The organism is Pontibacter sp. Tf4 (assembly GCF_014212495.1).
In the GTDB taxonomy this organism is placed as follows: Bacteria; Bacteroidota; Bacteroidia; order Cytophagales; family Hymenobacteraceae; genus Pontibacter.
Map to the genome: position 1 here is coordinate 288,358 of NZ_JACKZC010000005.1, position 57,074 is coordinate 345,431.

The 57,074-nt window shown below is 48.0% G+C and carries 57 protein-coding genes (2 of these 57 only partly in view); 24 read left to right on the forward strand and 33 right to left on the reverse strand.

Annotated elements, in window-relative coordinates:
- Positions 1 to 758: the beginning of a lamin tail domain-containing protein gene (locus H7F15_RS10445; protein ID WP_185196913.1), read on the reverse strand. It extends 1,828 nt beyond the left edge of the window; the window shows 758 of its 2,586 coding nt (coding positions 1-758); its start codon is at positions 756 to 758; its stop codon lies off the left edge, out of view.
- Positions 759 to 1,091: 333 nt separating this feature from the next.
- Here H7F15_RS10445 and H7F15_RS10450 point away from each other — a divergent pair, with 333 nt between their 5' ends.
- The 3 genes from H7F15_RS10450 (at position 1,092) to H7F15_RS10460 (ending at position 3,447) form a co-directional block, all read left to right on the forward strand.
- Positions 1,092 to 2,081: an aspartate-semialdehyde dehydrogenase gene (locus H7F15_RS10450; protein WP_185196914.1), complete on the forward strand. Its 990-nt coding sequence runs from the start codon at positions 1,092 to 1,094 to the stop codon at positions 2,079 to 2,081.
- 250 nt (positions 2,082 to 2,331) lie between these two features.
- Complete coding sequence (locus H7F15_RS10455; RefSeq protein ID WP_185196915.1) at positions 2,332 to 2,808, forward strand: hypothetical protein; 477 nt, start codon at positions 2,332 to 2,334, stop codon at positions 2,806 to 2,808.
- A gap of 84 nt (positions 2,809 to 2,892) precedes the next feature.
- The gene (locus tag H7F15_RS10460; protein WP_185196916.1) at positions 2,893 to 3,447 is read left to right on the forward strand and encodes a GNAT family N-acetyltransferase; all 555 of its coding nucleotides are present in this window, start codon (positions 2,893 to 2,895) and stop codon (positions 3,445 to 3,447) included.
- Between the two features lie 13 nt (positions 3,448 to 3,460).
- Here H7F15_RS10460 and H7F15_RS10465 read toward each other — a convergent pair whose 3' ends face one another.
- The 5 genes from H7F15_RS10465 to H7F15_RS10485 form a co-directional block, all read right to left on the reverse strand.
- Positions 3,461 to 3,967 (reverse strand): hypothetical protein, encoded by a 507-nt coding sequence (locus H7F15_RS10465; protein ID WP_185196917.1) that lies wholly within the window; start codon positions 3,965 to 3,967, stop codon positions 3,461 to 3,463.
- 47 nt (positions 3,968 to 4,014) lie between these two features.
- The gene (locus H7F15_RS10470; protein WP_185196918.1) at positions 4,015 to 5,157 is read right to left on the reverse strand and encodes an FAD-dependent monooxygenase; all 1,143 of its coding nucleotides are present in this window, start codon (positions 5,155 to 5,157) and stop codon (positions 4,015 to 4,017) included.
- Between the two features lie 859 nt (positions 5,158 to 6,016).
- Positions 6,017 to 7,093: a lysylphosphatidylglycerol synthase transmembrane domain-containing protein gene (locus H7F15_RS10475; RefSeq protein WP_185196919.1), complete on the reverse strand. Its 1,077-nt coding sequence runs from the start codon at positions 7,091 to 7,093 to the stop codon at positions 6,017 to 6,019.
- A gap of 40 nt (positions 7,094 to 7,133) precedes the next feature.
- Complete coding sequence (locus H7F15_RS10480; protein ID WP_370523618.1) at positions 7,134 to 7,904, reverse strand: ScpA family protein; 771 nt, start codon at positions 7,902 to 7,904, stop codon at positions 7,134 to 7,136.
- Between the two features lie 59 nt (positions 7,905 to 7,963).
- Positions 7,964 to 8,107 (reverse strand): hypothetical protein, encoded by a 144-nt coding sequence (locus H7F15_RS10485; RefSeq protein WP_185196920.1) that lies wholly within the window; start codon positions 8,105 to 8,107, stop codon positions 7,964 to 7,966.
- A gap of 150 nt (positions 8,108 to 8,257) precedes the next feature.
- On the opposite strand from H7F15_RS10485, the gene dxs reads away from it, so the two are divergent.
- From dxs to H7F15_RS10500, 3 genes are all read left to right on the forward strand, one after another.
- Positions 8,258 to 10,174, forward strand: coding sequence for a 1-deoxy-D-xylulose-5-phosphate synthase (gene dxs / locus H7F15_RS10490; protein ID WP_185196921.1), 1,917 nt, complete (start codon positions 8,258 to 8,260; stop codon positions 10,172 to 10,174).
- 794 nt (positions 10,175 to 10,968) lie between these two features.
- On the forward strand, positions 10,969 to 11,745 hold the full coding sequence (locus H7F15_RS10495) for an alpha/beta fold hydrolase (RefSeq protein ID WP_185196922.1): 777 nt from the start codon (positions 10,969 to 10,971) through the stop codon (positions 11,743 to 11,745).
- 138 nt (positions 11,746 to 11,883) lie between these two features.
- Complete coding sequence (locus tag H7F15_RS10500) at positions 11,884 to 13,041, forward strand: nitrate/nitrite transporter (RefSeq protein ID WP_185196923.1); 1,158 nt, start codon at positions 11,884 to 11,886, stop codon at positions 13,039 to 13,041.
- A gap of 46 nt (positions 13,042 to 13,087) precedes the next feature.
- Here the strand turns inward: H7F15_RS10500 and H7F15_RS10505 are convergent, their stop codons facing one another.
- Entirely contained in the window at positions 13,088 to 13,516 is a 429-nt protein-coding gene (locus H7F15_RS10505; RefSeq protein ID WP_185196924.1) for a lipocalin family protein, read from the reverse strand.
- A gap of 215 nt (positions 13,517 to 13,731) precedes the next feature.
- Here H7F15_RS10505 and H7F15_RS10510 point away from each other — a divergent pair, with 215 nt between their 5' ends.
- A complete protein-coding gene (locus H7F15_RS10510; protein WP_185196925.1) occupies positions 13,732 to 14,043 on the forward strand; it encodes a LysM peptidoglycan-binding domain-containing protein in 312 nt (103 codons plus the stop codon).
- Positions 14,044 to 14,102: 59 nt separating this feature from the next.
- Here H7F15_RS10510 and H7F15_RS10515 read toward each other — a convergent pair whose 3' ends face one another.
- Both H7F15_RS10515 and H7F15_RS10520 read right to left on the reverse strand, forming a co-directional pair.
- Positions 14,103 to 14,747, reverse strand: coding sequence for a transporter (locus H7F15_RS10515; protein WP_185196926.1), 645 nt, complete (start codon positions 14,745 to 14,747; stop codon positions 14,103 to 14,105).
- 94 nt (positions 14,748 to 14,841) lie between these two features.
- Positions 14,842 to 15,261 carry a nucleoside-diphosphate kinase gene (locus tag H7F15_RS10520; protein WP_185196927.1) on the reverse strand — a complete coding sequence of 140 codons (420 nt, stop codon included), beginning with the start codon at positions 15,259 to 15,261 and terminating at the stop codon, positions 14,842 to 14,844.
- A 209-nt stretch (positions 15,262 to 15,470) separates the two neighbouring features.
- On the opposite strand from H7F15_RS10520, the gene H7F15_RS10525 reads away from it, so the two are divergent.
- Genes H7F15_RS10525 through H7F15_RS10535 form a run of 3 tightly spaced genes read left to right on the forward strand, consistent with a single transcriptional unit; the run spans position 15,471 to position 18,091 of the window.
- On the forward strand, positions 15,471 to 16,493 hold the full coding sequence (locus H7F15_RS10525) for a bifunctional oligoribonuclease/PAP phosphatase NrnA (protein ID WP_185196928.1): 1,023 nt from the start codon (positions 15,471 to 15,473) through the stop codon (positions 16,491 to 16,493).
- A gap of 29 nt (positions 16,494 to 16,522) precedes the next feature.
- Positions 16,523 to 17,485, forward strand: a complete 963-nt coding sequence (locus H7F15_RS10530; RefSeq protein ID WP_185196929.1) for an FKBP-type peptidyl-prolyl cis-trans isomerase — start codon at positions 16,523 to 16,525, stop codon at positions 17,483 to 17,485.
- A gap of 30 nt (positions 17,486 to 17,515) precedes the next feature.
- Complete coding sequence (locus tag H7F15_RS10535) at positions 17,516 to 18,091, forward strand: FKBP-type peptidyl-prolyl cis-trans isomerase (RefSeq protein ID WP_185196930.1); 576 nt, start codon at positions 17,516 to 17,518, stop codon at positions 18,089 to 18,091.
- Between the two features lie 82 nt (positions 18,092 to 18,173).
- Here H7F15_RS10535 and recO read toward each other — a convergent pair whose 3' ends face one another.
- From recO to H7F15_RS10555, 4 genes are all read right to left on the reverse strand, one after another.
- Positions 18,174 to 18,884 (reverse strand): DNA repair protein RecO, encoded by a 711-nt coding sequence (gene recO, locus H7F15_RS10540; protein ID WP_185196931.1) that lies wholly within the window; start codon positions 18,882 to 18,884, stop codon positions 18,174 to 18,176.
- Positions 18,885 to 21,149, reverse strand: coding sequence for a T9SS type A sorting domain-containing protein (locus tag H7F15_RS10545; protein ID WP_185196932.1), 2,265 nt, complete (start codon positions 21,147 to 21,149; stop codon positions 18,885 to 18,887).
- Between the two features lie 11 nt (positions 21,150 to 21,160).
- A complete protein-coding gene (locus tag H7F15_RS10550; protein ID WP_185196933.1) occupies positions 21,161 to 21,754 on the reverse strand; it encodes a thymidine kinase in 594 nt (197 codons plus the stop codon).
- Positions 21,755 to 21,866: 112 nt separating this feature from the next.
- Positions 21,867 to 22,190 carry a 2Fe-2S iron-sulfur cluster-binding protein gene (locus tag H7F15_RS10555; RefSeq protein WP_185196934.1) on the reverse strand — a complete coding sequence of 108 codons (324 nt, stop codon included), beginning with the start codon at positions 22,188 to 22,190 and terminating at the stop codon, positions 21,867 to 21,869.
- Between the two features lie 36 nt (positions 22,191 to 22,226).
- On the opposite strand from H7F15_RS10555, the gene H7F15_RS10560 reads away from it, so the two are divergent.
- Both H7F15_RS10560 and H7F15_RS10565 read left to right on the forward strand, forming a co-directional pair.
- A complete protein-coding gene (locus H7F15_RS10560) occupies positions 22,227 to 23,342 on the forward strand; it encodes a hypothetical protein (protein WP_185196935.1) in 1,116 nt (371 codons plus the stop codon).
- A 293-nt stretch (positions 23,343 to 23,635) separates the two neighbouring features.
- Entirely contained in the window at positions 23,636 to 24,022 is a 387-nt protein-coding gene (locus tag H7F15_RS10565; RefSeq protein ID WP_185196936.1) for a hypothetical protein, read from the forward strand.
- A gap of 483 nt (positions 24,023 to 24,505) precedes the next feature.
- Here H7F15_RS10565 and pncA read toward each other — a convergent pair whose 3' ends face one another.
- Both pncA and H7F15_RS10575 read right to left on the reverse strand, forming a co-directional pair.
- Entirely contained in the window at positions 24,506 to 25,123 is a 618-nt protein-coding gene (pncA, locus tag H7F15_RS10570; protein ID WP_185196937.1) for a bifunctional nicotinamidase/pyrazinamidase, read from the reverse strand.
- Between the two features lie 2 nt (positions 25,124 to 25,125).
- On the reverse strand, positions 25,126 to 26,565 hold the full coding sequence (locus H7F15_RS10575; protein ID WP_255481174.1) for a nicotinate phosphoribosyltransferase: 1,440 nt from the start codon (positions 26,563 to 26,565) through the stop codon (positions 25,126 to 25,128).
- A 152-nt stretch (positions 26,566 to 26,717) separates the two neighbouring features.
- On the opposite strand from H7F15_RS10575, the gene H7F15_RS10580 reads away from it, so the two are divergent.
- Positions 26,718 to 27,710: a MoxR family ATPase gene (locus H7F15_RS10580; RefSeq protein WP_185196938.1), complete on the forward strand. Its 993-nt coding sequence runs from the start codon at positions 26,718 to 26,720 to the stop codon at positions 27,708 to 27,710.
- A 14-nt stretch (positions 27,711 to 27,724) separates the two neighbouring features.
- Here H7F15_RS10580 and H7F15_RS10585 read toward each other — a convergent pair whose 3' ends face one another.
- The 16 genes from H7F15_RS10585 to H7F15_RS19485 form a co-directional block, all read right to left on the reverse strand.
- Positions 27,725 to 28,528, reverse strand: coding sequence for a Rossmann-like and DUF2520 domain-containing protein (locus tag H7F15_RS10585; protein WP_185196939.1), 804 nt, complete (start codon positions 28,526 to 28,528; stop codon positions 27,725 to 27,727).
- Positions 28,501 to 29,640, reverse strand: a complete 1,140-nt coding sequence (locus tag H7F15_RS10590) for a DUF563 domain-containing protein (RefSeq protein WP_185196940.1) — start codon at positions 29,638 to 29,640, stop codon at positions 28,501 to 28,503. The genes H7F15_RS10585 and H7F15_RS10590 overlap by 28 nt, the downstream gene beginning before the upstream one ends.
- Positions 29,641 to 29,753: 113 nt before the next feature.
- Positions 29,754 to 32,357: a cytochrome c biogenesis protein CcsA gene (ccsA, locus tag H7F15_RS10595; RefSeq protein ID WP_185196941.1), complete on the reverse strand. Its 2,604-nt coding sequence runs from the start codon at positions 32,355 to 32,357 to the stop codon at positions 29,754 to 29,756.
- Between the two features lie 70 nt (positions 32,358 to 32,427).
- The gene (locus H7F15_RS10600; protein ID WP_185196942.1) at positions 32,428 to 32,859 is read right to left on the reverse strand and encodes a cytochrome c maturation protein CcmE; all 432 of its coding nucleotides are present in this window, start codon (positions 32,857 to 32,859) and stop codon (positions 32,428 to 32,430) included.
- 94 nt (positions 32,860 to 32,953) lie between these two features.
- Entirely contained in the window at positions 32,954 to 33,223 is a 270-nt protein-coding gene (locus H7F15_RS10605) for a CcmD family protein (protein WP_370523625.1), read from the reverse strand.
- Positions 33,210 to 33,875 (reverse strand): cytochrome c biogenesis protein CcsA, encoded by a 666-nt coding sequence (gene ccsA / locus H7F15_RS10610; protein WP_185196943.1) that lies wholly within the window; start codon positions 33,873 to 33,875, stop codon positions 33,210 to 33,212. The genes H7F15_RS10605 and ccsA (H7F15_RS10610) overlap by 14 nt, the downstream gene beginning before the upstream one ends.
- Positions 33,876 to 33,988: 113 nt before the next feature.
- Positions 33,989 to 34,633, reverse strand: a complete 645-nt coding sequence (locus H7F15_RS10615) for a heme exporter protein CcmB (protein ID WP_185196995.1) — start codon at positions 34,631 to 34,633, stop codon at positions 33,989 to 33,991.
- 808 nt (positions 34,634 to 35,441) lie between these two features.
- Complete coding sequence (gene phoU, locus H7F15_RS10620; protein ID WP_185196944.1) at positions 35,442 to 36,134, reverse strand: phosphate signaling complex protein PhoU; 693 nt, start codon at positions 36,132 to 36,134, stop codon at positions 35,442 to 35,444.
- A gap of 54 nt (positions 36,135 to 36,188) precedes the next feature.
- Positions 36,189 to 36,953: a phosphate ABC transporter ATP-binding protein PstB gene (pstB, locus tag H7F15_RS10625; protein ID WP_185196945.1), complete on the reverse strand. Its 765-nt coding sequence runs from the start codon at positions 36,951 to 36,953 to the stop codon at positions 36,189 to 36,191.
- A gap of 9 nt (positions 36,954 to 36,962) precedes the next feature.
- On the reverse strand, positions 36,963 to 37,820 hold the full coding sequence (pstA, locus tag H7F15_RS10630; RefSeq protein WP_185196946.1) for a phosphate ABC transporter permease PstA: 858 nt from the start codon (positions 37,818 to 37,820) through the stop codon (positions 36,963 to 36,965).
- Positions 37,813 to 38,688, reverse strand: a complete 876-nt coding sequence (gene pstC, locus H7F15_RS10635) for a phosphate ABC transporter permease subunit PstC (RefSeq protein WP_185196947.1) — start codon at positions 38,686 to 38,688, stop codon at positions 37,813 to 37,815. The genes pstA and pstC overlap by 8 nt, the downstream gene beginning before the upstream one ends.
- Positions 38,689 to 38,703: 15 nt before the next feature.
- Positions 38,704 to 39,723: a PstS family phosphate ABC transporter substrate-binding protein gene (locus H7F15_RS10640; RefSeq protein ID WP_221627040.1), complete on the reverse strand. Its 1,020-nt coding sequence runs from the start codon at positions 39,721 to 39,723 to the stop codon at positions 38,704 to 38,706.
- 192 nt (positions 39,724 to 39,915) lie between these two features.
- The gene (locus tag H7F15_RS10645; protein WP_370523628.1) at positions 39,916 to 41,106 is read right to left on the reverse strand and encodes a porin; all 1,191 of its coding nucleotides are present in this window, start codon (positions 41,104 to 41,106) and stop codon (positions 39,916 to 39,918) included.
- Between the two features lie 291 nt (positions 41,107 to 41,397).
- On the reverse strand, positions 41,398 to 42,531 hold the full coding sequence (locus H7F15_RS10650) for a hypothetical protein (RefSeq protein ID WP_185196948.1): 1,134 nt from the start codon (positions 42,529 to 42,531) through the stop codon (positions 41,398 to 41,400).
- 71 nt (positions 42,532 to 42,602) lie between these two features.
- Entirely contained in the window at positions 42,603 to 45,329 is a 2,727-nt protein-coding gene (locus H7F15_RS10655) for a TonB-dependent receptor (protein WP_185196949.1), read from the reverse strand.
- Positions 45,330 to 45,737: 408 nt separating this feature from the next.
- Entirely contained in the window at positions 45,738 to 45,866 is a 129-nt protein-coding gene (locus H7F15_RS19485) for a hypothetical protein (protein ID WP_255481177.1), read from the reverse strand.
- 69 nt (positions 45,867 to 45,935) lie between these two features.
- On the opposite strand from H7F15_RS19485, the gene H7F15_RS10660 reads away from it, so the two are divergent.
- From H7F15_RS10660 to H7F15_RS10680, 5 genes are all read left to right on the forward strand, one after another.
- Positions 45,936 to 46,265 carry a 2Fe-2S iron-sulfur cluster-binding protein gene (locus tag H7F15_RS10660; RefSeq protein ID WP_185196950.1) on the forward strand — a complete coding sequence of 110 codons (330 nt, stop codon included), beginning with the start codon at positions 45,936 to 45,938 and terminating at the stop codon, positions 46,263 to 46,265.
- 113 nt (positions 46,266 to 46,378) lie between these two features.
- Positions 46,379 to 46,615: a Fe-S cluster assembly protein IscX gene (gene iscX / locus H7F15_RS10665; protein ID WP_185196951.1), complete on the forward strand. Its 237-nt coding sequence runs from the start codon at positions 46,379 to 46,381 to the stop codon at positions 46,613 to 46,615.
- Between the two features lie 90 nt (positions 46,616 to 46,705).
- Entirely contained in the window at positions 46,706 to 47,209 is a 504-nt protein-coding gene (locus H7F15_RS10670; protein ID WP_185196952.1) for an HAD family hydrolase, read from the forward strand.
- A 118-nt stretch (positions 47,210 to 47,327) separates the two neighbouring features.
- Positions 47,328 to 47,522 carry a cold-shock protein gene (locus H7F15_RS10675; RefSeq protein ID WP_162427830.1) on the forward strand — a complete coding sequence of 65 codons (195 nt, stop codon included), beginning with the start codon at positions 47,328 to 47,330 and terminating at the stop codon, positions 47,520 to 47,522.
- A gap of 130 nt (positions 47,523 to 47,652) precedes the next feature.
- Positions 47,653 to 48,498, forward strand: coding sequence for a geranylgeranylglycerol-phosphate geranylgeranyltransferase (locus H7F15_RS10680; protein WP_185196953.1), 846 nt, complete (start codon positions 47,653 to 47,655; stop codon positions 48,496 to 48,498).
- A 53-nt stretch (positions 48,499 to 48,551) separates the two neighbouring features.
- Here H7F15_RS10680 and H7F15_RS10685 read toward each other — a convergent pair whose 3' ends face one another.
- The gene (locus H7F15_RS10685; RefSeq protein WP_185196954.1) at positions 48,552 to 49,292 is read right to left on the reverse strand and encodes a T9SS type A sorting domain-containing protein; all 741 of its coding nucleotides are present in this window, start codon (positions 49,290 to 49,292) and stop codon (positions 48,552 to 48,554) included.
- 207 nt (positions 49,293 to 49,499) lie between these two features.
- Here H7F15_RS10685 and H7F15_RS10690 point away from each other — a divergent pair, with 207 nt between their 5' ends.
- The 6 genes from H7F15_RS10690 (at position 49,500) to purH (ending at position 54,274) form a co-directional block, all read left to right on the forward strand.
- Complete coding sequence (locus tag H7F15_RS10690) at positions 49,500 to 50,006, forward strand: PaaI family thioesterase (RefSeq protein WP_255481178.1); 507 nt, start codon at positions 49,500 to 49,502, stop codon at positions 50,004 to 50,006.
- Between the two features lie 89 nt (positions 50,007 to 50,095).
- Positions 50,096 to 50,329, forward strand: coding sequence for a hypothetical protein (locus H7F15_RS10695; protein WP_185196955.1), 234 nt, complete (start codon positions 50,096 to 50,098; stop codon positions 50,327 to 50,329).
- A gap of 11 nt (positions 50,330 to 50,340) precedes the next feature.
- Positions 50,341 to 50,985 carry a hypothetical protein gene (locus H7F15_RS10700; RefSeq protein WP_185196956.1) on the forward strand — a complete coding sequence of 215 codons (645 nt, stop codon included), beginning with the start codon at positions 50,341 to 50,343 and terminating at the stop codon, positions 50,983 to 50,985.
- Positions 50,986 to 51,263: 278 nt separating this feature from the next.
- Positions 51,264 to 51,902, forward strand: coding sequence for a hypothetical protein (locus H7F15_RS10705; protein WP_185196957.1), 639 nt, complete (start codon positions 51,264 to 51,266; stop codon positions 51,900 to 51,902).
- A gap of 96 nt (positions 51,903 to 51,998) precedes the next feature.
- Positions 51,999 to 52,580, forward strand: coding sequence for a phosphoribosylglycinamide formyltransferase (gene purN / locus H7F15_RS10710; protein ID WP_185196958.1), 582 nt, complete (start codon positions 51,999 to 52,001; stop codon positions 52,578 to 52,580).
- 170 nt (positions 52,581 to 52,750) lie between these two features.
- Positions 52,751 to 54,274 carry a bifunctional phosphoribosylaminoimidazolecarboxamide formyltransferase/IMP cyclohydrolase gene (purH, locus tag H7F15_RS10715; RefSeq protein ID WP_185196959.1) on the forward strand — a complete coding sequence of 508 codons (1,524 nt, stop codon included), beginning with the start codon at positions 52,751 to 52,753 and terminating at the stop codon, positions 54,272 to 54,274.
- A gap of 1,094 nt (positions 54,275 to 55,368) precedes the next feature.
- Here the strand turns inward: purH and carB are convergent.
- On the reverse strand, positions 55,369 to 57,074 hold the 3' portion of the coding sequence (gene carB / locus H7F15_RS10720; RefSeq protein WP_185196960.1) for a carbamoyl-phosphate synthase large subunit. 1,108 nt of this gene lie beyond the right edge of the window; only the last 1,706 of its 2,814 coding nucleotides appear in the window; the start codon falls outside the window, past its right edge; the stop codon is at positions 55,369 to 55,371.

Genomic DNA, 57,074 nt, shown 5'->3' on the forward strand with positions numbered 1-57,074 from the left:
GTATAGTTGGCTATAGTTTGGGCTTGCTCCGGCTGCAGTGGTTCGTTAAACTTTAGTGTAATTTCCTGGGTGCTTATAGTTTGCAATTCTTCCAACACAGGCGGCGGCGTATCGGTAATTTTAAAGTCATCAAAGTAAAAGTTCTTATTGTTGGCCGATGTATAGCGCACCAGCACGCCAAAGTAAAACGAGCGTTTGTACGTGGCATCGGTGGCTGTACCCTGGCTCACATAATTCTGGCCTGTACTGGATACGTCTACACTTAGCTCCCACTCATAGTTTATAGTTCGGGTTACCCGCACGCGCACGATGTTATTGCTGGTTGCCACCGTTTTATCTTGACCGTTAATGATAAGCACAGCGGTTTTGCCGGCATCTTTGCGGTACAGGCTCACTTCGTCGGCGGTGTTACCGATGCGCACAAAGTAACCATTGGTGGCTGTACTGTTCAGATCGGCGTTGTCAGAAACGAGGTAGATGTCGGTGTAGTTGGTTGAGGAAGTTGCCAGTTTCAGGTTTGCCCAGAACTCCCAGGTGGTGCCAACTATAGCCTGCGACGGTGTAACAAGCTGCAGCACAGTTCCGGTTACGGCAGGGCCGTTGCTTTGCAGTTGGTTTTGCGCATTAACTATAAAACTCCCTGCATCGCCGGTCCAGGTGGGGTTTTGGGTAAAGTTTCCGTCCGAAAAATCGTCCTGCAATTGGGCCAGCGCCACGAACGGAAACAGCAGGAACAGAAAGAGTAAAGTTTGTTTCATGCACAGAAATTGTGGTAAAAACTTACGTAATTTGCACCCGCGTGAGGGATAGAGCCGGCACCCCGCAGCGATAGCGAGGAGTACAGGCGAAAGCCCGACGGCCCGGCCGGCACGCCCAACATACCAGACGCTTTTATAATTTTAGAACTATTACGGGACGCGGATTGGTTAGTTAGGACAGTTTGGGAGTTAGAGAGTTTAGGAGTTAAAGAATTTAAGAGTAAGAAAGACTGGAAGTTAGAAGGTTATAATCCTGCTAATCCTTTAATCTTGTAAATCCTGATTCAGACAATTTAACCATCAAGCCATTAAACAATTAATTATATACCCTAAATGAAAGTAGCAGTAGTAGGCGCCACCGGATTGGTAGGCGGCGAAATTTTGAAAGTACTGGCGGAGCGCGACTTCCCGGTAACAGAGTTGATGTTGGTTGCTTCTGAGAGATCTGTTGGTAAACAGATGGAGTTTAAGGGTAAACAGATAAAGGTTATCGGGATGCAGGACGCGATTGCGGCTGCCCCGCAAATAGCAATTTTTTCAGCCGGTGGCAGCACCTCTACGGAGTGGGCCCCGAAGTTTGCCGAAGTAGGTACCGTTGTAGTGGATAACTCGTCGGCATGGCGAATGGACCCAACCAAAAAACTGGTAGTGCCGGAGATTAACGCCAAAGAACTGACCAAAGAAGATAAGATCATCGCGAACCCGAACTGCTCTACCATACAGATGGTAGTAGCCCTGAACAAGCTGCACCAAGAACTGAAGGCGAAGCGTATAGTTGTAAGCACCTACCAGTCGGTAACCGGCACGGGTGTGAAGGCGGTGGAGCAACTGATGAACGAGCGCGAAGGTAAAGAAGGCGAGAAAGCGTATCCGTACCAGATCGACCTGAACGTGCTGCCGCACATTGATGTGTTTACCGACAACGGCTACACTAAAGAGGAAATGAAAATGATCCTCGAAACCAAGAAGATCATGGGCGATGACTCTATCCGGGTAACGGCTACAGCAGTGCGCATACCGGTAATGGGCGGCCACTCGGAGTCGGTGAACGTGGAGTTTGAAAAGGATTTTACGCTGGATGAAGTTTACCGCATTTTAGGCGAAACTGAAGGCGTGAAGGTAGTGGACGATGTGAAAAACCTGCAGTACCCAATGCCGAAAGACGCACATGGCAAAGACGACGTACTGGTTGGCCGCATACGTTTAGACGAAACGCAGCCTAAAACTATAAACATGTGGATAGTAGCCGATAACCTGCGCAAAGGTGCCGCTACCAATGCCGTTCAGATTGCCGAATATCTGGTGAAGAACGAGCTGGTATAGTTTCTTTTGACAATAGACTGATTATAGTATAATTACTGCTCTTCCGGAGTTCTGAGTCCGGAAGGTATCTGACGGGGACTTCTTAGTCCCCGTTTTTTGTTAATAAGTATATTCTGCTTTTTTAGTTCAGTGCACTTACTCTCTATTTGTTGTAGTTTTATATTAAACATCGTTCAAGTAAAGCAAAATTATGAACTCTACATTTATTAAAGGGCCACAGTTACAGCGAATTGTTAGCAGCTTAAAGCGGTTGTTAAAAATCACGCGCTCTTTAGCTTATGGGTTAGATGAAGAAATATCAAAAGAATACAAGCATGAATACTTTAAAGAATTGCTGAGGTATGAAAATAAAGCAGTAATATCGATAATTGAGGCATTAGAGGATTTAAGCGACAAAGCATCAATTTATGACACCATTAAATTAACATTATTTCAGAACAGTAATCCATATGAGAATTCTGAAGAAGAAACTCTATTTGAAAAAGCTACCAGACTTCATGAATCAGATCCAGATGTACAGTTAGTTGCCAGGGCAATTGGCAGAGAGTTATCATTTCAAGAACTAATAAATTTGGGGAAAATTACTGAAGAAGAGATGAAAAACGATGAAGAGTTTCAAAGAGTTACTCAGGAATATTACTTCAGATGGTGGGGAGAAGAGTATACCCGCATGAAAGAAGAAAATGACAGTCTGAAAAGAAAACATGAGAACGATTTACCTTTTTGAGAGATGAAAAATTATCCCATGTAATATTTAATGAAAGGTTATATGTTTGACTTAGCTTAATTTTAGTGAACTTAAAAATTTCAAATGCCCGCCCAACCCATCCACACCGACAGGCTTATACTGCTGCCTTTTACCTTAGAAATTACTGAAATGCTGATGGCCGGCGACACAAGCATTATTCCGAAGCTTGGCCTGCAGCTTACCCCTTACTGGCCGGACCAGGAAGCAATCGACACCTTCCCGAAGATCATCAGAAATCTGGAGTTAGTGCCGGAGCCAAGCGGCTTTGAGTCGTATATGGTAGTGCACCGGCAAAGCATGACGGTAATTGGCGATGCAGGTTTTAAAGGCTTGCCAAACGAAAATGGCGAAGTAGACCTTGGGTATGCGATTATAGTGCAGGCACAGAAAAACGGGTTTGGACTGGAAGCTGCCAAAGGACTGGCAAACTGGGCATTCAGGCAACCGGACGTGAAAGCCATTACTGCAAGGTGCCTGCTGAATAACACACCCTCGGCCCGTGTACTTGAAAAGCTGGGCATGCAGGAAGTGAGCCGCAATGAAGAGATAATCCGCTGGAAGTTACTGCGGCCCCAGCTACAGCCAACTATAGGTGATCTAACAGAAAAGCCGGCTTAGTACCGGCTTTCGTTTATTCTGCTTTCGGGGCTTCATCGCATTTGGTGTTTATCAGCTCCTGCATGTTCTGCAGGCAAGGCTTCGGTACGAAAGCGTATGTTTGCTTATCGTTAAGGCAGTAGCTAAAACTGGCGAAGGTACTGCGGTTGCGCGGATATATCCACCGGTCGTTCTCACAGCCAAATACCCGCAACGGAAACTCATCTACATTATAATCCACATAGCTCACTACCTGGTCTCCCTTCATAAACAACAGCCGGTTATGGTTTTTCGGCACATCGCTGGCACCTTCCCACTTCACGCCTGTTTCGGCCTGTATATCCAGCGCTGTCTGCTCACCCTGGAAATAAAACATCCTGTCCCATTCAAAATCAGTCAGTGCGCTTACGTCGATGGTGTTGTAGCCTTCGGGGTTTTCAGTTTCCACAGCGGTTCTGAGCTTTTCGAGCAGGGCGTCGTTGCTGTCGGAGCAGCTTGCAAGGGCAAAAAGGGCAAGCAGTAGCAGGAATATATTTTTCATACAGGTTGTGCTATAGTTAAAGCTAAGGTAAGGCAAATCGGCCCAATCTAAAAATCGACACGGTACAGGTCTTCCATCTGGCGCTGTGTTACAAATGCGGGCGTTGCCCTGAAAATGGCGTTCCGGGCTTTTATTAACAACGGGTTCTCCCACTGCGAAACCCACCCCAGCAGCCGCGACAACCGGACAACTTTGGCTGTACGGGCTACCCTGCGCTTTTCATAAGTTGCCAAAGCACTGGCTATTGTTGATTGCTGTTGCAGGCACTGCCCAAGCACTACGGCATCTTCTATGGCCTGGCAGGCGCCCTGCCCCATGTTGGGTGTGGTAGCGTGCGCAGCATCTCCCAGCAAAACAATGCGGTCGTATACAAACTTTTTCAGTGGTTTCAGGTCGGCAATATCACCCCAGATCAGCTCTTCAGATTTGGTAGCGGCCAGCACCTGCTGCACCGGCTCGTGTACACCTTTAAAATGATCTGCCAGCTGTGCGGGTGACATCCGGCGCATACGCGGGTCGTTTTCGGAGGCGTTGATACAGGCATACCAGTAAATGCGGTTACCGGGAAGCGGCGCCATGCCTACCCTCCCCTGCGGTGCCCAGGTTTCCGCAGAAATCATGCTGTTTATAGTTACACCCGGGTTTTGGATAACACCGCGCCAGCAGGTGTAGCCGGCATACCGAGGCTTACTTTCAGGTAACAGCTGCTGCCGGATCACAGAATTAATGCCGTCTGCCGCAATCAGAAGGTCGGCTATAGTTTGGGTGCCATCGGTAAAAGTGATTTGCACCTGGTTGCTTTGCTGATTTATAGTCTGGCAGCGCTTGTTGAGGTGTAAGGTGCCTGGTTGCAATGCCTGTGCCAGCACATCATGCAGGTCGGCGCGGTGTATCACGAAGTTGCTGATGCCATATTTCCTGCTCAGTAGGCGCGTATCCTGGTCGGTGATGATGTGGTCGTGCTCGTCGAAGATGGTAAGCGCTTCCAGCTCCTTGCCGCGGGCAATAACGGCATTGGCTACACCTAACCTTGCAAGGCCCTGTATGGCATTGGCAGCCAGCCCGACACCAGCCCCCACAGGTTTCAGTTCCGGGGCCGCTTCGTAAACTATCGTTTCGATGCCCTGGCGCTGCAGCGCGATGGCTGCGCACAACCCACCAATTCCGCCGCCAACTACTATAACTTTCATAGCACAAAGGTACGCAGGGAATGATGAATTATTAATTACGGTTGACTTTTGTCTGAATCAGGATTTTCAGGATTAAAGGATTTGCAGGATTTGTGTTTTACCTCACCCCGGCCCTCTCCTAAAAACAGGAGAGGGAGTTTGGCTATAGTTCTATAGTTAACGTTTAACACCCCTGTAGTCCCCTCAAGGGGACACTCTCCGTCTTTGCTATAGTTTAAACTATAGTTTCATAGTTACAGACCAAGAGCAGGTAGGCGCAGCCTGCCCCAAGGAATTACAACCACGAGAAAAGACGATCTGCTTTAGCTAAGAGCAAATACAGCAACTATAGTTAGAGCAGCAACTATCGAATGTGATTTCAGTCTTTGGGTTGAGCGCCTTTGACTTGTTGCGGTGCCGCCAGGCAATCCGACGAAGGAGGATAGCAAGAAGGCAGCAGCGCGATGCCCGAAGACGGGGCCTCCCGGCCCAGGAGGGAGCCAATGAAACTATAGAACTATAGGCTATTAAAGCTCCCAGGATGAAAAGTAGCTATGAAATAAACGGCTTGGTTCCAGCAGTAGGCAAAGTCAACTATAGAATGATAGCTGATCGAACTATACGACACATAAGATCCCTCGGCTATCGCTCGGGATGACAAAGAACCAACTATAGTCTGAGATAGATTTCTCACTTTGTTCGAAATGACAAAAGAGCAGGAATGAACTACAGGACATATAAGATGTCTCGGCTGCGCTCGACATGACGATAATGACAACTATAGCTCACACAAACCTACCATTAGCTAATAGCCTGAACAACAAAAAAGCAGCATCGGAGCTATCCGGTGCTGCTTTCTCAAAACTATAAAATCTTAAAACTATCTTCTCGTTTCAGAAGCGAACTCTCTCTGTTGCACCGCGCTGCGGCCGAAGACCTTGGCTATCCATTTAGGGAGGAAAATGGAGCCTAAGATGAGGTATGGATAGTAGGTGATCAAACGGTACAGCATTACCACTACATTACTGAAACCACCCAGGAACAAACCGAAGAAGCTTGGGAAAGCCATCTCCACAATACCGGCGCCGCCTGGCGTAATAGCGATCAGCATCACGATCCAGAAGATGAGGTTGCGGGAAATAATGAGCAGGTGCTCGCTTAAGCTTACATCAACAAAGGCTGCGATGAGGCAGTTTAACAGGAAGTAGCGAGCGCTCCACACAAAGATGGTGGAAAGGATCGCTTTGCTCCAGTAGGCAGTGTCTTTCCCTTTCAGTTGCTGCGATGCCCAGATGATCTCGTTGCCATGCTGGAAAGCACTTACACGCCATTTGCGCAGAAAACCGATGGAAGTGATCTTTAATAACAGCCATTTGAAAGCACGCGGCCTTACAAACAAGGCATAGATCATCAGGAACGTGTACAGGGCAATTAAACTATAGCTTACATAAAATGCCCATTTCAGCTTGCTTACATCCGATGGATCGAGCCCGAAGGTAGGGAAAACATCGCCTTGCGTGGCCAGCAGGGCAATAGGAGCTGCTACGATGAAGAACATGTTATCCAGCACCGCGGTCAGCATAACATAAGCCAGCGACTTTCCTAATGGTATGCCTTCTTTGTTCAGGATGATGGTAGCCACTGTGGTACCGCCTACTACCGAGGGCGTAACGGCCGAAGCAAACTCCCAGAGCATAATTACATCCAGGCTGTTGCGCCAGGTCAGGAATTTATCAGTCAGGGCCCGGATGCGGTAAATGTAGCCAAAGTCGCGGATAACGAGCACCAACAGCGCGGCTACCAGCCACCACATATTAGCATCGGCTATGCTGGCCAGGTCGCCCAGCTTATCGTCTTTTATAAACAACCAGGCAGTAGCGCCCAGGCCCAGCACCACAGGTATCAATACCTTTACCGGGCTAAAACTTTTAAGTATGGTTTTCTGGTTCTGATCCATGCAGGTGTGCTGGCTTTCTTGTGTTTACGGTGTCTAAAAACTACTCAACCAGCAGTTGTGTTACCTGGGCGGCCTGCCCTTCGGCTATCGTTATAGTAAAATCATTAAATCCTTCGCCTACTTCAATCCCGATCAGGTTCAGCTGCAGCATATCCAGTATGGCCAGGAAGTTGAATATCATCCCGATCTTATCCGGGAACTGCTTTATAACTTCCGAGAAAGTAGTACGCTGGCGCTCGGTTACCATTTTCAGAATGACGTTGCGCTGCCCTTCTATCGTATACGGATACTGAATGACGGTATGCTTCGGGCGGTTCTGCTCTTCTTCGTAGCGCGTCATAGCTTTCTCGAACACGCGCATAATGCGGTACAGGTTCAGGTCCTGCAGCTCGTATTCAAAATTGTTGGCGTTAGCAATTACCTGAAGTTCGTCGTGTATATTGCCGCGGTTTTCCTGGGCCAGGCGCAGGTCTTCCATTTCCGATAAGGCCGGCACTGCGCTTTTATATTTTTTATACTCCAGCAGGTGCTGTACCAGTTCCTGGCGCGGGTCTATTTCATTGCCTTCCTCGTCTTTTTCGGTGCGGGGCAGCAGCATTTTGGCCTTAATGCGCATCAGGGTAGCAGCGGTCAGTATAAAATCACTGGCTACTTCAATGTTCAGCTGCTCCAGTTGCCGTATGTAGCCCATAAACTCATTCGTGATCTGAAAGATCGGAATGTCGTGTATGTCCAGTTCATCGCGCTCAATAAAAAAAAGCAGCAGGTCGAACGGCCCCTCAAACAACGGTAATTTTATCTCGAAACTCACTTTACTTCAGGTTTTTACTGCAGCGCCCGGCGCTTAACGAACAGCAAATTTAAACATTTTTAGCTGATTTGGTGTAACTCCCAGTTTATACCTGTGCTTACCCAGGCCACATGCACCAACAGAACACGCTGCAGGGTTAACCATGTGCCGCCAACTATAGTTCTGCCAGGGCTTATAGTTTGGCTGACAGCAGTTTCAGGCATAAATTTTGAACACTCCGGCTATGAAAATCATCGGTCAGGTAATTCGTACATTATTTTTATTAATTTTACGTTTTGCCCGGTCGTTTTACAATTTTGCAAACAGCAAACTTTTGACGATAAAAATTGTTGAGGGTCTATAAAGGTACACTTATGATCATTAAACCCGGAGAGTTGCTAGCCTCCATCAACACACCTGCCGACCTGCGTAAGCTGAAGCCGGAACAATTGCTGCAGGTAAGCCAGGAGCTACGACAGTATATTATAGATGTAGTGTCGATACACGGTGGCCATTTTGGGGCCAGCCTGGGTGTAGTAGAGCTTACTACTGCGCTGCACTATGTGTTTAATACACCTTACGACCAGCTGGTTTGGGATGTGGGGCATCAGGCATACGGGCATAAGATACTGACCGGCCGCCGCGATATTTTCCACACCAACCGCAAATACGGTGGCATCTCCGGTTTCCCGAAACGTAAAGAAAGCGAGTACGATACGTTTGGCGTAGGCCACTCCAGCACGTCTATTTCGGCGGCACTGGGCATGGCAGTTGCCTCGCAGTACAAAGGCGAAAAAGAGCGTCAGCACATTGCCGTGATTGGTGATGGCGCCATGACAGGCGGTATGGCGTTTGAGGCCCTGAACCACGCCGGCGCTACCAACGCCAACCTGCTGGTAGTCCTGAACGACAACTGCATGAGCATCGACCCGAACGTAGGCGCTCTGAAAGAATATTTAACCGACATTACCACCTCCCGCACTTACAATAAGGTACGCGACGAGATCTGGAATATACTGGGCAAGATCAGCAAGTTCGGCCCGAATGCACAGCACATCGCCTCTAAGATAGAAAGCGGTATTAAAGCATCGCTGCTGAAGCAAAGCAACCTGTTCGAAGGCCTGAAATTCCGTTATTTCGGCCCTATAGATGGACACGACATCAATCATCTGGTGTCGGTAATGGAAGACCTGAAACATATCCCGGGTCCGAAAATCCTCCACTGTGTAACTACCAAAGGTAAAGGCTTTGCCCTGGCCGAAAAAGACCAGACCAAATGGCACGCGCCGGGTCTGTTCGATAAGATTACCGGTGAGATCTATAAAAAGCACTACGATAAGCCACAACCACCAAAGTATCAGGATGTGTTTGGCCATACCATTGTGGAGCTGGCAGAGCAGAACCCTAAAATTATGGGGGTAACACCTGCTATGCCATCTGGTTGCTCGCTTAACATTATGATGGAAGCCATGCCGGACCGTGCTTTTGACGTAGGTATCGCTGAACAACACGCGGTAACTTTCTCCGCCGGTTTGGCTACGCAAGGCATGATTCCGTTCTGCAACATTTACAGCACGTTTATGCAGCGCGGCTACGACCAGGTAGTGCACGATGTGTGTTTACAGAACCTGCCCGTAGTTTTCTGCCTGGACAGAGCTGGTTTTGCCGGTGCCGACGGCCCGACACACCACGGCGCTTACGACATTGCCTACATGCGCTGCATCCCGAACATGGTGGTATCTGCCCCTATGAACGAGAAGGAACTACGTAACCTGATGTTTACGGCCACGCAAGAAGGTGCTGGTCCGTTCACGATCCGCTACCCACGCGGCGAAGGTGTTATGCCTAACTGGAGAACTCCTTTTGAAACCATCAAGATCGGTAAAGGCCGCACCATACAGGAAGGCGAAGAAGTAGCGATACTTACGTTTGGCCACATCGGTAACTATGCGGTAGATGTTTGCAAAAAGCTAAGCTTCGACGGCATTACACCAGGCCATTACGACATGCGCTTTGCCAAGCCGCTGGATGAAGAATTGCTTCATCATATTTTCTCTAAATACAGCAAAGTAATTACCGTAGAAGATGGCTGCCTGCAGGGTGGTTTTGGTAGTGCGGTACTGGAGTTTATGGTAGATCATGGCTACACCTCACAGGTAAAACGCCTTGGTATTCCGGATAAGATTTTTGAACACGGCTCCCAGCTGGAACTACACCGCGAAGCCGGCTTCGCCCCGGAAGACATTGAGCGCACTGTACGTGAGATGATTGGGGTTGCGGTTAAAGTATAACTGAGCTCTGCTCCTGAATTAAGATTTACTAACATAGTACATAAGATTTAAGCCCTGGAGTTTTAAAACTGCAGGGCTTTTTTGTTCTTCATATCGAGAAAAGTCGAGGTATCTTATATGTCTTATAGTTTCCATTATTGTCATTTCGAACAAAGTGAGAAATCTATCTCAGGCTATAGTTTGTAAAGACCTAGCAGCGTGCGCAGCTCCTGCTAGCGTTTGATGCTATAGTTGAATTTGCCTACTACTCGAAACAAGCCGTTGCTCTATAACATCTACCAATCCTGAGAGCTCTAAGAGCCTATAGTTTTATAGTTTGCCTGGCTCCCTCCCGGGCCGGGAGGCCCCGTCTTCGGGCATCGCGCTGCTGCCTTCTTGCTATCCTCCTGCGTCGGATTGCCTGGCGGCACCGCAACAAGTCAAAGGCGCTCAACCCAAAGACTGATATAGAGCTCGATAGCTGCTGCCTTTGGCTATAGTTTGCTCTATGTCTCTTGGTTGGAGCAGATCGGTTTTTCTCGTGGTTGTAATTCCGTAGGGGCAGGTCGCGACCTGTCCGCTCAATATCGTAAACTATAAAACTATAAATCAAACTATAGCAGTAGCAGAGTTCCCCTCCTTGGTTAAGGAGGGGTAGGGGTGGTTTGACCAACAGCAACTATAACACCATAGCCCCAACTATAGCTCAGCCTTTGAAGCTCTCTTCTTTAGATAAGGAATGGAAGTGATTAGCCGCTAATGCCACGGATATTCCGTATTTACTATCTTTACAAACTATAGCTACAAACTAAACTATGCCACACGCTACTTATACCGATGCCGGATCCGGCGAGACACTGGTTTTTCTGCATGGCTTCGCCGAGAGCAAACACCTATGGACAGACTTTAAAAAGCCGCTGCAGCAAAAGTTCAGGACAATAGCCTTAGACCTGCCGGGCTTTGGGAATAACACCGCTAATACTACAAATTATAGCATGGATGCCATGGCAGACTATGTGAAACAGCAGCTGGATAAACTGGGTGTGAAGAAATGTATACTCATCGGGCATTCGATGGGCGGCTATGTGAGCATGGCTTTTGCAGAAAAGTACAGCAACATGCTAAACGGCCTTTGCCTGTTCCACTCCTCTGCCCTACCCGACACCGACGAAAAGAAAGACAACCGCAACAAAACCATCGAATTTGTGGAGAAACACGGTGTAGAGAAGTTTATGCAGTCGTTTGTGGAGCCGCTGTTCTTTGCTGATAACCGGGAGAAGCTCCGCAGTAAAATAGATCTGATGAAGAAAATAGGCACCGATACACCAAAAGAAAGCATAATTGGTGGCCTTGCTGCCATGCGCGACCGTCCCGACAGAACCGATGTGCTGAAGAAAGCTAAATTCCCGGTACTGTTTATTTTTGGCAAAGAAGACGGAGCCGTACCTATGGATAAAGCCTTGGAGCAATGCCACCTGCCTGATAACAGCATGGTCTATTTCCTGGGGCAGACCGGCCACATGGGCATGTTCGAGCGCCCCTACGAAACCCGCAAAGCCATCGAAAAATTCGCCGAAACAATTCTGGGATAGTTTAGGAAGTAAGAGTTAGAGAGTTTAGGAGTTATAGTAGTAGTTTAATATCCAACCTAAAACTCTCGAAAACCCCTAAGTTACACTTTCAAAACTTCTAACTTCCTAAACTCATACTTCTCTAACTCCTAAACTACAATGCGTCGTGTTCTGCCAACTATCGTTTTTACCCAGTTTGCGGGCACGTCGTTGTGGTTTGCGGGCAATGCAGTGTTGCCGGAGTTACAACAGGATTTTAATCTGCAGCAGGGCGCCCTGCCACTGGTCACTTCGTCGGTGCAGCTGGGGTTTATACTGGGCACCCTTTGTTTTGCCATCCTGTCGCTGGCCGATAGGGTTTCGCCGCGGGTATTGTTTATGGTTTGTGCCGTGGCCGGTGCCGGGGCAAATGCACTGCTTGTTTTACTGCCGGGCAACCTGGCAACGCTACTTGTGCTTCGGGTAGCAACCGGATTTTTGTTAGCCGGTGTTTACCCCGTGGGCATGAAAATAGCGGCAGGCTGGTACAGCAGCAACTTAGGCAAAGCGATCGGCTACCTGGTAGGGGCACTGGTGCTGGGCACGGCCTTTCCGCATTTACTACGGGCCCTGGGCACCGAGCTTCCCTGGCAAACCATGCTGCTGACTATAAGCCTGCTGGCAGCTGCAGGTGGCATTTTTATGTTCCTGCTTGTGCCCGATGGGCCATATCTGCGCAAAGGAGCCACTTTTGATGCAGGCAACATGTTACAGGTATTCAGAGTGAAAGAGTTTCGGGCGGCGGCGCTGGGGTACTTCGGGCACATGTGGGAGCTGTACACGTTCTGGGCCTTTGTGCCGGTTATACTCGCCTATAGTTTGCCTGACCTTACTACCACACAAATCTCATTCTATAGTTTCTGTATTATTGCGGCTGGCGCCGTGGGCTGTGTAGTTGGCGGTTATTTATCGCAGTGGTTTGGTAGCGCCAGGGTGGCATTTGTGCAGTTGCTGCTTTCAGGTATTTGCTGTGTAGCGGCCATTCTTGTGCTTCAGGCTGGTGCTGCAATCATTATACTGCCGTTTCTGTTGTTCTGGGGCATTGTGGTGGCCGGCGATTCGCCTCAATTCTCTGCTTTAAATGCCCGAACAGCACCGCCGCACCTGGTCGGCACGGCTCTTACGGTTGTAGTTAGCATTGGCTTTGCCTTAACCATCATCAGCATACAACTAACTGATATGCTTCTGAACTATAGCCCGCTGCCGGTTGTGTTTGGTTTGCTGGCCATTGGCCCTGCCCTGGGTTTACTGGCCCTGAGGCGCCTTGCCAGGCAGTAAAAAAAAGCCGGCTGTTACACCGGCTTTCAGTTTGTATCACTTTCTGTTACTTCTCTACTTCCATCACCATCTCCGAACCATCAGCGGCCCGCAGGCGCAGCTCATCTTCTTCCAGTTTCACTACGTCAAAGGTTTCCGATACTTCTTGGTTCTCGAACTGCAGTGTTAGCTTTTTGGCAGACTGGTCGTACTCCCAGGTGCCGGTCTGCAGGGTACTGGCGCCTCCCATAGCAAAGCGGCCATCAGCATAAAACTGTATGTTCTGCTGTTTTTCGGCATCAGTCAGTTTTTCTTTATCGCCCGATGCATTCAGCTCTTTTTTGGCTGTCCAGGTTTTGCTGCTTGGGCCAGTAAGCATGCTCTCGGTTCCGGCTGTGTCTTTACCACCACAGCTTACAAGCACTACTGCCAGTAAAAGGGGCAGCACCATTTTGTAAAGGGCATTTATCCCCCCGTTTACAGTCTTCATTTCCATAGTTTCAAATAGTAAGTTTTACACGTTTGTGGCCCAGCAACGGGCTGAGGCCGTGCTTAACTTACGTGCCTTGCCAGCTATAAGTTAGTAGCATTGTATCTGGTTTTAATTCAGGCAGGTACACAACTATGCGCTATTTACGGCGTATTTATTTGAGTGGCTTTGCACCTGCAGGGCTACCCTTAACTTAAGACTGGAACTTTAATTTTTGAATTATGGGATTGTTTGATTTTTTAAAGAAGGGGAAGGAAGAGCCTGCTAAACGACCAACAGGTTCACCGAGAACCAACCAGATGCCTGGCCAGCCTGCACAAGGTACCACAGCATCCTCAAGCCAGCAACATGTTGGCTCTGCCAGCACAGACACCTACACTGTTCAGTCCGGCGACTCGTTATCGAAAATTGCGCAGCGACAGTATGGTAGCGCCAGCTCATGGACCAAGATCTATAACGCGAATAAATCTATAATCGGCGACAACCCTGACCTGATTAAACCAGGCCAGAAACTGACTATACCAAGAGATTAAGCATTAAATCAAAAAACAAAAAGCCAGCCTTTACCGGGGCTGGCTTTTTGTTTTCAGGCCTATTTAAGTTTGTAGTTTATGCCTGCAGAGAAACCAAGGTCGCGCTCCCTGTAATCACTGTTGGTAGTATCCAGCCTGTTAGAGAGTTGTACCTGTGCTTGGGCTGCAAGTGCAAACCGCTCATTAAACGTGTATTGTATCTCGACAGGCAGATGCAGGGTTAAATCCTGTCGGTATTCGTTATCATAGCTTGGATGGATAAGGTAATCCTCGAAATCCTTCTCAATTTTATTTTTTGAGTAGTACTCGTATTTAAATCCCACACCTGTCCCTGCACTCCACCTTTCGTTCAATGCATACAGGTAAATTAACTGAAGGGCAACTGCTAAGTTTTCATCTCTCACTTCGGCATCGGCAATGGGGTGTCTGTTATAATCTATAACCTGTACCTCTCCGGCGCCCTGGCGTTCTGCTGTATTCAAAATATTAAACTGCAGGCTGCTTTTATTTGCAAGTGGCAATTTCAGCCATGCCCCCAGCGACGCCTGCAGCCCTATATCGTATGTTGCTGCGGCTTCCCGCTGCTCGCTTACCAGGGTCTTAAAAACTCCGGCTCTGGCAGTTACACCATAGGATATTTTCTGTGCATGTGCTGCAGTGCCCGCGAGCAAGGCAAAAATGAGGAGTAAAAGTTTTTGTTTCATAAGCTATAGTTGGTTTGTAAGTACAAATAAAAAGCCCCGCCAAAGCTATGCTCTACGGGGCTTTCTTAATCAATAAGTATTCGTGCGCTATAGTTTAGAAACGCTCGTCGGCAGCGAAAAAGAAGTCGCCTTCGATCTGTGCGTTCTCATCAGAGTCAGAACCGTGCACGGCGTTAGACTCGATAGACTTCGCGTATTTCTTACGGATAGTGCCTTCCTCAGCCTGCGCCGGGTTGGTAGCACCAATCAGTTTACGAAAATCTTCTACTGCGTTGTCTTTCTCCAGGATCATCGCCACAATCGGGCCTTTCGACATATATTTTACCAGGTCACCATAGAACGGACGCTCTTTGTGTACTTCGTAAAATTTGCCGGCACGCTCCTCAGACAGTTTTGTCTTTTTCATTGCAACTATACGGAAGCCGCCTTCCTCGATCATTTTAGTGATGCCGCCAATGTGGTTATCCGCTACTGCATCCGGCTTTATCATGGTAAAAGTGATGTTTCCTGCCATGTGATGTCTTATTTATAAGGTTTGTTTCTGTTTTACGGTCGCAAAATTAGTAGTTTTATGGTTAATAATACTACAAACTATAGCTATAGTTTGCGGGAAGCACTTTTTGTATCTTTACCTGCTTACCGGCCGGTTTATTGTTTTAGAAGTTATTTCTTCAGAAATTCGCAGTTTATTTCCTTATTAATCAGAGGAATTATACTTACCCTATGTATGATGTTAGCGCTCTACAAGAGCTTCTGAAGGAACCTAAAGAGGTGATGATCACCACGCACCACAAACCAGACGCCGATGCGCTGGGGTCGTCTTTAGGCCTGGCAGGTTATCTTAAAAAGAAAGGGCACCGTGTTACCGTAGTTACGCCTTCCGATTACCCGGGCTTCCTGAACTGGATGCATGGCAACGACGACGTGATCATTTACTCTGAAAAAAACGACGAACTGGTACAGCGCATCATCAAAGAATCGCAGGTTATCTTTTGTCTTGATTTTTCGGCCCTGTCGCGCATAAACGAGATGGGCGAGTACATTCGTAACGCCAAAGGCATCAAAGTACTGATAGACCACCATCTGCAGCCCGAAGCCTTTGCTGATATACAGTTCTCGAACACCAACGCAGCCGCTACGGCCGAGATCGTGTACGACCTGATAAAGGATCTGGGCGACGGTGACCTGATCGATACCAACATCGGGGAGTGCCTGTATGCCGGCATCATGACCGATACAGGCTCGTTCCGCCACCCGAGCACTTCGCCAAACGTGCACCTGATCATTGCCGATCTGCTGAACGTAGGCGTGAAAACATCCAACATCCACCGCCTTATTTACGACAGCTCTACTGAACTGCGCCTGCGCTTTTTAGGCTATGCACTTAAGGAAAAACTGGTGGTGCTGCGCGAATACCATACCGCTTACTTTGCCATTACCGCCGAAGAACTGAAAGCCTACGACTCCAAAACAGGTGATACCGAAGGGCTGGTGAACTATGCTTTATCGATAGAGGGCATTATTTTTGCAGCGCTGATCATCGATCGTAGCCAGGCGGTTAAAATGTCGTTCCGTTCGGTTGGTGATTTTTCGGCCAACGAGTTTGCAAGAGCCCATTTTAATGGCGGTGGCCATAAAAACGCGGCCGGCGGCATGTCCATGGATTCGCTGGAGGCAACGGTAGCCAAGTTTGAGAGCCTGCTGCCACAATACCAGGAGCAACTACAGGCGGCTGCTCAGTCTTAACTAATTAAAAAATCTAACTTAAATAATCAATGCTATCTAAAATCAAATTCCTGTTGCCGGTTATAGCTGGTGCCGTTATGGTACAGGCCTGCAACAAAAACAACGATGAGTTTTATAAAACAGGTGATGGCCTGAGCTATAGGATCTTTGAAAAGAACGACAAAGGCGAATACAAGAACAAGGGTGAAGTAAACCCGGCTGACAGCGTAGGCGCTAAGATCGGTCAGGTAGTTACCTTCCACTGGGCTATTAAAAACTCGGAGGACTCTACGTTTGCCGATACCCGCACACAGGGCCCTAAAATGCCGATCATCCTTCCGCTGATGCAGCCATCTATGAAAGGCGGCCTGGAAAACGCCCTTGCCATGCTGGCTCCCGGCGATAGCGGTGTGTTCAAGATCAACGCGGACACCCTGTTTGCCAAAACATTTGGCCAGCCACTGCCTCCGTTCATCAAACCAGGCTCAGAACTAACCTTCTTCATCAACATGCAGAAGGTACAGTCGAAAGCTGATGCAGAAGCAGACTATGCCAAAATGATGGAAGAGCAGATGGAGAAAGCCAAAGTGGAAGCTGAAAAACAGCTGAAAGTGGATGATGCCAAAATCCAGGCTTACATTAAAGAAAACAACCTGCAGAACGTACAAAAAACACAGTCAGGCGTTTATTATGTAGTAACTAAAGAAGGCAACGGCCCTAAAGCCAAGTTTGGCGATGTGGTAGCTGTACACTACAAAGGCACGTTCCTGGATGGCAAAGAGTTTGACAACTCGCGCACAAACCCGATGGCTGCAGGTAAACCATTTGAGTTTACTTTAGGCCAGGGCCAGGTAATTAAAGGCTGGGACGATGGTGTTTCTGAACTGAAAGAAGGCAGCGAAGCAATTTTGCTTATCCCTTCGCCGTTAGCCTATGGTGCACAGGACCGCGGTCCGGATATGCCGGCAAACTCTGTACTACGCTTCGATGTGGAGCTGGTAGATGTTAAGTAATCAGTAACAATTAAAAATTACCGTTAAGCTATGACTACCCTACACGCCCTTACAAAAAGGTTCTTTAAAAGCAACGGCCTGCTTCAGAGCCTGCTTTTAGTATTTGCCGTGGTATCGATAACGTCCTGCGCTGCAGACGAAAACGATGATCCGTTTTACTTTGATGTGGAAGCACAGAAAGCAAAAGACGAAGAGACCATCCGCAAATATTTCCGCGACAACAACATCGACACGACAGCTGTGGTGCGCTCTCCGGAGTCCGGATTATATTACCTGGATGTAGTGGTTGGCGAAGGGGAACAGGTAGAGCTTAACGACACCGTAACAGTACAGTACATTGGCAAGCTCGTTAACAACTTTATTTTCGACTCTACTTACGACAGAGGCCGCCCGGCCACGTTTGTAGTAAGAAAATCTGCGGTTGTAAACGGCGTGGCGCAGCAAGGCGTTATAGATGGCTGGGTGGAAGGCCTGCAGAAAATGCGTGTAGGCGGCGAGGCCAAGTTGTTTATACCATCGCACCTGGCTTACGGGCCTTATGGTAGCGGCTCAGTGCCAGGCAATGCCGTGCTGATCTTTAACGTAGAGATACTAAGTAAAAAGTAAGCTTCGGTTTACAGCTAAACAGAAAGGGCGATACTGCAACGTATCGCCCTTTTTATTTTTATAGTTGGGCGCACTATAGTTGCTAAGACAGCACCTCTGAAAGTATTGCCAGTGATTTGATATCGCCGAGGCGGTCGACGTGCAGCTGGTAATAGCGCACCAGCACCGACAGCAGCTCGCGCCGTACGCGACCATTGGGTATAGTGGTTCGGGCCGGGTCGTGCAGCAGTTCATCAAAATACTCTTCGTAAGCCTGCAGTGCCAGCACCGTTGGAGCCGCTGAAGCCGATTGCGCATTAGCCGAGAAAGCCACCTGCTCCACAATCTCTTTACCCGAAGTCGGGCCAAAACCCAGGTGGTGGCTAAGTTGTAGCAGAAAAACGAGGTGAAAGTTCTCGAAGCCCTGGTCCAGCTCATCAAATGCAACTATAGCCTGGTAGAGGAACTGAAACAGGGGCGGGTTCTCTTCTTCTTCCTTTACCGTACGGGCTACCATCTCCGACAAAAACAACACCATGCTGCTCTTCCGGATATCAAACGGGATGGAATGAAAAGGATAGGAAGCTTTGTACTCTGAAATACGCGTCAGGCCACCCTGTTTGGAAGTATACACCACCATATCGAGCAGCGTAAACGGCTGAAACAGGGCAATGCGGGAGCCTTTGCGCTGCGTACGCACACTGTTGATGATGTACGATTGCAACCCTAACTGCTCGGTATAAACCCGCGCAATAATGGAAGTTTCGCGGTACTTGATGTAGTTGAGCACAACGCCCCTTGTCTTGATCAGCATTTACTGCAGTACGGCTATTTTAGAGATACAGGTTTGCTTGCCATCGGCATCGGAGCTGAGCACCAGGTATACACCCGCTTTTGCCCGCTTGCCATTGTAGTCGCGCACATTCCAGGTGGCAGTGCCGCCGGTAGCTCTGGTTTTATAGATCAATGTTCCGCTGATGTCGGTGATGCTTACTTCGGCGTTGTTTGGCAGGTTTGAAATAGCTACCAGACCGGTAAATTCCTTCCGCACAGGGTTCGGGAAAACGATGGCGCAATCGGGCGTGTCTTCGGTTATAGTTACGCCAGCCCTGTACGAGGCAATACCTGCTGCAGTAGCTACAAATATGTTACCGGTTTTGTGCTCTACGGCCACGCTGTGCACGCTGTTAGCTGGCAGCGGACTGTTTTGCGTGGTAAAATGCTGTACCAGTTCGTCGCCATCCGGCCCGAAAAGCCAGAGGCCGTTATCTGTACCTACCCATTTGCGGTTGGCGCCATCTACAGCAATGCTTAACACGCGCTGCCCTTCCAGCAAAGGCCTGCGGTCAATTATCGGCAAGTGTGCATCGTAGCTTTGTGATTCGAAAACAGCGAACGGGTTATAAAAAACAGCCACGCCCCGGTTGGTGCCCACCCAGATATCGCCGTTCAGGTCTTTAACTAAACTATAGACAATTCCGCCCGGCAAGTTACCCGATCCGCTACCTGTATTTAACCGTTTAATACGCTGCTGTTTCTCATCAAAAACTATAATTCCGGCATTATTCTGTTTATTGCTGGTCAGCCATTTGTAGCCGTTGTCGTCAATCAGTACCTGTTCTATCAATGTGCCATCTGCTACACTGTTTAAACTATAGCCTCGCAGCTCACCATCCGGAGAAATGCTAAACAGTGATGGCACCATAGCCCTGCGGCTTGGGTTAACCAACCAGATGGTACCGTCCGGATCGCGGAAAATGCTTGTTACAGGGGTATTTTCAGGATTCGCAAGCGCGCTTTGCAGCGGGCTGTTGCTGCTATTATAGTTGGTATAGTTCTCGCCATCCCAAACTATAAGCCCGTTCTTTAAAGAGGCCAGGTAAAGCTTCCCGTTTTCAGCATCATACACGCCATCCACTATGTCCTGCACATCGTCAGGGAATGTGGTATCTGTGAAACGGTTGTAGCTCTGCCAACTATAGTTCTCGTACACGCTGAAGCCATTGGAATTATCGGCAGGGCTATAGTTCTCGTTATAGTTTCCGCCAAAGGCAAACAGTTTACCAGCTTCGGTTTTTAGGCTAAAAGCATCTCCGGCATAAGGACCTCTTGGGGTAACTATAGTGGCAGCTCCGTTTATCGTTTTCTGTACCAACCCGGCCTGCGCATCGGCTACCCAAACTACAGCTCCGTCTGTAACTGCATCTTTTGGCGCCTGAATCAGTTCATCAGAGAGTTCAACTATAATTCCGGATTGGCTCAGCAGCAGTACTCTGGATGGCGTAGTTATAGTTAGATAATCTATAGTTGGCTGCAGCGTTTGTATGGGCTGGACTATAGTTGTAGGCTGCCAGCTTGTGCCATTCAACCTGTATAAACCAGTTGCAGTGCCTGCATAAACGGCACCGTTAGAGGTGGCTATAGTTGCTATAGTTTGCGGAAGCGTGCCGGTAACATTTTGCCAGTTGCGGAAATCCTGCAGGTTGGGGCCGTTCAGTTTGCCTTTGAGTACGCCTATAGTTGTGGCCAGGTACAAATGCCCGTCGTGTATAGTTGCTGCCAGAATACTGAGCTGCTCGCCATTGGGGCCTAAGTTGCTGTAAGTATCGCGGATCTCTTTTCGGGCAATATCCAGCACGACTACGCCGAAGGTTGTGCTCAGGTAAGCAGTGCGGTTAGCGGTGTATATGTGGTTGATCTTTTTCTCGCCGGGCAGGTTCTTCCGGACAATATCGCTGATGGTGTGTAGGGTACTCCCCTGCAGCAGGTCTATGTAGGTGTTGCCGTACCCGATTACAAGTGTTTTGCTTTGTGCATCATATCCAATGGCACTGATCTGCTGCTCACGCAGTCCATCGGATTTGGTGAGGGCTTTGGTGGTGTTAAACTCTTTGTCGTAGTAAAAAAGACCCTGCTCTACTACTGCGTAAATTTTGTCGCCGGCTATAGTTACGGCTTTGCCCTGGCGGTAAGGCACGTGCAGTTGCCATGCTCCCACCGGCACCTGCGCCGTACTTACAAACGCCTGCAGCGCCCCGAAAAGCAGCAATAGCAAACGTATGAAAGTATTAAGGCGCATCAGCTAATAGTTTATTTCTTATTCTTGAGACCTTCTAAAAAGCAATGGCGGCAACGGGCTTCATACGAATCGGTTTCGCCTAACAGCACCTGCTGCTCTGAGGCAGCACTGCGGAACGAGTAGGTGGCAATATCGCCGCACTGCACGCAGATAGCATGTACTTTGGTAACGTATTCGGCTACGGCCATAAGCGCAGGCATCGGGCCAAATGGTTTGCCCAGGTAATCCATATCCAGCCCAGCTGCAATCACGCGCACACCGCTGTTGGCAAGCTTTACGCAAACTTCCGCCAGGCCATCGTCAAAAAACTGGGCTTCGTCTATCCCCACCACATCGCAGCTACCACCCAGCAGCAACATATCCTGAGCAAAATCGATGGGCGTAGAGCGGATGGCATTGGCGTTGTGCGACACCACATCCTCTTCATGGTAGCGTTTATCAACCGTTGGCTTAAATATCTCCACATTCTGCTTTGCAATCTTGGCACGGTTCAGCCTGCGGATAAGCTCTTCTGTCTTGCCCGAAAACATTGATCCGCAGATCACTTCAATCCATCCCCTTCTCTGTGCCTGGCCTCCGCCGCCAACGCGTGGTTCTATAAACATATGTAATTGTTGATTGCTGGTTGTTATTTGTTAAATTGTTGAAGGTTAAATTGTTTAATTGTCAGCCTGCTAAAAGAACAATCAACAATCAGCAATTTAACAATATAACCATTTAACCTGAGTAGCTCATGTGCGGTAGCTTGGTTTGCTCGGGTACTTTTCCGGTAACATCGCCACCACTTAACATACACTGGCAGGTAAGTCGTTCGTTATCTTTCAGGCGGCCGTTGTTGCGGTAGCGTTGCTCGGCAGGGCTTAGCTCGCCGAGGTGCTCCATGCCATCCAAAACTATAATGCGGCAGGTAGTGCAGCGGCCTTTGGTGCCGCAGGCGTGCATCCAGTCTATGCCGGCTGCCTGTATGGCCTTAAACAACGTCTGACCTTCGTCAACGGCTACATGGCGCTGATTCAGGTTTTGCACAATCAAATCCGGCATGTTACCTTTATACTTCAGAGAAGAAAGCTACTCCCAATGGACGACAAATATAATCAATTACACCTTGAGCGGTACAGCAAAGAGCTGGCAAATGTGTTGTGCGACCGCCATTTTGCCTCGCACGATACTATAAACGGCCCGCAATTGCTTCATTTTGCACCTGTTAAGCAGGTAAATCTTTTTGTGATAAAGGAATTGCTCCTGAAGTGGCACCAGGAGATGGCTAATCTGCGCAGTCCGTACTTCGATTTTGAAAGTGAGGATGTAAAGGAGGCCCTGCTGAATTTTATGAACGTGCTCTCGCGCAAGATTAAAATGAAACGCCACGCTTTTGAGCCGCTGTTGCAGAAAGCCATTTACGATACGTTCCTGGTTGTGCTGGCGCCGGCTGCTACCCTGGAAGAGAAGTTTCTGCGCATTCAGGAGGAGATTACGCTACCTAAGCTGCACGAAAACCTGAAGTACATTGATATTGACAAGCCCTTGTTTGCCGGCTTTATCGAGACGCTTTCGTCCAGCAGCCGCGACCGTGATTACATAGTGAGCCGATTTAAACTATACCTGAACGCACACCGGGGCGAGCTTACCAAACTGGAAACTATAGTTAGCCAGTTTAACAGTTTGTTGCCGTTAAGTGCCGATGATATTGTAGCACCAGCGGCTCCTGCCCCGGTTGCCACGCCGGCACCTGAAGCTGCCAAGCCTACACCGGCCGCGCCAGAAGAAGAAAAAGACGTAGTGGCGCCAATACACATGGCCCAGCGCGAAGCAACTATAGTTACACCACCTGCTGCTCCTAAAGCGACTGAGCACCACAACCTGAACGAGAAGTTTAAAGCGGCTGAACGCCCAACGCTGAACGAGAATTTTAAGAAAGCAGCACCTGCATCTTTGGCCGATGCACATACAAACCAGAAAATTGACTCGCTTAAAAATGCGATCTCGATAAACCAGCGCTTCAGCTTTATAAACGAATTGTTTGATGGCGATAACCTGACCTATTACCAGGCCATACAGTCGCTGGATGCGATGGCAGACCCTGAGCAGGCCAGGCAATTTGTAACCCAGAACTTAGCTGCCAAGTATGATTGGAGCAAGAAGCAAGAGCACGTACACAAACTGCTGCGCCTGATAGAGCGAAAGTTTGCATAAGCTTATTTAGCTTAAACCATATCAAAAGCTCATGCAAACCGTATGAGCTTTTTTTATGAGGGGGTATTCTTACAAACGGCAGTACATCAGGCGGGTGTGCAGCATGTAAAAAAACTTATTTATTCTGCTGTTGGCAGCTATTGCAAATAATAATCCGAAATGCTAATTATGCAGTTGCATTGGCATTTTTTAGCAGAAATTACCGCCAAAACGCAGCTTAAAAATTACGCTATAACTGACACAAACAGAAAATTAGCCCGTACTATCAACTTTAAAACATTTTATATTTAGCCATGAGAGACGATTTCGATTACGACGACGATTTGAGCTTCAATGATTTTGATGAGGAAGAGGATGATGATGACTTCGGAATGACGTTTGAAGAGGATCTGTATCTCATGATACGGGAAAAACTTCGTGACACCGTTCAGGAGTTTAAAGGGCAGTACCCGATGCTCAAAAAGCTGGAGAACGCCATCAGCAACTTTAAAGTAAACGCCAAAAACACCGACGACTCCAAGTTTTACCCGTTGGCTGCTAAATTACTGAGCGAGCACATTAAGCCGCTTACTGAAGAATCAGAAGAGATAGAGGAGATCTACAACAACATGCAGACCGACATTGCCCGCTTTAAAAATCAGCGTGCACACGGCCATGAAGGCGAGTTCTACTTATCTTAAGCATACAAAGTAAAAGCACACAAAAGCCACTCTTGTAACAAGGAGTGGCTTTTTCGTTTTTATAGTTCCAGATATCATGATTGGTGCCTTCGCTCGCGTCCCGCGAGTGTAAGCTATCTGGTGGCGTCTCGCCTTGTTTATGGCAACTATAGTAGATCAGTGTAGCGGCCAGAGTCCGCAGGTAACTCACACTCGCGGGACGCGAGCGAGGACATTTACTCTGTAAACTATAGTTTTATAGTTGAGGCTATAGTTAATCCTTGCTTTTTCAAAGCAAAGCAAGTTACAAACTGGCTGCCATACACAACCACCTGTTACCGCTGCGCTCAAACTGGCGGTATGGTATTTTGCTGGCGCGGATCTGTGATCCGTGTCTAATTATAAAGTCGAATTTGTAATCCGACTGGGCCAGAGGCCCAACTATAGTCTGACACGAGTGTAGACGCTCGCGCCATAGTTTATCGCTTGCGTTCAGCGAGTGTATTACATCTTCAGCAGTATCTTTTTGGCATGACTTATTTGTCCGCCTTTACTGAGCAGGTGCTCTTTTTTCAGCTCAAAGCTGTTAGCATCTATCGGCCGGCTGGCATCTTCAATTAGTGTGGTTTTAAAGCCCTGCTCCAGGCCATCCAAAGCGGTGAAGTATACACAGAAATCGCTGGCCAGTCCGCAAACCCAGATCTCTGTTACACCGCGGCCTTTCAGATAGGCTCCCAGCCCGGTTGCCTTGCGGTGTCCGTTATCGAAAAAACCGCTATAGCTGTCTATGCCGTGCTCCATGCCTTTCCGGAAAATGGCTTCTACATGGTTCATGTTCAGCTCCGGGCTAAACTCCGCGCCACGTGTGCCCTGCACGCAATGGTCGGGCCACAGCACCTGCTCCAACCCTTCCAGGTCAATCTTCTCAAAAACGCTCTTCCCTTCGTGTGCCGATGCAAAGCTTTTATGCCCGGCAGGGTGCCAGTCCTGGGTAGCAACTATAAGGTCGGCGTAGCTTTGTAGTTCGTTTATGAGCGGAATGATCTCGTCTCCACCCGGTACGGCCAGCGCACCGCCCGGCAGAAAATCATGCTGCACATCTACTATAATCAATGCTTTCATTACTATAAACTGTCTTTTTTATACTTGTTTCGGAGCTCGGTGCGCAGGTCGTAAAGTTTCTTGCTCAGGCCTACTTTGTAAATATGCGGATTCTCGAAGCGTTTATACTCATCTGTTAACTTACTCAGGCGTTCGGCTGCATAATCGGCTACTTCCAGTATCGGGGTTGGTGTAATGGTTAATTCCCCGTGCTTCATTACAGGTTGTAACAGCGGCTGCGAACTATAGCCTTTCAGCGTCATTCTTTTGTCGGGTTCGTACGGGTGATGGATGGCCTCCGGTGCAGCTTCATTTTCCAGGGCAACGGCATCAGCTATAAAATTACCGGCATCGTCGTGGTAGCGGTATACCTGTTTCAGGCCAGGCAGTGTCGTTTTTTTGATATTCTCGGAAAGCTTCAGGCGCGGCTCGCCATCGGCCATGCTTAATTTATATACGCCATCGAGGGCAGCATCGGGTTTGCCGGTTACAAGGCTTGTACCAACGCCAAAAATATCTATCGGGGCACCCTGGTCAAACAGGCTTTTCACAATGTACTCATCCAACTGGTTCGATACCACAATCTTCACATAGCTCAGGCCTGCGGCATCCAGCATCTGGCGGGCCTGTTTTGCCAGGTAGGCAAGGTCGCCGCTGTCCAGTCGTATGCCCATCAGTTTGTGGCCCTGCTGCTCCATTTCTTTGGCAACGGTAATGGCATTAGGCACTCCGATCTTCAGGGTATCATAGGTATCAACCAGCAGCACACAGCCCTGCGGATTTACTTTGGCAAAATCACGGAAGGCCGTCAGTTCGTCGTCGTAGCTCTGGATGTAGGCATGCGCTATAGTTCCGACGGCCGGCACTCCATACACTTTAGCACCCAGCACATTGGATGTACTTGTAAAGCCGCCTGTTATAGCGGCCCGTGTTGCCAGCATACCGCCCACCCCCTGCGCCCTGCGCAAACCAAACTCACTGAGCACAGCACCACGCGCCACCTGTTTTATACGCGCCGCCTTGGTAGCGATCAATGACTGAAAGTTTAGGTAGTTCAGCAGGGCGGTTTCTACTAACTGTGCCTCTACCAGGTTGCCCTGCACGCGCACCAGCGGCTCCTGCGGAAAAACCACTTCTCCTTCGCGCATACTATACACCGTGCCCTTAAACCTGAAATCACGGAGGAACTCCAGGAATTCGTCGTTAAAGTTCGTCGTCCTGTGCAGCCAGTCAATGTCATCGCTGCTGAACTTAAACTCCTGCAGCAGGGCCAGCACTTCGCCTAAACCCGAAAAAATGGTAAAGCCACCGTTATAAGGCTGTTTGCGGTAAAAATAATCGAAGGCTACCTGCTCGTTGTGGCGGTTATAGTTGTAGTGCGAGTGCGCCATCGATAGCTGGTACATATCTGTGTACAGAGCAGAGGTCAGATCGGCGTCAGAAGTGTGTTGCATGCGTGGCATGTTTTAAGGTTATTGTAAGTCCTAACTATAGTTGATTTCTATACCATAACTATAGTTTTATTGTTCTGCTACTGTTGCTTTGGCACAATAGCGTAGCAGAAGTGGCGTAATATAGCTATATTGGAGTCGTTTTTCCAGAACCTATGAGTTTTATGCCAGCAGAAGAAATTGCATACCTGGACCGTGTAAAGGCGAATCAGCAAAAGATAAAGCAGGTTTTCAGTGAAGTAGGGAAAGTAGTGGTGGGCCAGCAATACATGGTAAACCGTCTGCTGATCGGTTTGTTTACCGGTGGCCACATTCTGCTGGAAGGTGTGCCCGGTCTGGCAAAAACCCTTACCATCAACTCGCTTTCCAAAGCCCTGCGCTTAGATTTTCAACGCATCCAGTTCACCCCGGACCTGCTGCCATCCGACCTGATCGGGACAATGATCTATAACCAGAATGCCTCTATGTTTGAGGTAAAGAAAGGGCCGATCTTTGCCAACCTGATACTGGCCGACGAAGTGAACCGCTCACCGGCCAAGGTGCAGTCGGCGCTGCTGGAGGCCATGCAGGAAAAACAGGTAACTATAGGCGAAACAACCTACAAACTGGATCTGCCTTTCCTGGTACTGGCCACGCAAAACCCCGTAGAGCACGAAGGTACGTACCCGCTCCCGGAAGCACAGGTAGACCGTTTTATGATGAAGGTATACATCGACTACCCTAAAAAGTCTGATGAGCTGGAAATTATGCGCCGCATGGCCAACATGTCTTTCAACGATACCATCAACACCATTCTTTCCAAAGAAGATATTTTCGCGATACGGAACGAGATAAACCAGGTGCAGCTTTCCGAAACGCTGGAACGCTACATTATAGAGCTGGTTTTCGCTACCCGCCGCCCTGCCGAATACGACCTGAACGAGTTTGCGCCTTACATCCAGTTTGGGGTATCGCCGCGTGCCAGCATTGCCTTAAACCGTGCCGCCCGCGCCGTAGCCTATTTTGATGAGCGGGACTATGTGCTGCCGGAGGATATTAAAGAAGTAGCGCACGATGTGATGAACCACCGCATCATCCTGAACTATGAAGCTGAAGCCGATGGCATCCGGACAAAAGATTTTATAGAAGCCATCCTGCGCAAGGTTCCGATCAGTTAAAATCAACCTATAGTTTATCCTTTTTTGCTCCTGTGCTGTATGCTGTCGGTCAGCAGGCGGTATAGTTGCTGTAGTTCGGGTTCGGTTTGCAGCAGGCGCAGGTGCTCTTCTATCACGTTCTGGTCATGGCGGATGGCAGGCCCTGTTTGTACAGTAAATGGATGGTGCGCCGTAGCCTTCTCTATAGTTTCCTGAACAAGCGGTTGTAACAGATTTATGGGGAGACCTGCGTGCTGCAACAACTCGTGGCTGATGCCCAACAGGTGGTTTGTAAAGTTACACGCAAATACCGCAGCCAAATGCAACTGCTTCCTTTTCTCTGAATCTACGCGCGCTACCTGCCGGCTAATGCTTTGTGCCAGTTCCTCCAGTACTTTTGTTGTTTCCTCCATCACGCCTTCTACCAGCACAGGCACCTGCTGCAGATCCACGGGTTTCTGCTTCGAGAACGTCTGCAAGGGGTAAAATACGCCGGCCCTTTCACCAGCTATAGTTTGCAGCACCGTTAGCGGCTGCGACCCGGATGTATGCGCCAATATCGCTCCTGGTTTTACTTTCAGCTCGTTTGCCACCGCAACTATAACCGCATCCGGTACAGCTATCAGTACAACATCCGTCGCTATAGTTGTGAAATCCAGACTTTGGGTTGCAAGTGTATCAGACAACCGCCTTGAAAGCTCTTTGGCATGCGCTAACGTGCGGCTGTAAATGGCTGTTATCTTATGCCCTGCCGCCTGTAATGCCGGTGCCAGGTGCCAGGCCACATTTCCGGCTCCAACTATAGTTATGTTCATTGGTCGTATCTTGTGCTGAGCCATTCTTTTAATGTTTCAATTGGCACGGTAAAGTCTTCAATTTCGTCTCCGCTTGTGCCAATTATGGGTGTATAGTTAAAATCCAGGCCTTTGCATAACAGCATGTATCGCCCTTTAATAATGTTGGCAGGATGGAATTCTACCACCTGGCATTTTTCTGCAAAAAGTAAATTTGTAAGACCGGCCCCATGCGGCGAAATAATGGCTTCAGCATCGTAAAAGGTCTGAACTTGCTGCTGATAACTTAACTCTTCTGACCAGACAATTTTAAAGTTATACTGTTTGAGCAGTTCTATGATAGCAGGCTCATTTAACGCACGGCGGAATCTGGCTTTTGAGCGGCTCACATAAATCCGTTGCTTTGGGTTATCGCGCTTAATGCTAAAGCTACTCCAAACACCTTCCCGTAGCCACTTGCTCACTTCCGGCGGCATGTATCCACTGAAGGATGCCGTGATAAAAGATGGTAAGTAAAAGTTTGAAATTTTTATCCGGTGATGCTTGCTGATGTATTTGATCTTAATGTTTGGGTGATCCTTAAGCAGATACTCCAGCGTGTGCTTCTGATAAGGATGAGCACCTTTCCACATCAGCAATGTAACGGGCTCCGTAACGGTCTTTGCCAAAATGTAAGCCCTTGGCAGGCTATCTATAAACCAGAGCGATATATTATTATCAGCCCAGTGGCTATGCTGTATGGTCGTATAGATACCGCTTTTATAGTTATGGGGCAGCATAACCGTGAAATCCCGGAACGCCTTGCATCTTGTGATTCTATCCACACTCAGCCCTGATTCAACTATAAGCTTATCCCCCATCTTTATTACACCTGTGTTGCTCAGGTAAGTAACATCCTGCAGCTTGTAAAGTGATAACTCTTTCTGACGATGTCCTAACGCATAGTCTGCATCAAAGTAATTATACGAAGCAGCGCAGACCTTCAAGAACTCCTTTTCTTCCGGCGTAAACGACAGTTCATATGCCTGGGTAAGATTTACCTTTTCACCGCGCCCATGCAGGTAGGTATAGTAGGGATAGTAGTTTACAAGCCTGAGTGCTACATAAAACGCACTGTTTACTTTCCGTTTAAGCACCTTTAAAAAAGTAGAACTCATGCCTTGTATAGCTTAAGAAATAGAGCAGTTTATAGTATAAAGTTGTGGGTGCCCTAAAATACAAAAAGGCGGGCAATGCCCGCCTTTTTGCTATACTTAATTACAAAATGTATTTATGCTACCTGTGCGGCTTCCGCTTTTTTAGCAGGCTTGGTTTTAGCTGGTTTGCGGCCGCCATCCTCGTTTCTTCTAACTATAGCCATTACAAAACCGATCGACATAATGATCGTTCCGATCCAGAGGATATTTACAAACGGCTTCTCCATCGCTTTTAGGATGATGTAGTCCTTCTGGGTGGTATTCACGCCGATCTTAAACTCCTGCTTGGCTGGGTCGATGTTCAGGAACGTAATGCGCAGGCCAAGGTCTTCAATGATTTCTGGGTAATAGCCAGCCATGCCATCTTTAAAGATAAGCAGCGGATGTGCGTGATAGGTCTTCTTCTCTCCCATCACTTTCATGTCGGCCTGCACCGCTACATCGCCTTCCTTCAGCGGAACGCCCGGTACTTCCTTGATCACTTCCACCCCGTTGAAAATGGCTACATAATCGTTCAGGATAATGGTATCGCCCATGGCAACAGTATGCTCCTGCAGCTGGCTCCACTCTTTCTCTTCATTCGGGTCCGGAACAGAAGACACGTGCGTATACAGGTCCTTATTTGCAAACGATTTGATGTCCGGTGATGCCAGCAGGCCCATGTTCGGGTTTACCTGCGCACGCGGATAAAGAATGAATGTCTCGCCAGTCTCACGGTTCTTGTACTCCACTTCGTAGTAGGTGTTCTCAGGAGACGGCAGTTCCAGGGTATCGCTTGTCTTAAAGTATATTTTGTCGTTTACCTTAATATCAGCGCGGGCAATTGCCGTGTACTCATCAGCCGTCCTGAACAGGATTTCTTTGTTTACATACTCCGGTACACCTGCTACTTCTATAAACTGACCATGATAGGTAACTTTATACTTATCCATGTCGGTTGTAGCGTTGCGCCACAACAGCACGTTATCACGGTTAATTTCATCCGGGAACTCACGCGAGTACAGCATACCCGAAGTGTTACCGGAGATGATGTTGGAATAACCTGAAGAGAACAGGATACCCAGCAACATAAGGGCTATCCCAATGTGTGCCACCGCACCACCCGATAAAGACACTTTTTTGTGCAGCAGGCTCAGGATAATGCTCAGGTTGGCAAATACCGCGAACAACGACGTTACAAAAAGGATAATGTAAACCGGGTTGTCAAGTTTAAAGTCGAATACATCGAAGTTGTTTGACAGGATGATCACAAGGCTGGCGAACAACAGAGTCAGCATCAGCGGCATGGTAATCGCGTCCGCAAAGCTCTTCTTGTCTGTTTTACGCCACCACATCAGTTGCCCAATACCGGTAAGCACCGCAATCAGCACACCTGCCCATAACTGGAACTTGGTATAGTGCTCGATCTGGTCGGCTGGCAGAGCAGCGTTAGAATCTATGCCTATAAACCCAAGGAAAGAGTTATAAACCGGGATAGACGTAGTGGTAAGTACCTGGAAACCGGCCAGACATAGCACAGCTGCTCCGATAAATACCCAGAACTCACCGGTATAAGTAGTTAATTCTTTTTCAGTTGTCGGGATGTGTTTCCACTTATAGATCAGCAGGGCAACGGCCAGCACCGTAAAGGCAGTCAGGTACGTAAACAGCTGGCCAGACAGACCTAAGTCAGTAAAGGAGTGTACAGATGCATTTCCTAAAATACCGCTTCGTGTCAGGAAGGTAGCGTACAGGATCAGGATAAAAGACGCGATCACCAGTATATAGCTGATTCTCAGACCCTGCTTGCTTCTGCGGAATATAAGCATGGTATGAATAGCGCCTACCAGCACCAGCCACGGAATGTACACGGCGTTTTCTACCGGGTCCCAGTTCCAGTAACCACCAAAGTTAAGGGTTTCGTAAGCCCAGTAAGCCCCCATCATGGTACCTACACCCAGTGACAGGGCTGCAAAGTGTGCCCAAGGCAATGCCGGACGTACCCACTCTCCGAATTTGTTTTTCCAAAGGCCGGCCATCGCAAATGCAAACGGCACCAGGGTAGCTGCAAAACCCAGGAACAGGGTTGGCGGGTGAATTACCATCCAGATATTCTGTAGCAGCGGGTTCAGGCCTGTTCCGTCTTCCGGCTTAAAATTCGGGTCCATGGCAAATACCGGGGCATCCGACATAAAATCGCGCATCAGGATGAAAGGCGAAGAACCGATCTTCATATCCCCGATCACGATACCCAGGATCATAGAAGTAAGGAAAAGCTGTACGAACGAGAACATAGCCATTACCGGGGCTTCCCATTCCTTGTTCTTTTTACCGGAGTTCATCAACACTACGCCAAGCACCACATGCCAGAAAATCCAGAGCAGGAACGAGCCTTCCTGGCCTTCCCAGAAGCACGAGATCATGTAATGCACCGGCAGGTGATTGGATGAGTGGCTCCAGGCGTAATAATATTCGTAACGGTGCTCGTAAATAATATTGAACAGCGCAAAGATCACTACTATAACGGCCGCGCCATGCACATAAAAGGCCCCACGGGCAAAGCGGCGCCAACTGTTCAGGCTATTGGCATCGGCAGAAGAACGCGACGCCATAAAGTATGCGTAAGAAGACACGATGGCTGCCACAAAAGCAATTATCACACTCAGGTGGCCTATATCGCCGATCAGCGTATTTATCATCTTTATAAGTTAGAAAGTTAAAGAGTTAGAAAGTTAGAGAGTTATTTTCCTCTCTGCTCTCAACTATAGTTTATAAGCCTGCGGTAGTTGTATTTGGTTTTACTTCGGTTTCCACGTACTTAGACGGGCACTTCAGCAGGATCTTATCGGCTACAAACACGTCGTTCTGCATATTACCTGTAATCACTACCTGCTCCGAGCGCTCAAAATCCTGTGGCTTCGGGTTAAAGTACACTACTTTCTGCTCCACGCGGTTTGTATCAACCAGCATAAACGAGAAGTAGTTCGGGTCTACCAGCGGGTCGTACTGCATCCCTACTATGTGCCCTTTGGCATCTTTTTTAAGACGACCAACCACGTGCACTTTTGATTTGCTGCCATCTTCAGCCAGCTCTTTTGCCTGGCCAAAATCAACATAAGTGCTTGCATCGCCAGCCGTTGACATGATGATCATGATGGCTGCTGCGATGATGACGATACCGATGATGTGCGACTTTTTCATCTATGTATAAACTATAGTTTCCCGGTTTGATAGCCTAACACAAAAGCAGGTGTATTAAATCCAGTTCTGTGTTGTTTTTTATACGTATCCGGCGTTATTCTTTAAATTGTTTTTCGAGTTTGCTCACTTTGCGGTCCAGCATGATCAGGTAAATGATAAGCCCGATCAGGATGGTCAGCAGCACTACAACTACCACGTAGATCTTGCCATCCTGGCGTAGGGTGTCGGCCATTTCCACATCAGATGCTGCCGGAGCAGCTGAGTACTCTACCTGTGTTTGCTCAGGCTGTGCCTGCACATGTTGTAAGCCGGCCAGGGTGCACAGCATAAAGCTACAAAGGGCCAGTATTCTAAACAGTTTCATATATGCGTTGTCTCAGTATTTCAAATCTTGATCTTACGTTCACGATCCAGATGCCCAGGAGCGTCCAGCCGAGTACGGCAGGGTAAAACACCATGCGCAGGCTGCTATCCAGGTCGTACGCGTTAAAGCCGGGGTTACCGCCATTGCCCGGGTGCAGCGAATCAGTAAGGCGGGGAAGTATGAACAATAGCGGAATAAGCGCTGCAAAGGCAAAAATGTTGTACACGGCACTGATGCGGGCGCGTTGCTGCTGCTCGGCAAAAGAGCTGCGCAGCACAATGTAAGCGAAGTAGATCAGCAGGCCGATTGCAGCGGCATTCTGTTTCGGGTCGTTGCTCCAGTACTCGCCCCATGTAAATTTGGCCCATTCCATGCCGGTAACAATGCCCAGCACTCCAAACAGGATACCAACCTTGGCCGCTTCGTGCGCGATCACATCGTTTTTGATAGTTGGGTTGCGCAGGTATCTTATGGAGTATACCACCGAAATCAGCAGGATCAGGATCATGCCAAACCACATGGGCACGTGGAAGTATAAATTGCGGATGGTCTCGTTCAGGATCGCCAGCCTCGGAACATCTGACATTAAACCTGCAAACACTGTAAACAACAGCAGCAGCACAGTCAGTATTTTCCACCAGATATTTTTCATTCTTTAAATTAAGTTATTCGTTTGCAGCACGTTAAGCTTATAAACACATCTTAAGTTTTTTTGTGCCCGATGCCGCAAAAAATTGTTTCGCAAACGCTTTGATACTCCAGCCTTTACGAACGCCAAAGGTACGGGAACAAAATATAAGAAACAGTGACGACGATCATGTTTATGGCGAGCAAAGTCAGCAGTTCGTCGAGGCTCGCTCCTCTGTCCAGACCGTCCATCGCGTTTTTCGACATTTTTATCAGCATCAACAGCATGGGCACTATCACCGGAAAGCTCAGAATAGCCATCAGTGTACTGCTGTTTGCTGCTTTGGAAGCAATGCCTGAGATCATGGTTAAGGACGTGGAAAAACCTACTGCGCCCAGCAACAACGACAACAAAAACATTGGGATATCCTGCACCGGGTTGCCCAGCACAAAGGCATAGAACACAAAGCAGATGAGGGCCAGCAGCAGCATTAAAAGCGTGTTGTATACTATTTTGGCAAGTATAATGCCCTGCGGACTAACGATGGAATAAAAGTAGAGCAATCTGCCGCGGTTTTCCTGCATAAAGCTTTTGGCAATGGCATTTACAGAGGTAAACAGCAGGATAATCCAGAGCAACGCATTCCAGATCGGGCCACTGTCGTCTGAGAACTGGCGCAGGCCAAAACTCAGGTAACATACAAACACGGTACTGCCCACATACAGCAGCATGCCGTTAAAGGCGTATTTCTGCCGCCATTCCAGCACCAGGTCTTTCTGTATCAGGTATAGGATCTCTTTAAACAGCACTGCGTTAATTTTCCGCAAAGTTACGACACAATTAGTTGGGAAAGTAGTGTTTGAGGAGATTGGTGATTTGGAACATCTTTTGTCATTTCGAACAGAGTGAGAAATCTATCTCAGAATATAGTCGCGAAGGACCTCACAGCGTGCGCAGCTCCTGTGAGTGTCTGGTGCTATAGTTTGCTTTTCCTACTAACTGTACCAAGCCTTCTTTCTATAGTTGCTTCTAATCCTGGGAGCTCTATGAGCCTATAGTTTTATAGTTTACTTGGCTCCCTCCCGGGCCGGGAGGCCCCGTCTTCGGGCATCGCGCGGTGTACATTCCCTTTGCTCGTGCCTCGCAATGCTTTCAGCACCGTAAATCTACAAGGCGCTCAACCCAAAGACTGATAATAGTTCGATAGCTACTGCTGTAACTATAGTTGCTGTGCTTGCTCTTAGCTAAAGCAGATCATCTTTTCTCGTGGTAATATTTCCGTGGGAACAGGTAAACCTGTCCTGTTCGTGGTCTGTAACTATAGAACTATAGTTGGGACTATAGCATCGGCAGAAAGTGTCCCCTTGAGGGGACTACAGGGGTGTTAAAGCAGCAACTATAGAACTATAGCAGTGCCAACCATAGCAGGAAGCAGAAAGTCCCCCTTTGAAGGGGGTAGGGGGATGACCAACCGTAACTATAAAACTAGAGCAACACCCGAAATCCTTTAATCCTGAAAATCCTGATTCAGACGAAAAAGGGCACGGACTTAACCAGCCCGTGCCCTTTTTTGGAAACTATAAGAAGAAATTATTCTTCTTTACCGCTATTGTCTTTTCGCTTTTTCTTGGACTTGTGTTTAACCACTTTGGCGTCCTGGTAAAAAATGATCTCTTCGGCAATGTTGGTAATCTGGTCGCCAACGCGTTCTACTTTTTTAATAATAGAAAGCAGGGCCAGGCCTTCGTCAATGCTGTCCGGGTTCTGGCGCATGTAGTCGGCGACAACCGTATCTGCACTACGGTAAATCTTGTTCAGCTTTTTATCGCGCTTAATAATGTTGCGGGCCTGCTCTGTGTCGTTGGCTTTGTAAGCAATACGGCAGTCGTTAAACATCGAGAGGGCCTCATCAAACATGGTTACCGCTTTCGTTATCTCTAACAGCTCCGGTCCGAACGTGGCTTCCCTGTTCTGCACGTACATCGAAATGCCTTCTGCGGTATCGCCGATGCGCTCCAGGTTTGCGTTTATTTTGAGGGTAGCCAACACCAGACGAAGATCTACGGCAACCGGCGTGTAAAGAGCCAGCATGTTCTCGCACATACGGTCTATCTTCACATCAAAGTTGTTTACTTTTTTCCCGAGCTTCACAACTTTAGCGGCAAGCTCATGGTTTGCGGTCAGCATGGCCTCGCGGCCGCTCTGCAGCTGGTATTCCACCAGGTCCCACATTTCCATCAGTTTAACCCTCAGGCCAGTAAGTTCATTATCTATTTGGTTCATTTAGTCTCTTGTTAGGTTGATAACCGGTACATGCATGCTGTAAACTATAGAGGCTTAACCGAAACGGCCTGTAATATAGTTTTGGGTACGCTCGTGCTTAGGGCTCGTAAACATGGTTTTGGTCTTCGAGAACTCGATCAGCTCACCCATGTAAAAGAACGCTGTCTGGTCGCTTACACGGCCTGCCTGCTGCATGTTGTGCGTAACTATAACTATCGTATAATCCTCTTTCAGTTCGTAGAGCAGCTCTTCAATTTTTGCCGTTGAGATCGGGTCAAGGGCTGATGTCGGCTCATCCATCAGGATAACCGATGGCGAAATGGCAAGCGCACGGGCAATACACAAACGCTGCTGCTGGCCACCCGAAAGTGCCAGTGCCGATTTATCCAGCTTGTCTTTTACCTCATCCCAGAGAGCTGTTTTACGAAGCGATGTTTCAGCTACTTCGTTCAGCACCTTCTTGTCTTTGATGCCCTGTATCTTCAGCCCGTATACTACGTTCTCAAAAACTGTTTTCGGGAATGGGTTCGGCTTCTGGAACACCATACCTACTTCTTTGCGGAGCTCGTCCACACGCACGTCCCTTGCATAAATATCACGACCATCCAGCAGAATATCTCCTTCTACTTTAAAGCCGTCTATGTAATCGTTCATGCGGTTAAGGGTGCGCAGAAACGTAGACTTACCACAGCCCGACGGACCGATAAAAGCTGTAACAGCCTTTTCTTCCATGGCAATGTTAATGTCTTTCAGGGCATGGAAGGTGCCATAGTAGGCATTCAGGTTGCGGGCTTCCAGTTTATAGTTCTTCTTACTCATGAGTATGGTTTACCACTTAACTTTTTTCTGCCACTTGTTTCGCAAGTATACGGCAATACCGTTAAGCATAAAAGTAATTAAAAGCAGGATAATAATTGCAGCGGCAACGTTGGTAGCAAAAGCTTCCTGCGGCCTCGATATCCAGTTAAATATCTGAATTGGTAATACGGTAAATTCGTCCATCGGTGATTTAGGCGCAAACGGCACATACGCCAGCGCTCCGATAACTATAAGCGGGGCAGCCTCGCCCACAGCTCTGGACAGCGCCAGAATAACACCGGTAAGAATTCCCCCGAACGACGCCGGAAGCACCTGAAACCAGATGGTCTGCCATTTAGAAGCACCCAGGGCAAACGATGCATCGCGGATGCTGCGCGGCACTGCTTTTATGGCTTCGCGGGTAGTTACAATAATGATCGGGAGAATAAGCAAACCTAAGGTAAGCGCACCAGTCAGCAAACTGCCACCTAACCCGAACACCCTGCCAAATATCTCCAGGCCCAGCAAACCATAGATAATAGAAGGTACACCAGCTAGGTTAGAGATGTTTACTTCCAGGAACGAGGCCATCCGGTTTCTTTTGCCATACTCCTCCAGGTAAATGCCTGCAGCTATCCCCAGCGGAAAAGCGATCAGCGACGAAAGCACCAGGATCCAGATCGTACCGATCCAGGCAGTGTAAATACCGGCTCGATGCGCACGGCGGGAAGGCAGGTTGTTTAAGAAGTCCCAGTCTATGCGGCCAAGTCCGTCGATCAGAATGTTGATCAGGAAAATAGCAAGCACTACAAGCCCGATCATGGTACAGAAGATACCAAACCACTGAAAGGCTTTGTCTTTAAATCTGTTTAGCTCCGAGTTAGTCATACTTTTCCTGATATTTCTTTCTGATCCAGAAGCTTATGTTGTTCAGGACAAAAGTGAATACAAATAAGGTAATACCTGCCGCGAAAATGGTGCGGTACTCCAGGGAGCCATGCGGCACGTCTCCTAAGCTAACCTGCACAATATAAGTAGTTATCGTTTCGATAGGGACCAGCGGATTGGCCGTTAAACGTGGCTGCTGACCTGCGGCAATGGCTACCAGCATGGTTTCGCCCACCGCCCTGGAGATAGCAAGTATAACAGACACCAGTATACCCGATGAAGCTGCCGGCACCAACACCCCGAAAGCAGTCTGGAATTTGGTAGCTCCCATGCCATACGCACCTTCGCGCAACGATTTTGGTACCGCGCTGATCGCGTCTTCGCTGAGCGAGGAGATCATCGGGATGATCATGATGCCCATTACAAGACCAGCCGACAGCGAGTTGAAACCAGCCAGGTTAGGAATGAAGCTCTGCAGAAAAGGCGTAACTACGGTAAGCGCAAAAAAGCCATATACTACAGTAGGTATAGTTGCCAGAATCTCCAGCATTGGTTTTATAGTTGCCCGGAAACCTGCCGGCGCATAGGTATTCAGGTAAATGGCGATGGTTAGCCCGATAGGCAGCGCTACAGCAATGGCTATGGCAGTGGTAAGCATGGTACCGGCCACCAGCGGCAGTATACCAAAGTGCTTATCGGCAAACAGCGGCGTCCATTGGGTGTCGGTCAGGAAGTCAACTATAGATACCTCTTTAAAGAAGGTAAGCGACTCCGACAACAGCACCCAGATGATACCGATCGTTACCAGAATGGTGATCACGGCCGACAGCCATAGCACACCCTCAATTATTTTTTCCTGTACTCTCACGGTGCGTAATTGCTATTATTGATTTGCAGTTTTTGCAGTATCTGTTTTGTCAGTACTTACAGCCTTGCCAGTGTGTTTGGCTGCAAACTGCCTGAACTTCTGATACTCTTCTTTATATTTCTCTTCGGGTAGCGGAATAAAGCCTACTTCCTGACTTAACTGAGCTGCATTCTCGAAGTAAAAATCCATAAACCTGACTACCTGCGGTTTTTTTACAGCCTCCGAGTTAACATACAGGAAAAGGGCACGGGAAAGCGGCGCGTAGGTGCCATCTTTTATAGTTTGCAGGGTCGGGAAAATGGGGCCGGCACCGTTGCTGTCGTCTTCATCATCAACAGGTATGGCTTTCAGTTTGTCCTTATTTTCTTCGTAGTACGCGTACCCGAAAAAACCAAGGGCGTTTATGTCGCCGGCTACCCCCTGCACCAGTACGTTGTCGTCTTCGCTGGCAGTGTAGTCGCCGCGGCTGGCGTGGCTCTTGCCAACTATAGCTTCGGTAAAGTAGTCGTAGGTACCAGACTCAACACCGGCACCGTACAAGCGGATCGGACGGTCCGGCCATTCGGGGCGAACCTGGCTCCAGCGGGTAATCTTGTTCTGGGCAGCAGGCTCCCATAGTTTCTTAAGCTCGGCTACGGTTATATCTTTTGCCCAGGTGTTCTCAGGGTTTACCACAATCGTCAGGCCATCGTAGGCAACCGAAAGTTCAATAAAATCCAGTCCATTTTCGTGGGCCGCTGCAGCTTCGTTTTCTTTAATAGAGCGTGAGGCATTGCTGATGTCGATCTCGCCGCGGGAGAACTTCTTAAAACCACCACCCGAGCCGGATACACCAATAGTAGTACGCACGTTAGGCGCTACATACCGGTACTCTTCGGCAACGGCTTCGGTGATAGGATAAACAGTGGAAGAGCCATCTATAGAAATGTCGCCTTTCAGCGTAAAGTCTGCATTCTCGTCGTACTGCGGGCCGCAGGCTGTGGCAGCCAGCGCCAACAGCACCATGCAGAATCTTAAAGGTTTAATGTGCAGCATAAGCAGCATTTATCTAAATCAGTTTTGCGCACGCACCATAAACAAAGGGCTGGCACGTGGGTGCTGATGCAGTTAACGTTATACTACGGAAACTATACATTCGCGGTGCAAAGTGACGGAGAAAAACGCTGCTTGTAAAGTTTTGGGTGTTATGTTATTGTTAAGCAATGTTAAGCTATTGTTAACTTCAGCTTAAAAGCCTATTTCCAGCTGCACTCTTGCCTGGTATCTTTCCGGGCGTCCGCTTTGTTTGCTTCTTGTCAGGTCGCTCTGCACTTTCAGGGCGTGGCCTACAATGTATTTAGAGACTCCCAGTGTATATTGCTTCTCAGGGGTTAAGCCGGTAGCTTTTGCTGGTTCGTAGTTGGTATAGCGGCCCGCCACTTCCCAGTTGTTCAGGAAAAGGTAACCTGCCTGTACGTTAAAAGCGTTTCCGGTTACAAACGTCTCTTCAATTTCATTGTCCTCATTCACCAGCACTACAGGACCATCCGGTGCTTTGCGGTCTACATATTCTGCCATTGCCGAAAAGCCTCTGTACTTGAACATGGCATCTAAGAACAAGGTGTTCAGGTCACGTTCGCCACTCAGGAAGTCGCCGGTCTGGCCCTGCTCCCGCGAGGCCCTGTCGTTTATATCGTAGGCTGCGGCAATGGCTAATTTAGGAGTTGGTTCACGGTAAATATCGCTGCCTACGTAATCGCCTTCTCCTTCAAAAGCACCGAAAGGCAGGATCTCGAAACGACCGGTATAGTCGTATCCCCCGGAATGGTTGACCGTAATGTTACGCCCGTCGCCGGTAGAAACAGATACGATCTCGCGCAGCACCACCTGCCCTACCTCGTGTTCGTGATGAAGCTGCAGGCCGGCATCACGGTCCAGCGTAAAGCGCGAGTTAAGTAAACTGCGATCCACGAACTGCATTTTCTGCGAAGACACCAGGCGCTCGCGGTTACCTGGCAGTTTTGTCTGGCCTATGTATAGTTGCAATCCGGGCGTTATCTCCCATTTGGCAACAGCATCAAGTACAATATTGCTAGCGTTGTCAGTCTGGTCCGGGGTATCGTTGCCGATGTCGTTGTTGCTCAGGCCAAGCTCTATTTTATACTGCAGCTTTGGCGAGTACGCAAACCCTTCGAGCTTTAAACGGGCTCTGCGAATAACGAAACGATCTTCCCACTGCTTGGTAACGGGCGTGTAGCCGCCCTGGTAAAGTACCTGAAAACGCGCTCCTAATTTCACGCTGAAAGAAGAATCTGCAGCAACAAACTGCAAACCCTTGCCGAGTTTAGAATTATTGATGGTTTGGGCATTGGCGCTGCCGGCACTGGCAACTATAAATGTGCTTAATAAAAAAAGTAAGCTACGGAAATTGGTAGTCACGGTACTTTGGTTTAAGGTGAGAATTAATCCTGAGTCGTGAAACTATAAAATATAACAGCACAGCCCAAAGGCTATCCCGGGATTTTAGATATTCAGCAACAGCAGTTAGTCAGACAGCTGTAAAAATATGGCTATAATAAGGTGCAAAATAACAACCCACGCTTTATGTAAAAGTTACGCCAATGTTAAATTGGTGTTAATTTTCTGTCAAGAGACAGATCCTTACTCAAACATAAAAAGGCTGCCACAAATATACATTTGTGGCAGCCCCAATATAATTTTCAATTTTGCTTAGAATTTGTAGCTGGTCCAGCTGAATACCGACGTGTTAGCACCTGTGTTAGCTGAGTTTGCTTTGATGTTAGCGCCATCAGGGTTTTTAACTTCCTGGCCTTTAACTGTTACACCAGTATGGTGATACTCGATAACGGTGTTCGCATTTCCATTGCCTTTGCCGTCTGTCATGTCGATCAGGTCTGTTACAGAACCACCTTTAACCAGGAGGTTGGTAATATTGGCTTTAGCTCCTCTGCGCACCTTCACGGCATCCTGCATCTCAAAAGTAGACTCGTTCACGATCGTAATGTTCTTGAAGATAAAATCAGACTGGTTCACGTCTCCAGGCGTGTTGCCATCCAGGTTGCCATCCAGTTCAGCACCTCTTGGGTCACCCTCTGTGCTGGTATAGCCGGCCTTCCAAACACCATAGGCATTATCCAGCGTGCCTGACCAGCCCTGTGTTACGTCGAACATATCGTCATCAGAATCCACTACCAGCAGGTTTTTCACATTTACAGAACCACCAAAAAACTCGACGGCGTCATCAGCACCATACGGTATGTAAACGTTCTCGATTTTTGTGCCGTTACCCACACCATTTAGCGTCAAGCCATTGTGCTCGATATCTGCGGAAGATTTTGCTCCTGTATACTCCAGGATAAGGTATTCGATTGAGCCTGAGTTGTCGCTGTTATTGTCGCCACCATAAATAACAGCCGGGTTGATTTCTGTGGTGCTGGTGGTAACTTTGCCAGCCGGGCCGGAAAGTTTTGCTTTACCGTTAATGATCAAACCACCCCAGTCGCCCTGAGAAGGATTAGCAGCTGCAGAAGTTATTTTTACTGGTTTATCGGCTGTACCATTAACAAAGATTTGTCCTCCTTGCTCAACAAGAATGTATTTGTTAAATCCTTTTTCGGCTTTAATAACCGTGCCTGCCGGAATTCGGAGCTTACCGCCGTTAACCACAAGCAAAGGGCCAGTTAATTTGTACTCTACTTTTGGATCAAGGGTCACATCAGCAGAAATGTCACCACTCAATTCACTGTTGATGCCAGGCTTAGGTTCCGGGGTTGTACCATCATCATCTTTGCAGGAAAATAATCCCAGCGGAAGCAGCAGCAGGTAAAGGAATGTCTTTTTCATTTTTTCTTAATTGTTTAAGCGAATTTAGAATTGGAAGATTAACTGAATATGAATGGAGTTTTATCTAATTGTTAAAACTTATAGTTTACGCCCAGGTCAAATTGAACCCCTGTTTTATAGCTGCCAATGGTAACGCTTTGCCCTTTTGTATCTGAGCCTGCGCCTTCTCTGGTAAGCTTATAGGCAGGATTTAATAGGTTTTTAGCTTTCAGGCTTAGTTTAAGATGCTCGTTAAGGCCCACTGCGGTAATAAAGTCCAGGGTGGTGATGCTTTCCTCAATCAGGTTGTTGAAGCCACGCGTACCAATGGTGTGTACTTTGTCGCTCAGATAGTTTAGAACCAGTGTTGACGTTACATCGACATTTCTGTCGGTTACCAGGTTGTAGGTCAGGTCTGCATTGAGTATGTAAGGTGTGGCGCCTTCCAAAGTAGAAGAGGTGTTTTGCACAAAGAAGTCTGGCAGATTTACATTCGTGTGGATGTAGGATGCGTTCAGGCCACCATTCAGGCGATGTTTCTCGGCAAGGTTTAGCAGCGACTTTCTTACTTCTACCTCCATACCGGCGGCTACTGCGTGATCCGAAATATTGTCGTAGGTTGCTAAGCCTGCAGAGTTACCCTGGTCTACCCTTGCAATTGGTTTAAGAATATGTTTGTAAAAAGCATTTACCGATATCTGCTCACTTGCTGATGGATAATAATCCCATTTCAGGTCGAAGTTATAATTGGTAGAAGGTTTCAGATTCGGGTTACCGTTTTCCGGACCAAAGATTCCCTGGTGAATGAAGGGCGATACCTCTTTATCCTGAGGCAGGGTATAGGTTCGGCTGATACCCGTTCTGATGTGGTTTTTATCGTCGAGCTCGTACTTGGCGTTAAAGCTGGGCGATAGAAAGAGCTCATCTATATTGTTAGCCCCCTGATCAGCGCCGCGGTTAACATTATAGTTAATCTTCATGTTAATATCATCTGCCCGTAAGCCTGCATTTAACGTAAGCTTTTCTCCAACTTTATGTACCAGGTCGGCATAGGCACCATGGTTATTCCATTTCACATCGTACGTGTCGTTGAAGTGCTCCATTTTAAAATTGCCATTATCTAAACTCTCCTGGTTAAAGTATGGGTCGAGGCGAATATCATCTAATCTGAAAGTAGGGAGCGTGCCCTGCCCACCAGACCAGATTAGGTTGTAGATCGGGGCTGAGAAGGATTTGTTACTTACCTTGCCACTATAGCCGACTTCGATGTAAGACAGTTTATCCGGGTCTGTCGAAAGCGTATATTGCAGGTTAGCTTTAGGGATAACAGCAGTTTCTGTTATGCTGCTATTGAAGCGCTGGTTTCTGCCCTCGCCCATACCAAGCTCCACCATCCCATTTCCGATGGATGGCAACATGAAAGTTCTACGGTCAGGCTCCTCGCCAAACACATGGTTTACTGCAGCACCTATCGTATATTTTATTCTGTCAGATAAGTCTCCGCTCCAGATAAGCTGGTTAATGAAAACCGAGTTGTCGTTGATTTGCAGGCGCCTGGTATGACCTTCTGAATTAAAATCCTCTGCTTTCTGGAATTTCTCTGTCTCCCTGCCATAGAAACTATAGGCGGCGGCTGTGGCTGTATGCAGGTACAGCGAATAGAAATTCAGTTTACTGTTATTCAGATCGAACTCCAGATTACCCGCCAGCATATGGGAAGCACTGCGCATAGATTGCTGGTAGTTAAAATCCTTGAAGGGATTCTCTGGGTTGGTAGCAGTAATTAAACGGGCAACACCTTCCTGGTAATGGTACTTATTATCCATAGAGCCCATCACAAAAAAGCGGTGCTTATCCAGAAATCGGCTGCCCCCCGAAAAGGAGATGCCGCTGTTGAGAAGAGTTTTTTTTTGTATCGGGTCAAGCGATGTGTTGAAGGAGTGATTGGTTACAAACTCCTGACCGTTCCGGCTTTTCGGACCTTGTGATGCGGTGGCGTAGCCAAATTTGTTCATCCCGTCTGGAAGGTAAAAATTGCTGCCTGGCACCTGGCTGTTTATTCCGGTTGAGATTCCGATCTGAAAAGCATTATCGTCGACAAGTTCTTTCGAATTAATATTGATCAACGCACCTCCCACATCCCCATGCATCGAGGCGGAAAAAACCTTGTTCAGGTCAACTGACTTTATCATGTCGCTTGTGAAAAAATCGAGTGAAATGTTTTTGAACTGAGGGTCTTCAGAGGGGATGGCAAATCCGTTCAGGGTGGTGGTGTTATAGCGGTCGCCCAACCCGCGTACGAACACGTTTTTTACGCCGGCTTGCTTCGAAATGCCCGAGATCTTGACAACTGCGCCTTCAGCATCGCTGACGCCCTTGCGGGAGAGCTCCTGTGCGCCGATAGCCTGTGTTGCTATGACGGATTTTTTCTGATCTAAAAGGAGAATTTGCTCTGTTTCCCTGTTCCCTTTTGCCGTCACAACTACCTCCGATAGCTGCGCTGTACTTTGTTCCATCGTAACCGTGACTATGGCTGCTTTCCCTGATGAAACGGTTATGCCTGTAATTATCTTTGGAGAGTAAGAGAGGCTGTTTATCTCTAAGGTATAAGTACCTTCTTTCAAATTGTTAATACGGAAATTTCCTGAAGCGTCAGAGGGTGCTCCCAAGCCGGCTTCCTGCACCTTTATGATTGCGCCAATGATCTCTTCGTTGGTTTCAGCGTCCTTCACGGTACCCTGTATGCTGCCAGTCTGGGCATGCAACCCTATAAAAGAGGTAAACAGGAAAAATAGAACTGTGGTGAGAATTTGTCGCATAATAAATTATAGTCTTTTTGATGCGACAAAGGTAGATGGGCTATATTATCTCAGTATTAATGTGAAGTTAAGTTTGCGTTATCCAGCTCAACGCCAATATATCTGATTAATAATCAGCCTATTACATCACTTTTAGGGGTGACATTCCAGGTTAATCCGGAAGAGCGTGAACTTCTTATTGATAAAAGGGATAAAGGGGGGTGCGCTTTTAACATATAAATAACCTTTCATTAACCTGCACCTAATATTGCAGTTTTAGTTTTGTTCCATCATTCCCTCCTTCAAAAAGACCTGGTTGCACATGTATGGTGAGAAACATCGTGGCAACCATTTGCGGCCCGGCTTAGTCTCCCGTTCCGCACGAAACCCGCCGATTCCAGGCGGGTTTCTTTTTTTATAACCTATAGTTCAAGCAAACAACCTGGCTATAGTTTGCTTTATAGTTACAGCTATAGTTATGGTTATAGTTACTGCCACGCAACTATAGCCGGTACCCCTGAAGTATACACAACAGCGGGCAGAACGGGTACAAAACACAATCTGGTTATAACTTTGATTAGGGTGGCCTGTTTAGTAACTTTGCAACCGCATTACAGACCAGAAAAAATGAAAGTTGTAAATATAACATATAAGTTTGCCGATGGCTCCCCGGACCAGACACACCCTGCCGTAGAAGGCGAATCGGTGCTGGACGTGGCCCTGAACAACGACATAAAGCTACAGCACAACTGCGGTGGTGTGTGTGGCTGCAGTACCTGCCATGTGTACGTAGAGGCCGGCATGGACGACCTGCCCGAAATCTCGGATAAAGAAGAAGACTACATTGACCGAGCCGTAGACCCGCGCATCAACTCCAGGCTGGGTTGCCAGTGCGTGGTGCAGGGCAACGAAGACATTGTAGTAACTATACCCGAACAGGATTTCCTGGGTCACTAATAACAGTTGCCAGTTAGCAGTAAACAGTTACAGACTATAGTTAAGAATAAAATTTGTTTACTGCCAGCTGCTTATTGTTTCCTGTAAATTGTTAACTGATTACTGAAAAAGATATGAGCTACGAGCCACCAATACACTGGAACGATTACGAAGACATCGCGATGGCGCTTTACGAAAAGTTTGGCGATGACTTCAACGAATCAAAGATATACCGCATACGCTTTACCGAACTACTGGACTGGGTACTTGCCCTGCCAAACTTTTCGGGCACACGCGAGCAGGCCAACGAAGGCCACCTTGAGCAGATACAGGCTGCCTGGGTGTACGAGTGGCGCGATAACCAGGATTAGGCGCAAAACAGCCACGTGCTGTATAAATATTAAATATTTTCTATACATTTAAAGGTTCTTTCACGAGAACCTTTTTTTGTTTTTAAAGCTATGTCGATCACTCAACCAGACCTCTCCCGCATCAACACCTTTATTTTTGATGTGGATGGCGTGCTAACCGATGGCTTTCTGTATGTGTTTGCAGACGGGGAGCAGGTACGCGCTTTTAACATTAAAGATGGTTTTGCTATTAAACATGCCATTCGCCAGGGTTACCGGGTAGCCATTATTTCCGGTAAAAACGAGCCCGGCGTGCGCAACCGCCTGCGGGACCTGGGCATAGATGACAGCAACATTAACTTGGGAGTAGAAGATAAAGTGGATGTGCTGGAAGACTACCTGTACACACAGGGCATACACCCTGCCACCGTAGCCTACATGGGCGACGACATGCCCGATCTGGAAGTAATGCAGCGCTGCGGCCTGCGCGCCTGCCCTGCTGATGCCGCCGTGGATATACAGGAGATCAGCACATTTATTTCTACAAAAGAGGGCGGCCGCGGTGCTGTAAGAGAACTGATAGAAACTATAATGAAAGCACAGGATACCTGGTAAAAATAAGTTTATACTTTTTTTAGATTTAAAATCAACTTTTTTATTATCTAAAGTTGTATATATAGAAATTAAGTTTATCTTTACATCAATTTAATTTTATTACAATAATTAATTCTTTATGAAAACAGGAAAAGTAAAGTTTTTTATTGAGTCTAAAGGTTTCGGTTTCATCACTGAGGACGAGACAAATGAGGATTTCTTTGTACACATCACTGGCTTAAACGGTCTGCAGATTCAGCAGAACGACCGCGTTACTTTCGACACGCAGGAAGGCAAAAAAGGAATCAACGCTGTAAACGTGAAAAGAATCTAATCAGATATACTTTACAGTTACAGAAGAAGCCCCTCCTTACAGGGGCTTTTTTTATGCCCGGCCGATAACTTTTGTACAGCCGCCGCCCGCACCGTACCTTTGCATAGCATTATACCTGCCAGCCATCACCGTGAGAGCATTTTTATACCTTATCCGTTACCCTAACCTTATCCTCATCGTCCTGAGCCAGGCATTGGTGCAGGCCTGCCTGTTGTCGGGGGGCATGAACTGGGGCAGGGTACTGGAGCCTTCTTTTCTGCTGCTTTCGCTCTCTACGGTATTTATAGCTGCCGCCGGCTACATCATCAACGATTATTATGATGTAAAGATAGACGCCATTAACAAACCCGGGAAGCTGGTAGTAGGCACCGTGATACGGCGCCGGCCTGCCATGTTTGCACACCTGGTGCTGTCGGTAGCCGGAGTTATGATCGGCCTGCTGTTATACCTGCCTATCGGGCTGATAAACCTGGGCGCGGTACTGCTGTTGTGGGGATATTCTGCACGGCTCAAAAAACTACCTCTCATCGGTAACGTGGTAGTGGCGCTGCTCTCGGCCAGTATGCTGCTGGTAGTAGCCGTGTATGCCAACACCCTAAACCGCATTACGCTGGGCTATGCGCTGTTTGCTTTCCTGATCTCGCTTATCCGGGAAATCATAAAAGACATGGAAGATATGAAAGGCGACGCTTCGTTCGACTGCCGCACCCTGCCTATTGTATTGGGTATCCGCAACGCCAAGTTTATAGTTTATCCGGTTATTGCTGCTTTTCTGGCTTTCCTGCTGGTCGTGGTGCTGCACCCGCGCACTGCCTGGTGGTTTGATGTTTACATGCTGGTGCTGGTACTGGTGCCTGCCATCTGGCTAACTATAAAACTGGCCCGCGCCGACCGCAAACGCGACTTTACCTACCTGAGCAACCTGAACAAGTTTATCATGTTTACCGGTATCCTGTCGATGTTGCTGGTAGGATAAAAAAATTGCCCGACCTGTGCAGGCCGGGCAACTCCCAAACTATAATCGGCAGATTATTTAACTATAAAACGAAGCGCAGCTGCATCGCTGCCTTTTATTACTTTTATAACGTACAGGCCTTTGCTTAACTGGTGGGTATTTATAGTAGCCAGTCCGTTTACTTTAGAGGCGCTGTAAACTGTGCGGCCCAGCATATCCATTACCTGCAGGTCGGCGTTGCGCACCTGCCCCAGGTCTACGTTCACGGTTCCGTCGGCAACGGTTGGGTATGCCATAATGCGGGTGTTCTCTATCATATCATCGGTACCTGTTGTAGACGATACCTTGATCAGTTCCAGGTTGTCGGCCATAATGTTCAGGTCGTTGCGCTCTAACTGCAGGTGGTAGCTATAGCGGCCTGCCTGCGTAAACGTAGCTCTGATAATGATCGAATAATCCTTCAGCGGAGCACCCTCTTTCGGTCCTATGTAGCCAATCCCTTCTTCATCAAAAGTAAGCGGCGAGAACACAGCCGTGCTCGGGTTATTTCTGTCAGGGTCTATGGTATACTCCATGGTAATGTACTGGCGCTGCGTAGGGTCTGTAAGCTTTATCCGGATAGCCATTACTTCGCCGGCTCTGTCGCGGGCATCTACAAACAGGTCGTAATAAACAACCTCGTTCACTACCACGTTTACTCCAGGGTTATCGAGTGTGCTGTTTATGCCCGGCTCGTCCAGGCCCTGGCTAAAACCAGCCAACGGCAACAGGAGTAAGGCAAAAAAGGTAACATAAGCACGTAGAAGTTTTTTCATGATTTAAACAGATATGAATACTATAATAGAATTGGTTATTTTACTTACATTAGACCTTATACGTTAAAATTTTTTTTTGGCTATATAACGAAATCATTTTATAGCGATTCCCTGATAACAGGCTGATAACGAAGCCTGAATTCTTGAAAGCTGTACTGATAGAACTATAGCGCAGGAAAAAAAGGCCTGCATCTATAACTGATACCTATGAGAGAAAGCACACCTGCGGCAGAGCAGTTCCGGAACCTGGTGGCAAGCCCATCTAAATTCAGGTTATTTATGCTGGCCAGGCTGCCCATGGCCTATATGGCTGACCTGCGGGTAACAGCCCTCACCAACGAGCGGGCTACCGTAACTATACCGTACAAGTACCTGAATAAAAATCCTTTTAATTCTATTTACTTTGCCTGCCTGGGCATGGCTGCCGAACTCTCGACAGGCGTACTCTGCATGATGCACACCTACAAGGCAGACCCAACCGTATCGATGCTGGTGGTGCACATGGATGCTGACTTTACTAAAAAAGCGGTAGGCAAAATAACCTTTATGTGCGAAGACGGCCGCCGCATACAGGAAGCTGCCGAGCACACCAAACTAACCGGCGAGGGCGTAACAGTAACAGCCACCAGCATTGGCATGGACGAAGCCGGCGACCAGGTAGCGGAGTTCCGGTTTACGTGGTCGCTGAAGGCGAAGAGCCGCCTGCTGGTATAGTTTAAGTATAGATTATTTTCTATTTTTACAGCTAACCTAAACGCCCGCGCCACTATTTAACTATAGGCAGGGTGCTATGCTAAACCTGTATGAAAATGACAAAACAACTGACCATGCTGGCTGCCCTGGCGCTACTTGCCTGCAGCTGCGGCGAAACTACAACCAACGACACCCAAACTACTGCCACTGAAACGGCAGCACCCGAAGCAGCAACTACAACTGCCACGGCCGACTCTGCTACTACCGCAACACAAATAGACAATGCCGCTGTAGAGATTGAAGATGCATCAGCAGAAGTGGACTCTTTACTGAACGAGATCTAATACCAGACACCATGAAAAAGCACCTATTTTATACGCTGGGCTTAGCAACTGCCCTTTACATGGCTACTCCGCTATCTGCTGTCCACGCACAGGGCAACGGAAAAGGCCAAAATAAGGAAGCCGCTACAAACGAAGAGGGCAATGAAAAATCGGTACTGAGAAACCGCCACGAACGCCTGAAGGATAAAAGCATGGCTGCCAAAAAGCAGCAGGAAGCCCGGGAAAAAGCCAAAGGAAACGAAAATGGCAACCAGGGCAAAGGTGGTAAACCAGAGAAAACCGGCAAGCCGGAAAAAGCTGGTAAACCGGAGAAAGACAATAACGGCAAGGGTAACGCGTATGGCAGAAACAAAGGCGAACTGAGCGGCCGCGAATTCGGGCAGGCCAGGGCTGTAGCTGCCAAACAGACAAATACCGAAAAGCGTCAGGAGCTGAACAAAGTAGTAACTACCGGTGATGAAAAGGTAACAGATGCCAAGAGCCGCCTGGGCCGTGCCATTGAAGAACTGGAGCGCCAGCGCAAAGCCGGCACCATTACCGACAGCGAATACAAGGAAAAGCAGGTTACCATCTCCCGCACCGAGAAAGCGATACAGATACTGGAAGAGAAAGTAAACGCGGCCAAAGTACTGGTTTCTGCCCCGGTAGTAGAATAATAGCAAACTATAGCAACTCTATAAAACCTGCTGCAGCCAACGCTGTAGCAGGTTTTTTTATGCCTGGCACATTGTAAACAGGCTCTCCTCCTGGCATCATTCGTGCGCCTGTAGCTATAGTTCTGCCTCGGGTTTAGCGATCCTGTAAAAACTATATACCTAATGTTTACAACTATAGCTTAAAAAATAAGCATAATTTTTATACACAAATTTATAATTAGCCGTACTTAATATTTCCGTGTTTTAAAACTGATTTCTCACCTACAAAACAAACGCTTATGGTACGCTACCTCTACATCTCCAGAAACTTTTTCGTGGTTCTATGCCTGGCCCTGCTCACCGGCTTCACCTCTTTTGCACAAAGCGCCGACGAACCGGATGCAGCAGCCTCCCAGCTGCACAAGCCCGCTCCTTTGCACAACAGTGCATACTATTATCCTGATTTTAAGAAAGGGAAAGTAGTATTTATTAACGGGGCAGCAAGTGCAGCCGTTTTAAACTATAATGTGCTAACCGAAGCAGTAGAGTACATCAGCACAAAAAAAGATACCCTGGCCTTCGACAACATGTACCTGATCGACATGATTACGGTAGCGAATGATACCTTTTTTTATGACAACCGGAATGCCTGCATACTAAAGCTGCTGCAGAACGTGAACGGATGGAAACTGCTGGTAAAAGAAAGCCCACGAGCAGGCCGGCAAAAGGCATCCACACTCCTTCACGAGCCGGCTATAGTTACCAAAGCTTTTTACATCAGCAACCAGACCGATTATGTGCCGGCAACTACAGCCAACTTTTTAAAGCTTTTCCCGGCGCACGCTGGCTCCCTTCAAAAATATATAGCCGAGCACAACCTGCACCTGCAAACCGAGGAAGAAATAAACCAGGTGCTGCGCTACGTTGCCAGTTTATAGGTAACCATGGTGCGGCGCGTTCCATTATTTAAGCGTTTAAACTGGCAACTATAAGCAAACCCGCTATATTTGCAGCTTTAAAGCAAGCTTATACTTTTGGAACGACCAGATAAGAAGAATATAGTCATTTTCGCTTCCGGATCGGGGAGCAATGCGCAGCGCCTGCTCGAGCACTTTGAGCACCACCCACAGATACGTGTGGCCGCCCTGTTCTCTAACAACCCGAACGCGTATGCCCTAAAACGAGCCGAGACCTTCCACGTCCCGGCTCTTTTGTTTTCCAGAGATGCGTTTTACAACACCGGTGAGGTACTGGAACAGGTAAAATCCTTTCACCCGGATCTCATTGTTTTAGCCGGTTTCCTGTGGCTGGTGCCGCAAAACTTCCTGCAGACCTTCCCGGATAAGATCATCAATATCCATCCGGCTCTGCTGCCTAAGTATGGCGGCAAAGGCATGCACGGCCTTAACGTACACACTGCTGTAGTACAGGCCGGCGATGCACAGTCGGGCATAACGATACACCGCGTAAACGAAGAGTACGATAAAGGCGAATTTATACTACAGGCTCACTGCCCGGTTATGCCAGGCGATACGCCGGAAGTATTGGCAGCCCGCGTACTGGAGTTAGAGCACAAACATTTGCCCGAAGTAGTGGAAAAGCTGCTGCTTAAGTAAATTAGGAATTCAGAATTAGAAATTAGAGGTGCATGCATAATGATATATCATAATTGAAGTAGGCTAACCGGTTCCGCTGATTTAGCAACATTTACAACTCCCACTTCTCACAATTTCTAATTCTTAATTTCTAATTTCTGATTAAACATTCAACCCATTAACTATAGCCCATGCAACCAGTTCAAATCAAATCAGCGCTTATTTCGGTTTATTACAAAGACCGCCTGGAGCCACTCGTAGAGCTCCTGAAACAGCATAACGTAACCATTTACTCCACAGGCGGCACGCAGGCTTTCCTGGAAGAGCAGGGTGCCGATGTAGTAGCTGTAGAAGACCTGACCGCTTACCCATCTATTTTCGGGGGCCGTGTAAAAACGCTTCACCCAAAGGTTTTTGGTGGTATCCTGCACCGCCGCGACAACGACAGCGACCTGGCTGAACGCGAAAAATTCGAGATTCCGCCTATCGACCTGGTGGTGGTTGACCTGTACCCGTTCGAGGAAACCGTAGCATCCGGCGCATCAGAAGCTGAAATTATTGAGAAGATAGATATTGGTGGTATTTCGCTTATCCGTGCCGCTGCCAAGAATTTTAAAGATGTGCTGATCGTGTCGTCGCGGGAGCAATATGATGAAGTAGTTACCTTATTGCAGGAGCGGAACGGAGCCACTAACCTGGAAGACCGCAAGCGTTTTGCCGCCAAAGCATTCGACGTATCCTCGCACTACGACACGCACATTTTCAATTACCTGAATGGTGGTTCGGAAGAGCAGCCTTTCAAGCAAAGCATACGCGAGGCTACGCCGCTACGCTACGGCGAAAACCCGCACCAGAAAGGCACTTTCTACGGCAAACTGGATGAGCTTTTCGAACAACTGAATGGCAAGCAACTATCTTATAACAACCTGGTTGATGTGGATGCTGCCGTGGCCCTTGCCGCTGAGTTTGAGGAGCCGGTTGTAGCCATCCTGAAACATACCAACGCCTGCGGTTGCGCTACCGGCGAAACTATAAAAGATGCTTACCTCGCTGCCCTGTCATCTGACCCGGTATCTGCCTTTGGTGGTGTGATCATTGCGAACAGAACGATAGATATGGCGGCTGCTGAGGAACTGAACAAGCTGTTCTTTGAAGTACTGATCGCGCCTGCGTTTGATGCCGATGCCTTAGAGTTACTGAAGACCAAAAAGAATCGCATCCTGCTGAAGCAGAATGAGGTGGAATTGCCGAAGAAACTGTTTAAAACCCTATTGAACGGTGTAATTGAGCAGGACAAAGACCTGGCAACCGAAACCGAAGCCGACTTTAAAACAGTTACCAAACGTGAACCAACTGCCGAAGAAAAGAAAGCACTCGTTTTTGCAGCCAAGGTTTGCAAGCACACCAAGTCTAACACCATTGTTTTAGCTACTGATAAAATGATGTTCTCCAGCGGTGTTGGCCAGACCTCACGCGTTGATGCACTGCGCCAGGCGATCGAGAAAGCCAAAAGCTTCGGCTTTGATGTGAGCAAAACCGTAATGGCTTCCGATGCTTTCTTCCCGTTCCCGGATTGCGTAGAGATCGCTGACAAGGCCGGTATTAAAGCCGTTGTGCAACCAGGCGGTTCCATCAAAGACCAGGATTCTATTGATTACTGCAACGCCCACAACATGGCCATGGTAATGACCGGCGTGCGCCATTTTAAACATTAATCAGAACTATAGTTTAAGAATAGCAAAGTCCCCGGTTATCGTTTAACCGGGGATTTTTGTCTTTGTCTGAATCAGGATAACCTCACCCCAACCCTCTCCTTATATCGAGGGCCCCTACCCCCAGAACAGGAGAGGGAGTATGTCTGAATCTATAAATAGGGCCCTTACCCCAAGGATTTACAGGATTAGATTGGCTATAGTTGGGTCAGTTATAGTTCTATAGTTAGCAAACACACCCCTACCCCCTCTCAAGAGGGGAATTTTGGCTGTAGCTATAGTTAAAGCTATAGTTCAATAGTTAATGGTGGTCATCCCCCTGCCCCCTTCAAAGGGGGACTATTTGGGTACTGCTATAGTTTAATCTATAGTCTTATAGTTGCCGTGGTCCAACCACCCCTACCCCTCCTTATCCAAGGAGGGGAACTCTGATACTGCTATAGTTTAAACTATAGTTCTATAGTTTCAGACCACGAGCAGGACAGGTTTACCTGTCCCCACGGAACTATAGGCATGAGTAAAACAGATCTGCTTTGACTAAGATCAATAGCAGTAACTATAACCAAATCATAAACTATCGAATGTGTTATCAGTCTTTGGGTTGAGCGCCTTTGACTTGTTGCGGTGCCGATAGGCAATCCGACGCAGGAGGATAGCAAGAAGGCAGCAGCGCGATGCCCGAAGACGGGGCCTCCCGGCCCAGGAGGGAGCCAAAGTAACTATAAAACTATAGGCTCTTAGAGCTCCCAGGATTGAAATGGCTATGAAAGAAAAGGCTTGTGTCGAATAGTAGGCAAAGTCAACTATAGAACTATAGGACACATAAGATCCCTTGGCTTCGCTCGGGATGACAAAGAAGGAACTATAGTCTGAGATAGATTTCTCGTTACACTCGAAATGACAATAGTGAAAACTATAGGACATATAAGATCCCTCTACTTTGCTCGGCATGACAAGTAGAGAAACTACAGAACAAAAACTACAACTATAACAAAAGCTCCAATCCAATAAATCAGTTAAACCCCTCAAATCACTGGTCAAAAAAAAGCCCTTTGCTAAAACAATAGCAAAGAGCTTTCAAAACTTAGGACTACGACCTATTTACTCAGATACAGATTTCGCTCAGAGTAAACTTTGGTGAAGTAATCATCCTGCAGGTCATTTATAAAATAGATGGCCTCACCGGTCGACTTCATTTCAGGACCGAGTTCCTTGTTCACTTCCGGGAACTTGTTGTAAGAGAATACCGGAACCTTGATGGCGTACCCTTCGCGGTGCGGGTTGAAGTTAAAATCTTTCACCTTGGCATGGCCCAGCATGATCTTGGTAGCATAGTTGATGTACGGTTCGCGGTAAGCCTTGGCAATGAACGGGAACGTACGCGACGCACGCGGGTTAGCCTCGATCACATACACAATCTCATTTTTGATCGCGAACTGGATGTTGATGACCCCTACAGTGCCCATGGCCACGGCAATCTTTTTGGTATGACTCTCAATCTGCTGCATCACGTTTTCGCTCAGGTCGAACGGCGGCAACACGGCATAAGAGTCTCCGGAGTGGATACCAGCCGGCTCGATGTGCTCCATAATACCGCAGATATACACGTCTTCTCCGTCGCAGATGGCATCAGCTTCCGCTTCAATGGCATTGTCCAGGAAGTGGTCTAACAGTACTTTATTGCCTGGGTGGTCTTTCAGCAGGTCTATCACGTGGGCTTCCAGTTCCTTCTCGTTTATCACGATCTTCATGTTCTGGCCACCTAACACGTAGCTTGGGCGCACCAGCAGCGGGAACTTCAGCTGCCTGCACATTTCCAGCGCTTCCTCCGCCGACTCGATCACGGCAAACGGAGGGAACGGAATTTCCAGGTCGCGCAGCAGCGACGAGAAAGAACCACGATCTTCGGCCAGGTCCAGCGCTTTATAGCTGGTGCCCAGTACTTTTATGCCATAGCGATCCAGTTTCTCGGCCAGCTTCAGGGCCGTCTGGCCACCAAGCTGTACAATAACGCCTTCCGGTTTCTCGTGCTGAATGATGTCGTAAATATGCTCCCAGAATACCGGCTCAAAGTATAGCTTATCGGCAATATCAAAGTCAGTACTTACTGTTTCCGGGTTACAGTTGATCATGATGGTTTCGTAGCCACACTCTTTGGCAGCCAGTACGCCATGCACGCAACTATAGTCGAACTCGATGCCCTGCCCGATGCGGTTAGGACCTGAGCCCAGCACTACTACTTTCTTTCTATCAGTAACTATACTTTCGTTCTCGCCCTCAAATGTGCTGTAGAAATACGGCGTCTGGGCTTCAAACTCAGCGGCACAGGTATCCACCATTTTAAACACACGCTTTATGCCCATTTCGGTGCGCAACGTATGCACTTCGCTTTCCTTGCAGCGCAACAGGTGCGCCAGCTGGCGGTCGGCGTAGCCTTTTACTTTGGCCTGGCGCAGCAGCTCGGTCGGGATGGTGGAAAGGGTGTACTTTTCGATCTCTTTCTCCAGCATGTCCAGCTCCTCGATCTGGGCCAGGAACCACGGGTCGATCTTGGTCAGTTTCTGGATGGTGCTGGTCGGGATACCGATGCGCATGGCATCTTTTATACTAAACAAGCGGTTCCAGCTTGGGTTTTTCAGGCTATCTACCAGCTCGTTATAGTCTGTCTTTTCTTTTCCATCGGCCCCGATGCCATTACGCTTTATTTCCAGGCTCTGACAGGCCTTCTGCAGCGCTTCCTGAAAAGTACGGCCAATGCCCATTACCTCTCCTACGGATTTCATCTGCAAGCCAAGCTTACGGT

What these genes read in the sequence shown, in the direction of transcription:
- H7F15_RS10450 (WP_185196914.1), top strand. Translation starts at nt 1,092, where the DNA reads ATGAAAGTAGCAGTAGTAGGCGCCACCGGATTGGTAGGCGGCGAAATT.
- H7F15_RS10460 (WP_185196916.1), top strand. Translation starts at nt 2,893, where the DNA reads ATGCCCGCCCAACCCATCCACACCGACAGGCTTATACTGCTGCCTTTT.
- H7F15_RS10465 (WP_185196917.1), bottom strand. Translation starts at nt 3,967, where the DNA reads ATGAAAAATATATTCCTGCTACTGCTTGCCCTTTTTGCCCTTGCAAGC.
- H7F15_RS10470 (WP_185196918.1), bottom strand. Translation starts at nt 5,157, where the DNA reads ATGAAAGTTATAGTAGTTGGCGGCGGAATTGGTGGGTTGTGCGCAGCC.
- H7F15_RS10475 (WP_185196919.1), bottom strand. Translation starts at nt 7,093, where the DNA reads ATGGATCAGAACCAGAAAACCATACTTAAAAGTTTTAGCCCGGTAAAG.
- H7F15_RS10485 (WP_185196920.1), bottom strand. Translation starts at nt 8,107, where the DNA reads ATGCCTGAAACTGCTGTCAGCCAAACTATAAGCCCTGGCAGAACTATA.
- dxs (WP_185196921.1), top strand. Translation starts at nt 8,258, where the DNA reads ATGATCATTAAACCCGGAGAGTTGCTAGCCTCCATCAACACACCTGCC.
- H7F15_RS10495 (WP_185196922.1), top strand. Translation starts at nt 10,969, where the DNA reads ATGCCACACGCTACTTATACCGATGCCGGATCCGGCGAGACACTGGTT.
- H7F15_RS10500 (WP_185196923.1), top strand. Translation starts at nt 11,884, where the DNA reads ATGCGTCGTGTTCTGCCAACTATCGTTTTTACCCAGTTTGCGGGCACG.
- H7F15_RS10505 (WP_185196924.1), bottom strand. Translation starts at nt 13,516, where the DNA reads ATGGAAATGAAGACTGTAAACGGGGGGATAAATGCCCTTTACAAAATG.
- H7F15_RS10510 (WP_185196925.1), top strand. Translation starts at nt 13,732, where the DNA reads ATGGGATTGTTTGATTTTTTAAAGAAGGGGAAGGAAGAGCCTGCTAAA.
- H7F15_RS10515 (WP_185196926.1), bottom strand. Translation starts at nt 14,747, where the DNA reads ATGAAACAAAAACTTTTACTCCTCATTTTTGCCTTGCTCGCGGGCACT.
- H7F15_RS10520 (WP_185196927.1), bottom strand. Translation starts at nt 15,261, where the DNA reads ATGGCAGGAAACATCACTTTTACCATGATAAAGCCGGATGCAGTAGCG.
- H7F15_RS10525 (WP_185196928.1), top strand. Translation starts at nt 15,471, where the DNA reads ATGTATGATGTTAGCGCTCTACAAGAGCTTCTGAAGGAACCTAAAGAG.
- H7F15_RS10530 (WP_185196929.1), top strand. Translation starts at nt 16,523, where the DNA reads ATGCTATCTAAAATCAAATTCCTGTTGCCGGTTATAGCTGGTGCCGTT.
- H7F15_RS10535 (WP_185196930.1), top strand. Translation starts at nt 17,516, where the DNA reads ATGACTACCCTACACGCCCTTACAAAAAGGTTCTTTAAAAGCAACGGC.
- recO (WP_185196931.1), bottom strand. Translation starts at nt 18,884, where the DNA reads ATGCTGATCAAGACAAGGGGCGTTGTGCTCAACTACATCAAGTACCGC.
- H7F15_RS10545 (WP_185196932.1), bottom strand. Translation starts at nt 21,149, where the DNA reads ATGCGCCTTAATACTTTCATACGTTTGCTATTGCTGCTTTTCGGGGCG.
- H7F15_RS10550 (WP_185196933.1), bottom strand. Translation starts at nt 21,754, where the DNA reads ATGTTTATAGAACCACGCGTTGGCGGCGGAGGCCAGGCACAGAGAAGG.
- H7F15_RS10555 (WP_185196934.1), bottom strand. Translation starts at nt 22,190, where the DNA reads ATGCCGGATTTGATTGTGCAAAACCTGAATCAGCGCCATGTAGCCGTT.
- H7F15_RS10560 (WP_185196935.1), top strand. Translation starts at nt 22,227, where the DNA reads ATGGACGACAAATATAATCAATTACACCTTGAGCGGTACAGCAAAGAG.
- H7F15_RS10565 (WP_185196936.1), top strand. Translation starts at nt 23,636, where the DNA reads ATGAGAGACGATTTCGATTACGACGACGATTTGAGCTTCAATGATTTT.
- pncA (WP_185196937.1), bottom strand. Translation starts at nt 25,123, where the DNA reads ATGAAAGCATTGATTATAGTAGATGTGCAGCATGATTTTCTGCCGGGC.
- H7F15_RS10575 (WP_255481174.1), bottom strand. Translation starts at nt 26,565, where the DNA reads ATGCCACGCATGCAACACACTTCTGACGCCGATCTGACCTCTGCTCTG.
- H7F15_RS10580 (WP_185196938.1), top strand. Translation starts at nt 26,718, where the DNA reads ATGCCAGCAGAAGAAATTGCATACCTGGACCGTGTAAAGGCGAATCAG.
- H7F15_RS10585 (WP_185196939.1), bottom strand. Translation starts at nt 28,528, where the DNA reads ATGGCTCAGCACAAGATACGACCAATGAACATAACTATAGTTGGAGCC.
- H7F15_RS10590 (WP_185196940.1), bottom strand. Translation starts at nt 29,640, where the DNA reads ATGAGTTCTACTTTTTTAAAGGTGCTTAAACGGAAAGTAAACAGTGCG.
- ccsA (WP_185196941.1), bottom strand. Translation starts at nt 32,357, where the DNA reads ATGATAAATACGCTGATCGGCGATATAGGCCACCTGAGTGTGATAATT.
- H7F15_RS10600 (WP_185196942.1), bottom strand. Translation starts at nt 32,859, where the DNA reads ATGAAAAAGTCGCACATCATCGGTATCGTCATCATCGCAGCAGCCATC.
- H7F15_RS10605 (WP_370523625.1), bottom strand. Translation starts at nt 33,223, where the DNA reads ATGAAACTGTTTAGAATACTGGCCCTTTGTAGCTTTATGCTGTGCACC.
- ccsA (WP_185196943.1), bottom strand. Translation starts at nt 33,875, where the DNA reads ATGAAAAATATCTGGTGGAAAATACTGACTGTGCTGCTGCTGTTGTTT.
- phoU (WP_185196944.1), bottom strand. Translation starts at nt 36,134, where the DNA reads ATGAACCAAATAGATAATGAACTTACTGGCCTGAGGGTTAAACTGATG.
- pstB (WP_185196945.1), bottom strand. Translation starts at nt 36,953, where the DNA reads ATGAGTAAGAAGAACTATAAACTGGAAGCCCGCAACCTGAATGCCTAC.
- pstA (WP_185196946.1), bottom strand. Translation starts at nt 37,820, where the DNA reads ATGACTAACTCGGAGCTAAACAGATTTAAAGACAAAGCCTTTCAGTGG.
- H7F15_RS10640 (WP_221627040.1), bottom strand. Translation starts at nt 39,723, where the DNA reads ATGCTGCACATTAAACCTTTAAGATTCTGCATGGTGCTGTTGGCGCTG.
- H7F15_RS10650 (WP_185196948.1), bottom strand. Translation starts at nt 42,531, where the DNA reads ATGAAAAAGACATTCCTTTACCTGCTGCTGCTTCCGCTGGGATTATTT.
- H7F15_RS10655 (WP_185196949.1), bottom strand. Translation starts at nt 45,329, where the DNA reads ATGCGACAAATTCTCACCACAGTTCTATTTTTCCTGTTTACCTCTTTT.
- H7F15_RS10660 (WP_185196950.1), top strand. Translation starts at nt 45,936, where the DNA reads ATGAAAGTTGTAAATATAACATATAAGTTTGCCGATGGCTCCCCGGAC.
- iscX (WP_185196951.1), top strand. Translation starts at nt 46,379, where the DNA reads ATGAGCTACGAGCCACCAATACACTGGAACGATTACGAAGACATCGCG.
- H7F15_RS10670 (WP_185196952.1), top strand. Translation starts at nt 46,706, where the DNA reads ATGTCGATCACTCAACCAGACCTCTCCCGCATCAACACCTTTATTTTT.
- H7F15_RS10675 (WP_162427830.1), top strand. Translation starts at nt 47,328, where the DNA reads ATGAAAACAGGAAAAGTAAAGTTTTTTATTGAGTCTAAAGGTTTCGGT.
- H7F15_RS10685 (WP_185196954.1), bottom strand. Translation starts at nt 49,292, where the DNA reads ATGAAAAAACTTCTACGTGCTTATGTTACCTTTTTTGCCTTACTCCTG.
- H7F15_RS10690 (WP_255481178.1), top strand. Translation starts at nt 49,500, where the DNA reads ATGAGAGAAAGCACACCTGCGGCAGAGCAGTTCCGGAACCTGGTGGCA.
- H7F15_RS10695 (WP_185196955.1), top strand. Translation starts at nt 50,096, where the DNA reads ATGAAAATGACAAAACAACTGACCATGCTGGCTGCCCTGGCGCTACTT.
- H7F15_RS10700 (WP_185196956.1), top strand. Translation starts at nt 50,341, where the DNA reads ATGAAAAAGCACCTATTTTATACGCTGGGCTTAGCAACTGCCCTTTAC.
- H7F15_RS10705 (WP_185196957.1), top strand. Translation starts at nt 51,264, where the DNA reads ATGGTACGCTACCTCTACATCTCCAGAAACTTTTTCGTGGTTCTATGC.
- purH (WP_185196959.1), top strand. Translation starts at nt 52,751, where the DNA reads ATGCAACCAGTTCAAATCAAATCAGCGCTTATTTCGGTTTATTACAAA.